The sequence below is a fragment of the Streptomyces sp. NPDC056580 genome (assembly GCF_042793175.1).
GTDB lineage: Bacteria > Actinomycetota > Actinomycetes > Streptomycetales > Streptomycetaceae > Streptomyces.
In genome coordinates this window covers 1-50,642 of the sequence record NZ_JBHTVE010000027.1, presented here as the reverse complement: position 1 = coordinate 50,642, position 50,642 = coordinate 1, and the positions used below count along the sequence as shown (strand labels likewise).

General features: G+C 68.4%; 32 protein-coding genes and 5 pseudogenes. 17 read left to right on the top strand and 20 right to left on the bottom strand.

All coding sequences use genetic code 11. The annotated features are described in order from the left end of the window. Positions 1-439: 439 nt before the first annotated feature. Complete coding sequence (locus ACFQ9Z_RS36985) at positions 440-631, bottom strand: hypothetical protein (RefSeq protein ID WP_383030548.1); 192 nt, start codon at positions 629-631, stop codon at positions 440-442. Between the two features lie 223 nt (positions 632-854). Beyond that, positions 855-1,325: a hypothetical protein gene (locus tag ACFQ9Z_RS36980; RefSeq protein ID WP_383030545.1), complete on the bottom strand. Its 471-nt coding sequence runs from the start codon at positions 1,323-1,325 to the stop codon at positions 855-857. Positions 1,326-1,449: 124 nt separating this feature from the next. On the opposite strand from ACFQ9Z_RS36980, the gene ACFQ9Z_RS36975 reads away from it, so the two are divergent. The 3 genes from ACFQ9Z_RS36975 (at position 1,450) to ACFQ9Z_RS36965 (ending at position 8,438) form a co-directional block, all read left to right on the top strand. Further along, positions 1,450-2,016, top strand: coding sequence for a hypothetical protein (locus ACFQ9Z_RS36975; RefSeq protein WP_383030543.1), 567 nt, complete (start codon positions 1,450-1,452; stop codon positions 2,014-2,016). Then, positions 2,013-4,673 carry a Helicase associated domain protein gene (locus ACFQ9Z_RS36970; RefSeq protein ID WP_383030541.1) on the top strand — a complete coding sequence of 887 codons (2,661 nt, stop codon included), beginning with the start codon at positions 2,013-2,015 and terminating at the stop codon, positions 4,671-4,673. The genes ACFQ9Z_RS36975 and ACFQ9Z_RS36970 overlap by 4 nt, the downstream gene beginning before the upstream one ends. A 108-nt stretch (positions 4,674-4,781) precedes the next feature. Further along, positions 4,782-8,438 (top strand): hypothetical protein, encoded by a 3,657-nt coding sequence (locus ACFQ9Z_RS36965; RefSeq protein WP_383030539.1) that lies wholly within the window; start codon positions 4,782-4,784, stop codon positions 8,436-8,438. 390 nt (positions 8,439-8,828) lie between these two features. Here ACFQ9Z_RS36965 and ACFQ9Z_RS36960 read toward each other — a convergent pair whose 3' ends face one another. Then, the gene (locus tag ACFQ9Z_RS36960; protein WP_383030537.1) at positions 8,829-12,536 is read right to left on the bottom strand and encodes a nuclease-related domain-containing protein; all 3,708 of its coding nucleotides are present in this window, start codon (positions 12,534-12,536) and stop codon (positions 8,829-8,831) included. A gap of 115 nt (positions 12,537-12,651) precedes the next feature. On the opposite strand from ACFQ9Z_RS36960, the gene ACFQ9Z_RS36955 reads away from it, so the two are divergent. After that, on the top strand, positions 12,652-17,724 hold the full coding sequence (locus ACFQ9Z_RS36955; protein WP_383030534.1) for a hypothetical protein: 5,073 nt from the start codon (positions 12,652-12,654) through the stop codon (positions 17,722-17,724). A 588-nt stretch (positions 17,725-18,312) separates the two neighbouring features. Here ACFQ9Z_RS36955 and ACFQ9Z_RS36950 read toward each other — a convergent pair. Beyond that, positions 18,313-19,539, bottom strand: a complete 1,227-nt coding sequence (locus ACFQ9Z_RS36950; protein WP_383030555.1) for an IS701 family transposase — start codon at positions 19,537-19,539, stop codon at positions 18,313-18,315. Positions 19,540-19,746: 207 nt separating this feature from the next. Between ACFQ9Z_RS36950 and ACFQ9Z_RS36945 the strand changes: the two genes are divergently transcribed. The 3 genes from ACFQ9Z_RS36945 (at position 19,747) to ACFQ9Z_RS36935 (ending at position 21,314) form a co-directional block, all read left to right on the top strand. Further along, a protein-coding gene (locus tag ACFQ9Z_RS36945; RefSeq protein ID WP_383030553.1) for an IS5 family transposase occupies positions 19,747-20,606 on the top strand; the annotation gives its coding sequence in 2 pieces (ribosomal slippage) (positions 19,747-20,113 and positions 20,113-20,606; 861 coding nt in all). A gap of 101 nt (positions 20,607-20,707) precedes the next feature. Next, entirely contained in the window at positions 20,708-21,085 is a 378-nt protein-coding gene (locus tag ACFQ9Z_RS36940) for a hypothetical protein (RefSeq protein WP_383030531.1), read from the top strand. Between the two features lie 31 nt (positions 21,086-21,116). Continuing rightward, complete coding sequence (locus ACFQ9Z_RS36935; RefSeq protein WP_383030528.1) at positions 21,117-21,314, top strand: hypothetical protein; 198 nt, start codon at positions 21,117-21,119, stop codon at positions 21,312-21,314. Between the two features lie 661 nt (positions 21,315-21,975). Here ACFQ9Z_RS36935 and ACFQ9Z_RS36930 read toward each other — a convergent pair. Further along, positions 21,976-23,946: an AAA family ATPase gene (locus tag ACFQ9Z_RS36930; protein ID WP_383030526.1), complete on the bottom strand. Its 1,971-nt coding sequence runs from the start codon at positions 23,944-23,946 to the stop codon at positions 21,976-21,978. Between the two features lie 205 nt (positions 23,947-24,151). Between ACFQ9Z_RS36930 and ACFQ9Z_RS36925 the strand changes: the two are divergent. Then, positions 24,152-24,564: pseudogene (locus tag ACFQ9Z_RS36925) on the top strand (hypothetical protein); the annotation flags it as partial. Between the two features lie 551 nt (positions 24,565-25,115). Continuing rightward, positions 25,116-25,781 (top strand): hypothetical protein, encoded by a 666-nt coding sequence (locus tag ACFQ9Z_RS36920; RefSeq protein WP_383030524.1) that lies wholly within the window; start codon positions 25,116-25,118, stop codon positions 25,779-25,781. A 776-nt stretch (positions 25,782-26,557) separates the two neighbouring features. Here the strand turns inward: ACFQ9Z_RS36920 and ACFQ9Z_RS36915 are convergent. The 8 genes and pseudogenes from ACFQ9Z_RS36915 to ACFQ9Z_RS36880 all read right to left on the bottom strand — a co-directional run. Continuing rightward, positions 26,558-26,779: pseudogene (locus ACFQ9Z_RS36915) on the bottom strand (type I-E CRISPR-associated endoribonuclease Cas2); the annotation flags it as partial. Beyond that, positions 26,776-27,130: pseudogene (locus ACFQ9Z_RS36910) on the bottom strand (type I-E CRISPR-associated endonuclease Cas1); the annotation flags it as partial. The pseudogenes ACFQ9Z_RS36910 and ACFQ9Z_RS36915, both read right to left, overlap by 4 nt. A gap of 4 nt (positions 27,131-27,134) precedes the next feature. Beyond that, positions 27,135-27,818, bottom strand: a complete 684-nt coding sequence (cas6e, locus tag ACFQ9Z_RS36905) for a type I-E CRISPR-associated protein Cas6/Cse3/CasE (RefSeq protein WP_383030522.1) — start codon at positions 27,816-27,818, stop codon at positions 27,135-27,137. A gap of 95 nt (positions 27,819-27,913) precedes the next feature. Then, positions 27,914-28,111 (bottom strand): annotated as a pseudogene (locus ACFQ9Z_RS36900) (DEAD/DEAH box helicase family protein); the annotation flags it as partial. Positions 28,112-28,174: 63 nt separating this feature from the next. Continuing rightward, positions 28,175-31,183, bottom strand: coding sequence for an AAA family ATPase (locus tag ACFQ9Z_RS36895; protein ID WP_383030520.1), 3,009 nt, complete (start codon positions 31,181-31,183; stop codon positions 28,175-28,177). Continuing rightward, entirely contained in the window at positions 31,184-32,347 is a 1,164-nt protein-coding gene (locus ACFQ9Z_RS36890) for an exonuclease SbcCD subunit D (protein ID WP_383030517.1), read from the bottom strand. A 372-nt stretch (positions 32,348-32,719) separates the two neighbouring features. Further along, on the bottom strand, positions 32,720-34,561 hold the full coding sequence (locus ACFQ9Z_RS36885) for an ATP-dependent endonuclease (protein ID WP_383030514.1): 1,842 nt from the start codon (positions 34,559-34,561) through the stop codon (positions 32,720-32,722). A gap of 635 nt (positions 34,562-35,196) precedes the next feature. Then, positions 35,197-35,814 (bottom strand): restriction endonuclease, encoded by a 618-nt coding sequence (locus ACFQ9Z_RS36880; protein WP_383030511.1) that lies wholly within the window; start codon positions 35,812-35,814, stop codon positions 35,197-35,199. Positions 35,815-37,006: 1,192 nt separating this feature from the next. Between ACFQ9Z_RS36880 and ACFQ9Z_RS36875 the strand changes: the two genes are divergently transcribed. After that, entirely contained in the window at positions 37,007-37,201 is a 195-nt protein-coding gene (locus ACFQ9Z_RS36875) for a hypothetical protein (RefSeq protein ID WP_383030508.1), read from the top strand. A 32-nt stretch (positions 37,202-37,233) separates the two neighbouring features. On the opposite strand, the gene ACFQ9Z_RS36870 is transcribed toward ACFQ9Z_RS36875, so the two are convergent. Further along, entirely contained in the window at positions 37,234-37,368 is a 135-nt protein-coding gene (locus ACFQ9Z_RS36870) for a hypothetical protein (RefSeq protein ID WP_383030505.1), read from the bottom strand. A gap of 281 nt (positions 37,369-37,649) precedes the next feature. On the opposite strand from ACFQ9Z_RS36870, the gene ACFQ9Z_RS36865 reads away from it, so the two are divergent. Further along, positions 37,650-38,480 carry a hypothetical protein gene (locus ACFQ9Z_RS36865; protein WP_383030503.1) on the top strand — a complete coding sequence of 277 codons (831 nt, stop codon included), beginning with the start codon at positions 37,650-37,652 and terminating at the stop codon, positions 38,478-38,480. 445 nt (positions 38,481-38,925) lie between these two features. After that, positions 38,926-39,498: a hypothetical protein gene (locus ACFQ9Z_RS36860; protein ID WP_383030501.1), complete on the top strand. Its 573-nt coding sequence runs from the start codon at positions 38,926-38,928 to the stop codon at positions 39,496-39,498. Positions 39,499-39,775: 277 nt separating this feature from the next. Here the strand turns inward: ACFQ9Z_RS36860 and ACFQ9Z_RS36855 are convergent, their stop codons facing one another. Next, positions 39,776-40,366, bottom strand: a complete 591-nt coding sequence (locus ACFQ9Z_RS36855) for a class I SAM-dependent methyltransferase (protein WP_383030498.1) — start codon at positions 40,364-40,366, stop codon at positions 39,776-39,778. Between the two features lie 107 nt (positions 40,367-40,473). Here ACFQ9Z_RS36855 and ACFQ9Z_RS36850 point away from each other — a divergent pair. Then, positions 40,474-40,578: pseudogene (locus tag ACFQ9Z_RS36850) on the top strand (hypothetical protein); the annotation flags it as partial. Then, on the top strand, positions 40,529-40,726 hold the full coding sequence (locus ACFQ9Z_RS36845) for a DUF6207 family protein (protein WP_383030550.1): 198 nt from the start codon (positions 40,529-40,531) through the stop codon (positions 40,724-40,726). The pseudogene ACFQ9Z_RS36850 and the gene ACFQ9Z_RS36845, both read left to right, overlap by 50 nt. Positions 40,727-41,142: 416 nt before the next feature. Here the strand turns inward: ACFQ9Z_RS36845 and ACFQ9Z_RS36840 are convergent, their stop codons facing one another. Then, positions 41,143-42,051 (bottom strand): tetratricopeptide repeat protein, encoded by a 909-nt coding sequence (locus ACFQ9Z_RS36840; RefSeq protein ID WP_383030495.1) that lies wholly within the window; start codon positions 42,049-42,051, stop codon positions 41,143-41,145. A 1,378-nt stretch (positions 42,052-43,429) separates the two neighbouring features. Between ACFQ9Z_RS36840 and ACFQ9Z_RS36835 the strand changes: the two genes are divergently transcribed. Further along, complete coding sequence (locus ACFQ9Z_RS36835; RefSeq protein ID WP_383030493.1) at positions 43,430-44,287, top strand: hypothetical protein; 858 nt, start codon at positions 43,430-43,432, stop codon at positions 44,285-44,287. Here the strand turns inward: ACFQ9Z_RS36835 and ACFQ9Z_RS36830 are convergent. The 4 genes from ACFQ9Z_RS36830 to ACFQ9Z_RS36815 form a co-directional block, all read right to left on the bottom strand. Further along, positions 44,262-45,134, bottom strand: a complete 873-nt coding sequence (locus ACFQ9Z_RS36830; protein WP_383030490.1) for an aldo/keto reductase — start codon at positions 45,132-45,134, stop codon at positions 44,262-44,264. The genes ACFQ9Z_RS36835 and ACFQ9Z_RS36830 overlap by 26 nt on opposite strands. Continuing rightward, positions 45,068-46,264 carry a JmjC domain-containing protein gene (locus tag ACFQ9Z_RS36825; protein ID WP_383030486.1) on the bottom strand — a complete coding sequence of 399 codons (1,197 nt, stop codon included), beginning with the start codon at positions 46,262-46,264 and terminating at the stop codon, positions 45,068-45,070. The genes ACFQ9Z_RS36830 and ACFQ9Z_RS36825 overlap by 67 nt, the downstream gene beginning before the upstream one ends. A gap of 87 nt (positions 46,265-46,351) precedes the next feature. Further along, positions 46,352-46,519: a hypothetical protein gene (locus ACFQ9Z_RS36820; protein ID WP_181924954.1), complete on the bottom strand. Its 168-nt coding sequence runs from the start codon at positions 46,517-46,519 to the stop codon at positions 46,352-46,354. Between the two features lie 461 nt (positions 46,520-46,980). Next, complete coding sequence (locus tag ACFQ9Z_RS36815) at positions 46,981-47,472, bottom strand: ATP-binding protein (protein WP_383030482.1); 492 nt, start codon at positions 47,470-47,472, stop codon at positions 46,981-46,983. 253 nt (positions 47,473-47,725) lie between these two features. Here ACFQ9Z_RS36815 and ACFQ9Z_RS36810 point away from each other — a divergent pair, with 253 nt between their 5' ends. Continuing rightward, positions 47,726-49,069 (top strand): transcriptional regulator, encoded by a 1,344-nt coding sequence (locus ACFQ9Z_RS36810; protein WP_383030480.1) that lies wholly within the window; start codon positions 47,726-47,728, stop codon positions 49,067-49,069. A 74-nt stretch (positions 49,070-49,143) separates the two neighbouring features. Then, positions 49,144-50,316: a serine hydrolase domain-containing protein gene (locus ACFQ9Z_RS36805; RefSeq protein WP_383030477.1), complete on the top strand. Its 1,173-nt coding sequence runs from the start codon at positions 49,144-49,146 to the stop codon at positions 50,314-50,316. Positions 50,317-50,642 lie beyond the last annotated feature (326 nt).

Sequence of the window (50,642 nt, the reverse complement as noted above, 5' to 3'; positions counted from 1 at the left end):
CCCTCGCGCTGCGCGCGATGCAAGCGAACACCCGCGCTGCGCGCGGGTGTTGCGCTTCCGCTCCGCGGAAGCGTGAGCGGCTCGCTTCGCTCCCCGCACAACTCCACTGCTTCGCAGTGGAGTTGGCGCTCCTTGCGCTGCGCTCCAGGAGCGGGCCGCTTGCGCGGCCGGGGCCGGGCTTCGCCCGGCCCTGAAACGGTTCTCCGCTGCGCTGCGAACCGTATGCCTCGCACTGCGTGCGAGGCATACGGGCCACGCTCCGCGCGGCCCGGGCTGGCGGCAGCAAGGGCGGGGGCTCCTGCGTTGAGCCGGGTGCCGCCTGATGGCGCTGGCAGTCTCTCTCTTCCGGTCGCACGTCAGGTGGGAGTGGGTGCGCGGAGCAGGCCGAGCTGCCGCACGGCCTGCTGGGATGCCGTGCCGGCCCACAGTCGTTTCGAGGTCACCTCTGCTGCTGTTCGGTGCGGCCTTCGAAGTCGTGCCGGATTGCCGCTCCCTGATCCTCTATCAGTCCGGCCTGGTCGGGGAAGTCGAGAACCGCGCCGCAGTGGTTGCACAGCTTCCCGTCTTCGGCGGGCGTGCCGCAGGCCTTGCAGAACCGGTTGCTTTGAGTGTTCTCAGTGTTGTGGGTCATGGCTCTCCTGGTCGAGTGGGCGGCGGTGCGTGCGGAGTACCCGTGGGCTTCGCCCTCATGCGGTGCCTTCGCTGCGCTCCGGTCGCCGGGTGGCGCTGCGTGCCACGAAAGGCCGGCCCCGCTTCGCGGGTCGGCCAACGGGCCTGCGGCCCGTGCAGCTGCAGGGGCGGCGGGGGCTGGTCAGGCTGGGTGGGAGTGGCCGGCCCAGCAGCGGGACGGGTGGCTAGAAGACCTGTCTGCCGAGGTCGCGTCGCATTGCGATCCGCAACTCCGCCAGCAGCAGCTCCCACCTGTCCCGGGCTTGTATGTAGTCCTCACTGGTATGGAGCGCTCCTGCCTCCACGAGGTCTCTTAGATCCCGCAGGGACCGAAACGCGGCAGTCGACGCCTCGACGACTTCCCTAGGCGCCACCACTGCGATCTGATAGCGCAGTTCGTAGGCGTTCCCCTCGTGGAACGCCTCAGCAGTTCTGCGGAGGCGTTCTTCATCTGGCAAGCCAGTCGGCCTGGCCGCCATCCGCAGCTGGTTTCTCGTCCTGGCGAGAGCGGCCAGGTAATCGCCGTACAGCTGCTGCCGTGCGACCTGGTCCTTGTCTTCCCGGCCGCGCCTGGTCCGTATCTGATCCGTCGCCAGTGTGGAGGCTATGCCGATGACAGCACCGAGTGACGTGCTGACGATCGGTCCCCAGTCCATGACGGGGATCCTATGAGACCTGGGTCAGTGCGTGCAGGGGTCCACCGCTAACCGCTGCATCTCAGTGTGATGCAGCATGTAGCATTGGCGTAATTGAGGGACCCCTGGCAGAGAGCCGCATCGTGTGTTGATCTACGAGTATCTTCCGCATGAGCTTGCCCGGCTCGGAGTGATCGCGAGGGCCGCCGGACTCGATCGGCACGAGGTGGCCGCGCAGGTACGCCTGGCGCAGGAACGCGTCAAGCGCGCACAGGTGGGTCCTGCGGAACCGCATCACTTGAGTGAGCTATTCATCGCGGAGCTGCGGTGCGTTCAGTGGGAGCGGATCGCCGCTGTCATGGACAGGGGGCAGGTGGCCGTGTACGCGCCTTGGCTCGACTCGCGTGCTGTCCGCTGTGAAGAGCAGCGGTTGCAGCGGCTGATGGCCGACGTGGCCGAGGCCGAGCGGTCGGGTGTCGCGGCTCCTGAGATCTCGCGGCACCGCGTCTACCGGATCGGCGTCCGGACTGTCGCCGGTCGCTCCCGCCCTGGCGTACCGGGTGCCGTCGTTCATCTGATGGCTGCGTCAGCCGAGGCGGCGGCCGAGCGGGCCTGGGCCGTGCACGGCAAGGACGGCGGCCTCTACCGGCGCGCCGGGTGCCGTATCGCTTCCGTCGAGCAGGTCCTTCCCGAGTTTGGAGAGCTCTTTTGATTCAGCTCCGAGAACACCAGGTACGGCAGAAGTCGGCTTTCCAGAATTGGGTGGGATTTCCTGCAAGGTCTTCGGTGCCGGCGCAGGGTGTGCGGGGGACGATTGTGTCGGCGACCGGGTCGGGGAAGACGATCACGGCGGCCGCATGCGCGCTGGAGTGCTTCCCCGGCGGGCGGGTCCTCGTGACGGTGCCGACCCTGGACCTGCTTGTGCAGACCGCGCAGGCGTGGCGGGCGGTGGGTCATCGGGACGCGATGGTGGCGGTGTGCTCGCTGGAGAGCGACCCGGTGCTGGACGGGCTGGGTGTGCGGACGACGACGAACCCGATCCAGCTCGCGTTGTGGGCGGGGTCGGGGCCGGTGGTCGTGTTCGCCACGTACGCCTCCCTGGTGGACCGTGACGACTTCGACGACCCGACGGGCCGGGGGACGATGCGAGGGCCGTTGGAGGCTGCTCTGGCGGGTGGGGAGCGGCTGTACGGGCAGCGGATGGCCCCGTTCGATCTCGCGGTCGTCGACGAGGCCCACTCAACGGCGGGTGATCTTGGTCGGGCGTGGGCGGCGATCCACGACAACACACGTATCCCCGCGGACTTCCGGCTCTACCTGACCGCTACCCCCCGGATCCTGGCCCCTCCCCGGCCGCAGCGGGGTAAGGACGGGCGTGAGCTGGAGCTCTGTTCGATGGGGCAGGACTCCCCCACCTTCGGGCCGTGGCTGGCCGAGTTCGCTCTCGCCGAGGCCATCGAGCGAGGTGCCCTCGCCGGGTTCGAGATCGACGTCCTGGAGATCGAGGACCCCGACTACTTTGTCGGCCTGTCCGACGAGGCGCGGCGTGGTCGGCGCCTGGCGTTGCTGCAGGCTGCCCTTTTGGAGCATGCCAGTGCCCGCAACATCAAGACGATGATGACCTTCCACAGCCGGGTCGAGGAGGCCGAAGCCTTCGCCCTCAACCTGCCGCAGACCGCTGCGGACCTGTATGCGGACGAGGTCACCGCCCACGCCCTGAGCGAAGCTGCCGACCGGCCGCGCTCTCCGCTCGGCGCCGTGCCCGGAGATGTCGAGGAGGCTCGCCGGCACGTCCCCGCGGACCGGGTGTGGGCGGCGTGGCTGTGCGGGGACCACCTCGTCACCGAACGCCGCGAGGTCCTGCGCCAGTTCGCGAACGGCATCGACGCCGCGGGCCGGCGGGTGCACCGGGCGTTCCTCGCCAGCTGCCGCGTCCTCGGCGAAGGAGTCGACATCCGCGGCGAGCGGGGAGTGGAGGCCGTCTGCTTCGCCGACACCCGCACCTCCCAGGTCGAGATCGTGCAGAACATCGGCCGGGCACTACGCCCCAACCTCGACGGCACCACGAAGGTCGCCCGGATCATCGTGCCCGTCTTCCTCCAACCCGGCGAAGACCCCACCGACATGATCGCCAGCGCCTCCTACACCCCCCTCATCGCCGTCCTCCAAGCCCTGCGCTCCCACTCCGAACACCTCACCGAACAACTCGCCAACCGCGCCCTCACCCGAGGAACGCGGAAGCCACACGTCCGGCGGGACGCCGCCGGGCACATCATCACCGGCGCCGTTGCCGGCACCGGCCCGGAAGGGCCGCAGGCGGAGAGCGGTGTGGCGGAGTCGGAGCTGCTGCAGTTCTCCAGCCCTCGTGACCCGGCCACCATCGCCGCGTTCCTGCGCACTCGCGTCTACCGGCCGCAGTCACTGGTGTGGCTCGAGGGCTACCAGGCCCTCCTGCGGTGGCGGGTGGAGAACAGCATCAGCGGGCTGTATGCCGTGCCCTACGACGTCGAGACCCAGGTGGGGGTGACGAAGGCGTTCCCGCTGGGCAGGTGGGTCCACCAGCAACGCAAAGCGCTACGGAGTGGCGAGCTCGACCCCCACCGCGTCGAGCTGCTCGACGCCCCCGAAGCCGGCATGGTCTGGGAGCCCGGCGACCAAGCGTGGGAGAACAAACTCGCCACCCTGCGCTCCTACCGGCGCGCCACCGGCCACCTCGCACCCCGCCAGGACGCCGTCTGGGACGACCCCGACGGCCAGCCCGTCGCCATCGGACAACTCATCGCCAACCTCCGCCGCCCCCACGGCCTCGGCAAAAACCCCGACCGGGCAGCGGAACGAGCCCAGCAGCTGACGGCCATCGACCCCGACTGGAACTGCCCGTGGCCGCTGGACTGGCAGCGCCACTACCGCGTTCTCACCGACCTCGCCGCCGACGAACCAGGCGGCCGGCTCCCCGACATCGCACCCGGCGTCCACCTCGACGGGGATGATCTGGGGCGATGGCTTCAGCGGCAGAAGCAGCCGGCCACCTGGACACAGCTCTCCACCGAGCAACAGCGACGGCTCACCAAGCTGGGCGTGACACCGGCGGAGGCACCGTCTCCGGCCCCGGCCGCCCAGGGTGCAGCGAAAGGGTCGGGGAAGGCCGGGAGCAAGGCACAGCAGGCGTTCCAACGCGGACTGGCGGCCCTCACGCAGTGGGTGGAGCGGGAAGGCCAGCGGCCCGTACCCCGGAAGGCGGTGGAGACCTTGCCCGACGGCACCGAGACCAAGCTCGGCAACTGGTACAGCAACACCAAGCAGCGGCGCGACAAACTCAACCCGGAGCAGGTGCAGGCTCTGCGAGAGCTGGGCGTTGGGTGGGCGTAGCCGGGCGCGACGGTGATTCGCCTGCACTGTCAGCCCAGGACGGTAGTTTTGATCACTGCGTGTCCGTCCTCTTGCGAGGGGGCCGCACACACGGGCGGGGAGGGCGTCATGGATCCACTTTCACCTGCGGTTCTGGCCAAGGCAGCCGGGCCAGTGGCCAGCCGGCTCAGCATGAGCTTCCTCCAGAAGCTCACTCGCGGTCGGCGGGTGGCGCGTGCTGCGGCAAAGAGAGCGGCCGCAGCAGGGGTGCCCGTCAGCGCCAAGTCGCTGCGTCTCTGGCTGTCGCGAGCGGACACTGCACAACAGTTGCGGCAGTGCACTGAATCCTCCCTCGAACAGGCCGCTCAGCGGCTGATCTACTTGATTCCCGGCCGTGATGCCGAGCAGCGCCGCCTGGATGCGCTGCGGGTGCTGCGCATCGTGATGGAGGAGTACGTACACTCGGTTTCGCCGCAAGAGGCAGCACTCTTCATCGGTGAGTGGGGGCGGCAATCCGCGGTCGAGGACGGGGGCAAGACCCGGGGGGCAGTCCTCGCTTCCCGCGATGACGTGCTTGGCCGTCTTGATGCCCGTAGCGACTTCGATGCTGCCCTGCGCACCCTCAGTCCGTGGTCGTCGCAGGAGGCACGGCGGCTGCGTGCTGCCTGGCCGGCCGTGGAGACGGCAGTAGGGCTGCTCACGGAAACGGAGTCAGGACGTGGAGCCATCTTGCAGGGATGGGCCGTCGAGTATCCGACCTGGCTGCAGCAGGCACCGGCGCAGGCGTTCGGCTGGCTTGGTCAGGTGGCGTCCGACTATGGCGAGCCAGGCGCTTCGCGGGTCTTCTTCGAAGGGTCCCTGCGCGAAGGCGGGCATCCCCGAGATCTCCTGATGGCCCGGGCGGCGTTGCAGGCCGGGTCCGGCACAAATCAGGAGGTACGCCAGTATCTCGACATGCACCAGGACATAGCATCGCCGCTGCTGAGTGCGCTGCGTGACTTCCTCGACGAGGATTGGGCCGGGTGCCTGCGGCAATTGACCCGGTGGGAGCCGCACAACGCGTTGGCCGGGTCTCTGCGTGTCCAGCTTGAGGCCGAGGCATTGACGCGGGCAGGCCGGGAGGGCGAGGCACTGGCACTGCTTCGGGCGGCCAACCGGGATGGAACGTTCACGGGCATCTCCGTCCGCTTGGCCGCGGCTCTGTTGCAGCACGCCGTGCATGGCCGTACTCCAACCCGGCTGGCTGATGCTCAGGAGGCCCTGACGGTGTCAGTCCGGGCCAGGAACAGCCGCCGCGCCTGGTATGGGGACAGCACCGAAGCGGCCGTTCTGGCCGTGCAGGCGGCCGTGCTGTCTGGAGACTTGGCGATGGCGTGGAGCCTGGCCCAGCCACCGCCGGAGGGTGACGCCCTGCCCCGTGAGGCGGCCGACGACAGGCTGTACGAGCAGACCGCTCTCGTTGCTGCCCTCTCTGGCCGAGAGCAGAAAGCAGAGCAGTTGCTGGAGGGGATGACCGATTCGTTCGCCAAGGCGCACATCACGGCGTTGATCGTAGAGGTACGCCGGGGCGGTGACACGGAGAACACTCAGGTGAGGAGGCTGTGGCTGCGAGTGTGGGAGGCTGCGCGATCTGAGCAGGAGCAGCTGATCGCAGCCATGGGCCTGGCCGAGGCGGGTGCTGAGCTCCCGGACCTGAAGCACCTCGCGGCCTCTTTTCCTGAAGCGGTCGCGGAGATCGAGTTGCTTGCTCGGGCTCTCAAGGGCAGTTCCGGCGACGGATTGGCCGTGCTGCGCGCCAACGTCACCCGAAGCCCTCTGATCGTTCTCAAGCTGGCTCAGCGCTACCACCGCGGTGGTGACATTCAGCTGGCGGCCCAGACCCTGCGGAACGGTGCAGATCACTGGCGTGATGTCCGTTTGATGGCCATGGCCGCAGGACTGTTCCGCCAGTCCGGGGCCTACGCCTCCACCCGCGAATGCGCAGAGGCCGCACTGAGGATGGCGGGGGCCGACTGGGCGGGGCAGGGACGCATGTATGCCCTGCTCGTCGAAGTCGAGTCGGCCGACGGGCGCATGGACCAGGCCACGAACGCCGCATTGCAGCTCCTTGCTCTCGACCCGCTGGATGATGATGCCCGGTGGGCGCTGGTCCGGTGCTACGCGGCCCGGGCCATGCCCGAGCAGGCCTGGCAGACCCTGACCGAACGGGGCACGCCCGTGGAGCCCCGCAGTCGGGACGAAGCCCTGTTGTGGATCGGTCTGGGCGCTGCATTCTCCGAGGATGCGCACTTTACCGGCCGCGCCCTGGCATTGATGCAGCGCTGGCCGGACGATGAGGAACTCCTCGGCCGGCTTTTGGGCGCGCTGCACTCGCGGGCGGCGGAACCAACGAGGCTGCTGTCACAGCGGGACGCAGATCAGCTTCGGGCCGCCACCGAAAGCTATCTGGAGCGCTTTCCTGCCAGCACTGTCTTCCGCGCAGTCTCCGTAGGACCGCCGGACAATCCCTTGGCAAATCTCACCGAAGAACTGCGCAGCGCCCATGAGCACACCAAGGAGGTTCGCGAAAAGGTCGCAGGTGGCGAACTGCCGGTTGGACTGCTGTCGCTGGCCGCAGGACGGACCTACGCTGAAACCTGCATACGCCGCACTGCCGAACGGCCGATTGTGTACGCCGCCGACATCCCCGTCCACCCGGCAGAGACGGAAGCGGTGCAGGCGGCGCTCAGCGGGCGGGCGGTCCTCGACACCAGTGCCGCCGCCACGCTCGCCCTGCTGGAACCAGGCGTGTCCGAGCAACTTGTCGGCCACTTGCAGGCGGTCACGACGACCGACCAGCTTCTGGCGGATGCACTGCGCGCCAAGGAGTCCATCGCCCTTCGGTCCGACATGACCCTGGCCTGGGACGAACGCAGCACCGAGGCCACTGTGCTGCTCTCCACGCCGGATGAGCTGGCTGCCCTGCGGTCCACCACAGGGCGCCTGGTGCAGATCATGCAGTCCACCCCCCGGGTGTCACGGCCTGAGCTGCGCAGTCTGCCGCGGCTGACGAGGGCGCGCGGAACGGCATGGTTGACAGCTGTCGACTACGCCAAGGAGCACTCACTCGTTTTGTGGTGCGACGACCGGGTCCTGCGCACCGTTGCACGGACACAGGGCGTGGCCGCGTTCGGGACCATGGCCCTTCTGGACGCCTGTGTGAACGGCGGCATGCTTACGCCCGAGGAGAATCTGGTTGTCCAGGCCGAGCTGCTGCGGAACCACTTCGTGGACATCCCATTCTCTGCCGGCCTCTACCGAGTCGCGGCGCAGACAGACGGCTGGCAGGCGAAGGCGGTGGCCGTCGCCATCTCACGGCCCGCCGCCTGGTCGGATGCGCAGGCTGCATCGGCTTTCGCTCTCGATGCCGCTTCCCGTGTCATCGGTATCCTGCCGCAGGAGGCCTCGGGTTGGCTCAGCGCCGCCTACGCTGGGCTTCACCGTGCTACCACGCTCCCCTCACACCGGCGGCGCAACCTCCAGGTCCTGATCTGGCAGATTCTCGCCCAGCCGTGGGTCACGACGTCTTCGCTTCCGTTCGTTCTGACGGGCCTGCGCACGGGTATGGACGCCGTCGCCGACAGTGACGCCTCGCTGCGGGCCGCACTCGCCCAGTACTACCGAGCCCTCGTGGACGAGCTGGGGGACATAACCGCAGCGAGTGTGCTGATGAACCTGTTCGCGCTGACTGACGAGAAAGACAAGGCCGCTGCGGCCCGCACCGTGCTGACTCACCCCGACCGGTGAGGCCAGCAGCGACACAGCTGGAAGCCACGCTGGGGGACGCAGCACTAGCGCAGGTGCCGGGAGCGGGCGTGGCGAAGCGGCTGCGGGGTGCAGGTCAGCCGCGGGCGATCCCGCGCAACACGAAAGCGACATCGGCAGCAGTAGGCAGGCGACGATGACCACGTGTCGGGCGCCCTTCAGGAAGACGACCGTGGACAGTTGTCCGCTCCGCATCTGGCTACCAGCTCCGGCCCGTGTGCTGCTGCTGGGCGCAGCCCCTGGCGAGCTGCTCGTCCGGGAGCTGGCACGTCTGCTCGGCCACAAACTGGCTGTCACGCTGGACTTCGCTTCCTCGGCGAGGATCGGTGCACCGGCTTCGTGTGGCGGGGTGTCTGTGGCATCTGGCAGGCATCACTGGGGCGACTGCGGGGGCGGTACCCAGCCGGGTTCGGGGTCGTCTGGGCGGGTGAAGACCGCGGTGAGACGGTCAGCGGTGGTGTAGGGGACACGGGGGTCGGCGAGGAAGGCGGCCGGCTCGATGGTGCGCGTAACCATCAGCGGGAGGACGCGCCAGGGCTGCTCGCCGTCGACGCCGCAGGCCGCGGCCGCGTGGGCGGCGTGGGCGGCGACGGTGGCGGCTTTGGCGAGCAGCTTGTCGCGGTAGCGGGCGGTGAACTTTTTGATGTGCTGCTGCATGGCGTGCGAGGCGACGGCTCCGGTGGGGTTCTTCGCTTCGATCACCCACAGGCGGCCCCTGTGCGGGTCGGCGACCAACAGGTCGATCTCGCCGGCCAGGCCGGGGACACCGATCTCGGTGGCAGTCTTCTCCAACAGGCGATAGCGGTGCGGCAGTTGCGCCGCGCGGGCGGCATCCCGTACGTCCTGTTCCAGGCGTTGGTCAAGTTGCTGGCGGTGGCGGGAGAGGGCCTGGCTGACGGGGGCGGGCAGGTCGGGGTGCGGCAGGCGGCCTTCGTCGAGGTAGGCGGCGTAGGCTTCGCGGGAGGCGTGAGCGAGCCAGGGCAGGATGAGCAGCTGCTTTCCGTCGGCGATGAGGGGGTGGGTCAGGGGCCGGGTGCGGCGTTCGACTTCTGTGTAGGAGTGCTCACCCGTGCCGGCGGCGTTGCCGGGATGCAGGCTCAGGTGGTCGACGGCGGCGTGCAGGTGGTCGGTGGGAAGGCCGGACCAGGTGGTGCTCTCGGCGACCAGGGTCTCGGTGGTGACCGTGGCGATGCCGCTGTCGTCGGTGGGCCAGTCAGCGGCGATGGCGAGGACGGCTCCGAGGGCGTCCAGGGTGCATCCCCAGTGCTGGAGGAGCAGCCGGTCGGCGTGGGCGAGCTGGCTTCCCGCGGGGAGTACGGCTGGGGTGAAGCTGTTGGGGGTGCGGGCGGCCGTCAGGATGGCGTCCGCGTCGAGGGGTTCGGGCTCGGCGCTGGTGGCGGCGTTGATGATCCGCTGTTGGCGGGCTCTGTGGTAGGCGCTGTCGTCGAAGCCCAGATGTTCGCCGGGGGTTGCCTGGGCTGGTCCGGTGGGGGTGGCGGGGTTGGTGGTGAGGGTGAACAGGCCGCTGGGGTCGACGGTCAGGGACAGGTCGTGGAGGCGGCGTGCGGCGCCGACCGCGCTGATGCCGGTGTCGAGGAGGAGTTCGGCGAGCGCGGCGAGCTCGGCGACGGCCAGCACGTCGACGGGCTTGTCGCCGGTGGGCGCGGTGACGAGGGCTTGCTGTAGCAGCAGGTGCAGCGCGGAGGTGGCCGTGGCGACGTCCTTATACCGGCGCCCGGCTTCTTCGGTCCAGTTGTCGGCCCAGGGAGCCGCGAGGTTGGCCGCGGTCTCGGTGAGTGCCCGGGTGCGACGGGCCCAGGCGGCGTTGAGGTGCCGGGCGAGTTCACCGAGCAGCGTCGTCTGGTGGCCGCTGATCTGGTCGGCAAGGGTCTTCTCCAGGGCGTGGAGGAGCTGCTCGGCGGGCCCGCCGGGGCGGCAGGCGTCGGCGCCGCGCCAGCTGCCGGCCGGCACGCGGCCACGTCGGAGGGCCGCGGCTGCGGTGCGCAGGGCGCGGGCGTGCAGGTGCGCAGTGCGCGGCAGGGTGTAGGCGGGGGCGGTGGGTGGCCAGTCGTGGGTGATGCCGGTCAGGCGCACAAGGGGGTGGGCGCTGTTCCAGGCGGTGGTGAAGGTGTCGGCGTCGGTGCCGGGCCCGGCGGCGCGGCCGGTTCGTACTTGGGTGATGAGTTCGTGGAGCAGCCGGCCGAAGATGCGGTGTCCTTGGTGGCCGTCGCCGGCGAAGGCAGCCAGCAGCGGCGGGTCGATGACGATGCCGATGCGCGCGGCAGCAGGGTCGGCGCCGGCGTGCAGGAGCAGCCACTCCGCCCCGTCGGCGTCGTCCACGCCGTTCGGTGCGCCGGCGGGGAGCTGGTGGGGCTCGTCGGAGACGGTCACTTCGACAATGAGGGGTGCGCTGTCGGGGAGCGTCGCGTGCGCGGTGACTGCTTCGAGTGTGGTCAGGGCGGTGCGCAGAGAATCGGCGAGGCTGCCTAGGGAGCTCGCGTCGAGTGGGGCGCCGGGAAGCCGCGAGGGGACGGCAACGATGACCAGCGGAGGCAGGGTGGCCGTGCGGATCAGGAGGGTTTGGTCGCAGGTGCGGTGCTCGAGGTCGGTGTGGGTGCCGGCACCGCCGGGGTCCGGCGGGGTGGGCCGGGCGCGTGTGAAGTGCCGCAGGCTCGGTAGGCCCGCGGCGCTGAGGAGGCGGTCGGTGCTGGTGTGAGCTGCGGCGCGTTCCCAGACCTCATCGTGGTCGGTGGCGGAGACGACGGAGACGCCGTTGCGGTCGGGGCGCGGGAGCAGCAGGGTGGCATTGCGGTGCCATTCCGACCACGCGTCGAGGGCGTCTTCGTAGAACACGCCGCGCACGCCGGGGTGTTCGGTGAGCTCCAGGAGGAATAGCGCGAGCAGGCTCGGATCGCCTTGCGTGTGGTGGAGGATCTCAGCGACTTCCTCGACGTGGAGGAAGGCGGTGTCCGTGATGAGTTCCGGTCCCAGGAAGCGGGGTCCTCCGTAGACGACGAGGCGGCTGCGGCCCGGCGGTGTGTCGGCCAGGGCAGCCCGGGCTTCCTCCACGCGTGGGCCGAGGGTGCCTTCGGTGATCGCGCTGACGACGGCGATGTCGTAGCGGTAGGTGGGGGACGACATGCGGCACACCGGGTCGGGGTGGGCGGGAATGTGGTCGAGGCCGAAGAGCTGGGCGAGCCGGGCGACGGTCGCCTCCTGCAACCGTTCCTCGGCCGCGGGCAGTTCGTCCGGCGGCAGCTTGTCCAGGAGGCGGGCGGCGGCCGGGGCGATGGCGTCGGTCGCCGCGCCGGCGGGGACGGGCAGGCGCCGGCCGTGCGCGGTAAGGGCCAGGACGGGGCCGAGCAGCGGAGTGTTGGGGTGGTAGCGCAGTGGCAGGGCCTTGATCGGACGGGTCATCCAGTCCAGGGCCCGTCCGGCACGCTCCGGGTGCCGACAGGTCGAAAGGAGATCGGCAGGGTCGGCGGTTGCGATCATGGTGGCGACATCGACTTCGACCGGGATGAGGTGGCAGGCGATCTGCTCGTTGGTGTTCTCGGTGAGGGGGTCGGGCCAGGCGGGGGTGAGCGCCGTCAGGGCCCGGTCGGTGAGGCGCAGGGCCAGCTCGAGGACGTCGGCGATCCCGAATCCGGCGGCTGCACTGAGGGGTTCGTCGGTGGCCAGGGCGGTGAGCTGCAGGCTGCGCAGGACGAGCAAGGGGTGGGTGAGCTGCCCCGGATGGACCACAAGCGCCTCACCCGCGAGGTCATGACGTACGCCGGCGCGCAGGTTGCTGGGGTGGCGTCCGGTGAGGACTCCCCGTCCCGGGGCGGCATCTGTGACGGCCTTGACCAGGCCGGGCAGGTACTCGGCTCCGGCGGGTGGGCCGGGCCGGCGCGGGGTGCGCAGTACGCGGGTGAACATCAGCAACAGGTGGTCATGGAGGCGCTGACAGTCGGGCGAGGTGAGCGCGGCATGGAGCAACACGATCAGGGAATCGGTGGAGTACGGGGCCAGGGCCCGGTCAAGGGCCTTCCAGTCCACGCGGCGGTGCGCGGCCGAGGGGGGCGTGCTTGAAGACATGGTGCGGTTCCTGCTCTGCTGCCTGGCTGATCCGACGGGACAGCTTCGCAGGCGGGCCGCCGCGCGTGGGACGGGTTTTGACTGATCGCTCCCGCTCACCCTCACCGGCAACCTGGTGTTCGAGCGGCTCGTCCGAGCGCCGCCGCATACCAACGAACGGTTTCCCCTCGCCTGCCTTTCTTGGCCCCATTCATCGCATAAGCTGCTCGGCCTCTTTGTCCAACGCGAGCGCAGGAGAGCTGCATTGTCCAACGGACAGGCTGACCCGGTTGACTGGCGGAGCATCCGGTCCTGGGCGGGGAGTCAGGATCGTGCCTTCGAGGAGCTGTGTTTTCAACTGCGGGAGCCCGCTCGGCCTGGCTGGCGGACGATCAAGACGGCTGCGCCGGACGGCGGGGTGGAGTGGTACAACCTGGCGTCGGACGGGCGGGTGCACGGCTTTCAGGTGAAGTATGTGCACGAGCTTGATGATCTCCTACCCCTGGCGCGGGAAAGTCTCAAGGCCGTGGGAAGAAACCGCCCCCGCCGGAACGTGACCCGCATGGTGTTCATGGTGTGCATCGACCTGCCGGATCCCGCGCATCTGCGCAGGGGCAGGCCGGTGGTGGGCGCCCGCCAGAGGTGGGAGCAGGCGGTCGCCGGCTGGAAGAGGCAGCTGGAGGGGACCGAGGACATCGAGGTGGAACTCCTGGGCAGTGGGGAACTGCTGGAGCAGCTGCTGGCTCCGGGGAACGAGGGCCGCCTGTGGTTCTTCTTCCAGCGGCGTGCCTTGGGCGCCGAGTGGCTGAAGGAACAATTCGACCGCGCGGCTCGTATCGCCAGCGACCGGTACACGCCCCAGCATCACATCCCGTTGCCGATCGCCTCGACAGTGGACGCCTGCGCCATGGCGGGATCGTTGATCGAGCGCGTTAAACAGCGCGTGGAGATCTTCCGCACGACCGTGTTCGACGCACAGTTCGCGTGGCAGTCGCGGTCCGCGCCGGCGCGCGATGCGGATGCTGAGCGGCTGGCGTCCGTGGCGGTCAGAGTGGAGGGCCAGCTCGCCCGGCTGTCACATATCGCTGATGAGCTGCACCTGGCGGTGGAGTCGGTCACTGCGGCGGGTCTGCCTGCGGAGCGCATGGCCATGGCGGCCGAGAAGGCCTCCGAGGTGGTCTTTGATGTCCGGCAGGCGCAGCGGGAGTGGTTCGAGCTCATTGGCGGCGAGGAGGACAAGCGGGCCGGTGACACGGACCCGATCCGGTTTCTGCTGATCACGCTCGACCGGTTGTCTGCACTGTGCAGGTCGGACGAGGCACGCGCCGCAGAAGCCAAAGCGTGGGTGCTGCTGGGCGAAGCGGGGCAGGGCAAGACGCATCTGCTAGTCGATGCCACGCGCCGGGCGCTTGAGGCTGGCCGGCCTGCTGTGACCGTCTTCGGTGAGCTGATGGCGGCCGAGGATCCGCTGACGGAGATCGCACGGCAGCTGGGTCTGGGCGATGTGTCGCACACGGTGCTGCTGCAGGCGATGGATGCCGCCGGAGCTGCCAGCGATACCCGGTTCCTGCTGATGATTGACGCGCTCAATGATGCGGAGGAGCCGGGCAGGTGGCGCAGCCGGCTGCCGCAGCTGTGGGCTCAGGCGGAACCGTATGACCATGTGGCGGTGGTGGTCTCGTGCCGCTCCTCTCTCAAGGACGTGGTGCTGCCAGCTGACGTGGCGGCCCATCACGTTCCGTGTTCGGATCACCCGGGGTTCGCCGGGCATGAGGTGGAGGCGCTGGAAAGCTACCTGCAAAAGGCGCCGTCGGCGCTGCCGCGCACGCCGCTGCTCGCGCCGGCCTTCTCCAACCCCCTGTTTGTGAAGCTGTACTGCGAGAGCCTAGAGGCCCTGCCGGAGAAGCAGCGGGGCATCACCGCGCGCACCCAGCACCGCAGCGCAGTGTTCGACAGCTTCCTTCAGCGCAGGGCCCACCAGATCCACCTGGCGCTGCACATGGATGCCAGTGAGCGGGTCGTGCAGCGAGCGGTGAAGGAACTGGCCTGGCAGATGGCCAGCGCCGGCCGGGAGGTCCTGTCCCAGCAGCAGGTGCGCGACATCATCGCGCCGTTCGCCGCGCACCTGACCCGGTGGCCGGACACCCTGCTCGGGCAGATGGTGGTGCACGGGGTGCTGGCCAGCGAGCGCTTCCGCACTGTCGACGGGCAGCCGGAAGCCGGATATGGGTTCGGCTACCAGGCCTTCAGCGATGACCGCATCGTCGACGCGATGCTCACCGAGCACGCCGCCGAGGTGGAGGCCGCCTCCTCTGCAGGCATGCTGGCCCCCGCATCGCCGTTGCGGACCTGGCTGGAGGCGGCTTCCCCCAACCTGGTGGAGGCGGCCACCGTGCTGCTCGCCGAACGCACCGGCCGCGAGCTGATCGATCTCCTTGGCGCTGGCCAGGACGCCGACACCGATGGTCACGGTAGACACACGAGGTTCGCGCTGTATGTGAGCCTGGTACGCACGCTGGCGTTGCGCGACACCCGTAGCGTCAGCAGGCGGACTGCCGTCCTGCTTCAGCAAGCAGCCGACCAGTTCGACCTGGGACCGATGGTTCTGGAGGCAACGCTAGGCGTGAGTGCCCAGACGGGTCACCTCCTCAACGCCGACTATCTGCACCGGACGCTGTGCGCGATGGTGCCCGCAGATCGGGACGTCAAGTGGGGCATCCCGATCTACGACGTGCTCGACCGGTCAGGGGCGCTGCACCGCCTGCTGCGCTGGGCCGAGCAGCTGCCCACTCCACCGCAGCTGCGCCCCTCCCCCGCGGCGGCGGCTGCACCGTGGGCACCGCGACGCGCGGGCAGCACCAAGACATCGGCGGTGGCCCATCAGCCCCCGCAGGACGAGGTGGTGCGACTGGCAGCCACCACCTTGGTGTGGACCCTCACCTCCTCCAACCGCTTCCTGCGGGACCGGGCCACCAAGGCGCTGGTGCAGTTGCTGCTGGGATACCCGCAGGTCCTCACTACGCTGCTGGACCAATTCCTTCACACCGATGTCCGTGCGATCGATGACCCCTACGTCTTCGAACGGCTCGCCGTCGTGGCGCACGGCGTGGTGGCCCGCACCCGCGCAAGCACCGGCCATCACACCCTGCTGGCAGACGTGGCCGGCCGTCTGCTAGCCCACGTCTACGGCGACGTCGCCTCCCCCGCCCACGCGTCCGCCAACGCCCTACTGTGCGACGCCGCCTCCCGCGTCGTTCAGGACGCGTTCGAGGCAGGCCTCATCTCCGAGGACGACGTCGCGCGCTGCGCCCACCCCCACCCGTGCCCCGACCCCGGCCCGGCACCAGACGAAAAGACCATCGACGCCCGCTACCCGTCACGGGACGCGGACGACGAGAGGCTGTGGGGAAGTCTGCGCGCCTCCCTGCTGGGCCTGGCGGACTTCACAAGCTACGAAATCCAGCCGGCAGTCAGAACCTTCAGCCAGCTCCCCCTGGCCACGTCCGCCGCCCCGGCGCCGGCCTACAAGCGGCGTGAACAGCCCCCGCTGCTGGTGCCCGACAAGGTGGAGGGCTTTGCCCAGAGCCTACCCGCATCCGTACGCGACGCACTGGGCACACCCCAGGCTGTCACCCGGCTGCTAAGCGAACGCTGGCGTGCCCGGCGCGTGTTGACGGACGAACAGCAGCAGCTGCTTGAGCAGTGCGCACAGTCGCCGACGCGCGAGGAGCAGCTCGCAGACACGCCGGTGGGCAAGGAATGGGCCAGCCGCTGGATCCTCGACAACGCCGCACAGCGCGGATGGACACCTGAGCGGTTCTCCGCCTTCGACAACATGCGCGGCGCCGGCCGCGGACGCGAGGGGCACAAGGCCGAGCGCATCGGCAAAAAGTACCAGTGGCTGGGCCTGCACGCGCTGGTCGAACGCCTCGCCAACCATCGGCACGTAATCCAGACGCACGCCGGTGACCCGGCACAGTATCCAGGCGCCGCAGCCCTGCTGCTCCTCGACATCGACCCCACCCTGCCCCCTGCCGCGCACCCGCTCTCCTCGACCTCAACAACTGAGCCCGAGGACACGGCCGCGGCGAACACCGCTCACGCCACGTTCCCTCTCATCGCTCCCGACGGTCGGTGGGATCCCCCGCCGCCCGTGCTGCCGGCATCCGACCAGCTCGCCGACTGGCTGCAACAGGACACCGGGCTGCCCGATCTCGGCACGCTCGCCGTACGCGAAGACGGCCAGGGCCAGCAGTGGGCCGTCCTGTACGAGTACGTCGCAGACAGCATCGGCGGGCCCGAGTGGAAGGGACAGGCCGAACAGTGGCACCTCATCCACAGCTGGCTGCTGGAGGAAGCCCACTACGAGTCCGCGATGGATTTCCTCGCCCCGCGAACCCTCATGGGCCGCTGGATGCCCGAGATCCCCTCCTGGCACGGCATCTACCTCGCCGACATCCCCCGGCACGCCCCCGAGCGGGACGGCCTGGACAATGAGATGTGGTTCACTGACTACGGTGCCGACACCGACACGCCGCGGTCGGCCTCCTCCCCAGCACCGCGACCGCCCGCCGGCCGCAGGCGCACGGCCATGACCGGTGACGATGCCACCCAAGCGAGCGACTACCTCAACGATCTCCTGGGCGAGCTCGGACTCGCCCAGAGCTCTACACGGGAACAACAGCTTCAAGAGCTGGCCGAACGCTGGAGCCGTCCGGCGAGCATGGACGCCACCGACCCACAACCTGACACCAATGCACGTGACATCGCCTGCGATACCGATGGTCGACCCCTGCACGCGGTGCCAGCTGTCCAGGAGTACAACTGGAGCGCCAGCGGCCACGACTGCTCCCTGGACGCACCCGTCGGCCTGTCACTGCCCTCCCACCAGCTCCTGCACGGCGCAGGCCTCACGCGCGACCCCGACAACGGCGACTGGTACACCAGCGACGGCTCCCGGGTCGTGCGGGCCCTGACCGGCCACCGGCCTACCGGATCCGTCGACACCCTCCTCATCCGGCGGGACTGGCTCGGACAACGCCTGCGCACCCTCAACGCCACCTTGATCCTCGGCCTGTTCGGCGAACGCCAGCCCCGCACCACCGACCTCCGCCAGTGGCGCGAATACAGCCAGACCGTCGGCCTACGTCCTGGCCATGAACTAGCCGTCCAACAACAACTCACCCGCGTCAGGACCAACCACACCTGATACCGCCGCCAACGACAGAAAGCCCTGCTGCGGCACGGCTCCCGCCTGCGTACGAAGGCGCTCGAACCCATGACGGCAGACGGATCGCCAAGCGCCTCCGCATACCAATGATCACTGCACCTGAACCGTACGCAATGCAGATGACACGAACTGATCATCCACCCAGACTGCCTGACGAATCCGCAGGTCAGGGCCCCCTACCTCAGCCCAGCGCTCCCCTAGTCACTGCCCTACTGACGCCCCACGATCATCCACCCGCGAAAGCATCACAAAATGATCAGTGCAGGCTAAGGGCCCATCTGCTGATCAGACAGATTGCTCCTGTACATCGACGCACTCCGGAAGCTGGGCGTCGAGTGGGCGTAGACGAATCGCTTACTGCCGTTCCAAAAACTGGGACGGCAGTATTAGTACTCCAGCCGGACTTCTGTATTTGTGCTGGTCAACGGCTTGGCGGTGGGGAGTGTAGCGGGGGTTGGGCATGCGCGGGACGGTCTTGGACAGGTCGTCCCCCCAACGTGTGTCCGCGCCGCTTGTAGTGACAGCGTCGGGCTCGTGCCTGGTGACGGCGGCGCCATCGTGACCAGTTCACCGCGTGATCGCGGCGTGCAGGACGGTGGCGGGACTGAGTTGCCAGCAGACGACGGATTTCGGCTGGTGTGAGGTCCACGAGGTCGGGTGTGTCGGCCTCGGCACCCCCTTTTCACGTTCCTGCACGGCCATCACCGCGAGGAACGCGTGGGCGAGCATGGCAAGCGTGATGTGCCGGTGCCAGCCCACGTAGCGGCAGACCTCGTACTGGTCCAGGCCGCACTCGTTTTTCGCGCTCTGGAAACACTCCTCGATCTTCCAGCGGCAGCCGGCGACGCGGACCAGGTCGGCGACGGTTGCGTCCAGTGGAGCGCAGGCGAGGTAGTAGGCGATCTCGTCGGGCCTGCTGATGCTGCGGCGGGCCAGCACCCACCTCTGCCGTGTCGGCTCGTCGATGCCGGACTCGGTCACGGCGGGCAGGCGGGCGGCGGCCCAGTCATAGAACCGTTCGCCTTTGGCTCCCGGCCCTGCCGACAGACGCTGCCATGCCTCGGGCGGGGCCTGAGCGATGAGATGGTCGATGCGCGGGCCGTTGACCTGCTGTGACTTGGGGACGGCGACCACGTAGGACAGCTCGGCATCCTCCAGGAAGCGCCGGAAGTGCGAGTCCTGCCCGTAGGCAGAATCCGCAGTCACCCAGGCGATGGGAAGCGGGGAGACCAGAGCGCGCAGGATCATGTCGCGGGCCAGCTCACCCTTGGTGGCGAAGACACGCTCGTCGGGGATGCGAGCCGCTTGGCAGCGTTTGCGGTCCTCGGTCCAGGACTTGGGCAGGTAGAGTTCACGGTCGACAAGAGCGTGGCCGCGGGTGGTGGCGTAGGCGGCAAAGACCCCGATCTGGCAATTCTCTGTCCGTCCGGCCGTGCCGGAGTACTGGCGCTGCACCCCCGCGGAAGTGGTGCCCTTCTTCACGAAGCCGGTGTCGTCGAGGATCAACACGCCGTTCTGCGTGCCGAGTTGTTCTGCGATGTAGGCCTGGAGGTCGTCGCGCAGGCCGTCAGCGTCCCACCGGCTGTGGGAGAGCAGGTGCTGCAGACCGTGCGGGGTGGCATGGCCGGCGTACTCGGCGAGTTGCCAGCTGTTCTTTCGGCCGACCGGGCCGAGCAGTCCGCGGACGTAGTCCCGCATCCGCCGCCGGGACTCCACCCGGGAGAAGCGGGCTCCGGTGCGCAGGAAGAGTTCTTCGAGTTCCAGGTCCCAAGCATTCGTTGGTGCGTCGTGGATCACGAGAACGGACTGCTCGTCGCGCTGTCACTGCATGCGGCGCGGACACACGTTGGTGGGACGACCTGTCCAAGACCGTCCCGCGCATGCCCAACCCCCGCTACACTCCCCACCGCCAAGCCGTTGACCAGCACAAATACAGAAGTCCGGCTGGAGTATTAGGGTCCGTCTTCAAATGATCGTTCGATGGTGGATCATGGTGCCGTGATTCGTCGTCATGAACTCACCGATGCCGAGTGGGAGTTACTGGCTCCGTTGATACCAAGTGCCGGCAGAGGCCGGCCTCGGGTTGAGGACCGTCGGGTGATCAATGGGATGGTCTACAAGATCCGGACCGGTATTTCCTGGCGTGACCTGCCAGAACGTTACGGCCCATGGAAGACCGTCTACACCCGCTTCCGCCGCTACGCCATCGACGGCGTCTTCGCGCGAGCCCTCCAGCAGATCCAAGCTCGTGCGGACGCGGCCGGCGACATCGACTGGCTCGTCCAGATCGACTCCACCATCGTCCGTGCCCACCAGCACGCCGCCGCGACGGGCCGAAAAGGGGGAAGCGCCGGCCGGACGAACCGGACGATCACGCCCTCGGTCGATCCCGAGGCGGACTGACCACAAAGATCCACCTCGCCTGCGACGGCCGCGGCCGGCCCCTCGCGATCCTGCTGACACCCGGCCAACGGCACGACAGCAGCTGCGCACGACCCCTCCTTGAGCGCATCCACGTTCCGCGCACCGGCGTCGGACGACCACGCTGCAGGCCCGACCATGTCATCGCGGACAAGGCCTACAGCTCCCGAGGCTTTCGCGCTTACCTGCGCAAACGCGGCATCGCCTGCACCATCCCGGAGAAGAACGACCAGAAGCGTCACCGCCGCAACCGCGGCCGACGCGGAGGCCGGCCACCGGCATTCGACCGGCAGACCTACCGACAACGCAACATCGTCGAGCGCTGCTTCAACCGACTCAAAGGCTTCCGCGGCGTCGCCACCAGGTATGACAAGACCGCTACCTCATACGAAGCAGCGGTCAGTCTCGCGTCGTTCCTGCTCTGGGCAAGATCCGTTTGAAGACGGACCCTAGTGCATGATCACCCTGTACGCCGTCGAGATGCGCGGTTGATGCGGCCGCCCGTCGACATCCCCGCACCCAACAGCCGCAAGGAGCACCAGTGACCCGCCTGCGCCGCATAGCCCCCGCCCTCGCCCTCCTCGGCCTCCTCACCGCCTGCGCCGGCTCCCCCGACGACACCAGCAGCGACTCCGACACGGGCATCGAGCAGCCCGCCGACGACACCGACACCGGCTACACCGACGACGACGGAACCAGCCCCGACGCCCTCGACACCGCCACCGCCATCGAGAACACCTGGAATCAGAAAACCCCGGCCGAACGCGACACGATGTGCCAGAGCATCGACCAGTTCGGCACCGACTGGGCCGCCGTATCCATGAAGGCCGGCGCGGAGAAGTCCAACCCGGACACCGCAGACGACCTCGACTGGGACGAAGCCGCACTGATCATCGAGCAGAAGTGCGAGAACCGGTGACGGACCAGCAGCTTGAGGGGACGGGAGCGGGGTGACGTTCGGGCTCAGGGACCTCGAGGCGATCCTCTCCCGCCCCGCACAGCCCCCACTGCCCGGACAGACCAGCATCAGCGTGGCCAGCATCTGGGACCACGTGTACGAAGGCCCTGGCCCCTGCCGCACGGACACGTTCGGGCAGGCGTGCGGGGCGCACCGGGACGAGCACCAGCACGTCCCCGAGCAGGCCTAGGCCGCCGACTCCGTGTCGGCGGCCTCGCTGTCGTTTACGGTGCGGTCCGGGGACAACGCGTACTGGTAGATCAACTCGTTCAGCGTCCGCACCCCCACAAGTCCTTCAGGGTGGCGATCCGCGGGCGCGGGGATCGTCGCGGCCAAGACGCCGACGCGACCTTCCACACGCTGCCGCGCGTGGACAGCGAAGTTCTCCAGGCCTCCGGCTACAGCTTCACCCTCCCGATGCGGGCCCCCATCCGACGCGCGCAGCCGCCCACGGGCCCGCCCCCCCTGCCCTCGTGCGGTCGCCTCGCTGCCCGGGTCGAGGGCTGGCCTTGATCGCTCCAGGGGGATGACCCAACACTTCCCGGGCGTCGAGCTCGCGGGCAACGGTAAACAGCGCCCCTCCAGGCACCTGCTCGGCCTCCTGGACACTCCCCGCCACGCCGCAAACCCGCGAACTGCCGCTGCGGCAACCTTGTCGGCCGCCGCCGCCCCCGCTCGCAACCACCTCCGGGTGCCCGGGACGGCCGACGGTGCGCATGGACCGGCTGTTTTCCACCCCGATGGTGTGAGCAGGCGTCAGGCAGCCGAAAGGGTGTGACGCCGCCGACCGTGGAGCCGGACGGCATGAGACCCAAGGGCACGGTGGTCCGGAGTCACATGCCGTCGGCGTGTCAGGCTGTCAGCTTCTTGAAGACGATCTCGAACCGGTCAAGGGTCTCGTCATCGACCTGTTCGAAGAAGGCGTCCTTGTCACGGGTGAGCTGGTGTGCGGGGCCGACATGGTCGAAGTCCCGCGGCTTGTTCTGCTTGTCCCGGGCAATCCCGATGCGCTGGAGGATCGGCAGGGGCTTGTCCGAGGGGATCAGGTTTGCCTCCTCGATGATGACGTCGGTAGCCCTATTGTGGAGCCAGAGATAGTCCTTGGTGGAGAACAGGTCCTCGATGTCGGCCGTCTCGGGGAGTCCTTCGAGTTGGCCGATGACGGTGATGTGCGTGGCGTCGACGTTGGCGGCCCGAGCGGCGCTGAGGACCTTGGTGGTCACCTTGGTTGTCTCGGCTCCGTCGATGAGCGCACGGACGGACAGCCGACGTCCCATGACGGCGACGAAGGCCGGCATGTTGCCGATGCCGCCGACCGGGATGATCGCCAGTCGGGGATCGAGGCCGGTGCGGCCCTGGCTGATCAGGTAGTCGGACATGCGCATGAGGAAGATGAAGTCGCTGCTGCCTTCCACGGCCAAGAGCGGTCCGGCGCCGAGGAAGAGGTGCTGGGCGACGGAGTATCCGAGCGCGGCTTCCACCGGAAGGATCGTCTTGGGGTCGGCGGACAGGCTGACCGGCGTGATCACGACTCCGAGGCTGGGGTCCTTGCGCGTGGCTTGGTCGTGGATGGCGCGCATGGTCTCGTACCGGGTGGGGTCGATCATGTGCTGGGAATGTGTGGTGTAGAGAACCTGCTGCTTCGTACCGAGTTCTCCGTAGATGTAGCGCAGGAAGTCGCCCTGGGCCTCGCCGTGCAGGCTGGTGCCGGGCTCGTCCAAGAGCACCACGACACGTTCAGCTCGGTCACGGTAGGCGCTGAACGCGGCGAGGAAGGAGAAGAACCACTGGAAGCCGGTGGAGCGGGTGGCGAAGTTCGTTTCCACTCCGTGGCGCTCATCGCGCAGTTCGATCTTCAGGATGCGGTGATGCGGCTGCGGCTGGCCGTTGGCGTCGGCTGGCATGGGGATGAGGTCCGTGTCGAACGCGACGGTGAGTGCGTCGTTCTGCTTCCAGTATTCGAAAACCTGATCGCTCAGTTCCATGCTGGCCGCTTGGAGCTCGGCCTTGCGGCTGTCGTAGTCCTCGTCGAGGAAGTCCTCGGGGCCCTCACCGGCAAGGCGGAGCAGCGACAGGATCGTCCCGTCTCCCTTGCGTCGTCTTCCAGCCTTGGTGCGCTCGGCAAGGGAGTTCAGATCGCACTCGCCCGGCAGCAGTTCATAGGTCGAAAAGTAGAAGAACTTCGGCAGGAGGTTGGCCAGGTCCTGCGTCTGGTCCTCGTCCAGGTCGCCGTCCAGCAGCAGCTTGTACTTGCTCAGCTCGGCCGGCACCTTGTCCAGCACCTTGGCACGGGCCGTCTTCTTGTCTTCCTTGAGTTGCTTGGCGCGGGCCTTCACCGCGGTCACGATGTCGGGCACGGACTGCCCCTGCACGAGGAGCTCGCGGTCGTCGGGGTCATCGATGCCGGTCTCCTGGATCACCAGTTCCAGCACATGCTCCAGGGAGCAGGAGATCCCGACCTCCAGCTCACCACCGTACGTCCGCGACGCCTCCACCAGGGTCTGGGCCGGCGGGCGTATGCCCAGCTGGTCCTCTAGCGCGTCGAGGTCGGCTTCCTCGAGGGAGAAGACCGCCGTGACCGGCGCGACCTCGTCCAGGTCCTTCGTGCGCCGGTCACGCGCCAGGTGACGGCGCGGGTAGTCCTTGGTCAGGTCGAACCGATCCGGCTCGTTGGCAGGATGCAGCCGGTGTAGGGCCTTGAGGATCGTCGTTTTGCCCGACTCGTTTTTGCCGATCAGGCACGTCACGCCGGAATCGACCGTCATGGTCTGCTTATTGGTGAAATTCCGGAACGCGTCGATCTCGACCGTCTGCAATAGCATCGGCACTTCCCTCCCGGGGCCACGTCGCCCTGGTCGAACAGCCGACAGCGGCGGATCTCACATGCACGAGGAGGCCACAACCGCATCGGCACTGGCTTGATCCGCCAGTATGTGGGCGGGCACTGACAAAGGCCCCCGCTTTCCCTCAACCTCCTGAACGGCCCCGGCCCAGTCGGCATCGAACCCCGCATCCGCGCCCTAGGTGCTCGGCATCCTGAACGTGATCGGCGAGAAGGCGAACGTGACGGCGTTCGTGGTGCGCCGGTTCGTCGACCGCGGCCTCCTGGTCGACCTGAGCGCGAACCCGGACGGAACGCTGCACCACCCCGACCAGGTCGCGGAGGCCTGCCGCCGCGAGGACCTGGCGGCCCTGTCGCCGCCGGTACCCCGCTCGGACCCGAGCAGGCCGCCGCCCGCCTCCGGGTGCGCCGTGCCGACTTTGACCACATGGTCCGGCTGGGATCGGTCCGCTCCCCGCAGTCGATCGAGGTCCGCTTCGGCACCAGCCGGGCCGGGGCCGTCGACGTCGCGCTCTACACCACGGCGTCCGTCGACGCGGTCGTCCCCGCCCACCCCGAGGTCGACTGGGAGCAGCTGCTTGCCCTCGGTCGCGGGCAGCTCGTAGGCGCGTACCTGCTCGTAGGTCAGCAGCACCCGCTCGGTGTGGCTCCAACAACCCGTGCGCGCCACCCAGTCCCGCTCGATGTCCTCGCCCGAGCAGTCGAAGTCGCCGATGATTCTCCGGGGTGCACGAGCGTGGGGTTCGAATTCACGCAGCTCAGAAGCGGTCGGGGTGCAACAGGTGTGGTGCACGGGTGTCGTGGCCGATTCACTCCACGGACGGACAGATGGGTTCGGGCTCGTCAGCTACTCAGAGGACGGCGGGACTGCGACCCTCGTTCCGCTAGCACCAGGACTCCGAGGTCATCCTCAGCCTGCCCGGCATGGGCCCGCCCTTGGGGCGGAGTGCATCGCCACCGCCACCGGCGGCGACCTGAGCGCCTTGGCCAGCGTGGACCGTCGCTGGCCTGGCTCCCGTGCCCTGGAACTCCGGCAGCATCAGCGGCAACCTGAAATAGCCGTCGGGGTGAGGCCACGGCACCGCAACGTGAGTTTCAGCTGGGCAGGTGGGTAGTTCATGCCTGACAGATGCTCGCACGGGGGCGCATATGGACAGTGAAGTCTTCGTTGGGTTGATCTCCGCTGGCTCAGCGCTTGGCGGCGCCCTGTTCGGTGCCGCGGGTGCGGTCCTAGCAGGGCGCCGTCAAGCCATGGCGGTCCAATACCAAACCGATGCGCAACGCAAGGACCAGCACGAACAGTGGCTTCGCGAAAGGCTGTTGGAACGCTACTTGGAAGTTCTGCCGGTCGTCGGAACCTGGACCCAACTGCTCGACGCGCAAGTCTGCGTGGCGGAGGACCGGCGCCAGGAAGCACATGACTTGCTTCTGCGGATCAACCAGCACGGCCAAGCGCTTGATTGCCATGAGCACGCCATCAAAATGGAAGCACCGAGCTCTGTCGTGCATGCGTACGAAGGGCTTCAACGTCTCTTTGCCTGGACAGCGAGCTGGGCCGAAGACTGCCTGAATCCTTCCGTGTCCGTCCGAGAGCTGTTGGAACAGATGGTTCACGGGCTTCGCCTCGGCGGGAAAGCACTGACTGAGTTCGCTGAGGCGACTAGAACCCAAATCCGCCCTGACGGTGAGCCTGGGCCAGGACTCGACCGTTTCCGCGGCCTCACAGCTGCGGAAACGGCTGTAGTGCGTGCGCTCAGCGGCATGTACGCCCCAAGCCGGGTCAACCACCGCGGGAGGAGTGACGGACCGATCTGACGACGTAGTTTCGGTCACGACGTTCATCATCTGGGTCGCCATGGTGGGGCCATCCCCGCGGGTGCGGGGAGCACTCCTCGTGGCGCAGCAGCGCGAGGTACGTGTGGGGGCCATCTCCGCGGGTGCGGGGAGCACAGCCTTGTCGGCGGCCCGGTTGCTGCGGCGCCGGGGCCATCCCCGCGGGTGCGGGGAGCACGTCAGGTCCAGCATCCGCTTGATGCGCTTGGCGGGACCATCCCCGCGGGCGCGGGCAGCACTTCTCGAGGACGGCCTGGCCGGCCGATTGGCTGGGGCCATCCCCGCGAGCGCGGGGAGCACTTCCCCCGGGCGCTTCAGGATGTTCTGGGCACGGGACCATCCCCGCGGGCGCGGGGAGCACTCGGTCCACATCGGGAAGACGTTGGACGTGTAGGGACCATCCCTGCGGGCGCGGGGAGCACACACCCTGGGAGTCGATGGCTCCCAGGGTGACGGGACCATCCCCGCGGGTGCGGGGAGCACAGGTTCAGCGACCGGAAGATCGTGCCGTACTCGGGACCATCCCCGTGGGCGCGGGGAGCACACCGCCCACCGTTGCCGCTCGTACGTGAAGTGGGGACCATCCCCGCGGGCGCGGGGAGCACTTGCAGCGCCAGATCCACGGTCCGTATCGGTTGGAACCATCCCCGCGGGCGCGGGGAGCACTCTTTGTGAACTGGGGCTTTGTCACGAGGGTTGGCCGTTACAAGACAGTTTCACCGATCCCGGCAAAACGTCACAAAAGCAGCTAAGCGCGGTCATCTGCCGTATCGCCGTCGCTTGGATGCGTTGCTCCAGCCTTTGCGTGTGGCAGTGGTGGCTTTCGAGGGGCCTTGGGCGCTGGGGCGACGGATCAGGGTGAGTCCTTCTTGGTCGACCGGGTGCCACGCATGGTCGTGGGTGCGGAAGGTGAAGCCCTGCTCGTTGTTCGTCGTGTGGGCGAGGAGGGCGCGGCCTTGGCCGGCGTATTGCTGGACCTCGTGCGGACGTTGGCCCACTGCACGGCTTGCGCTTCGGCGAGCGCCGAGGAGCGGGTCAGGGCGCGGCCGCCGGCGTAGTAGTGCACTCCTTGCTCTCCCACCCAGCAGACGGCGGCGCCGGTTTCGCCGAGGACGCTCATCGCCTGGTGGGTGATGCGGGTGCCGGGGCCGAGGAGGAGGGTGCCGATGGTCGCCGACGGGATGTGGGTGGTGCCGTCGGCGTCCTCGGCGGTGATGGCGTTGGCGTCGCGGTGCACGGTGCAGCGCTCGAGGTAGACGAATGAGAGCCGTTCGCCGGTGCGGGTGAGCTGGCGTGGGGGTGTGCGCGGGGCGCCGGGAGACTGTGGTCACCGGTTCACCCGGTCGGGGCGAGTGGTGCCAGGGTGAGCAGGCCGCAGCCGTAGGCCTTGGCCTTGCCGATCCCTTGGGTCAGGGCGCGGCGCAGCAGTTGCGGGTCGGTGATCTCCAGGCGGCCGTCGAAGGTGACGGTGACCAGGCTGACGGGTGCCCGGCGGCTGCCCTTGGTGCTGTGGTGCTTGTCGAAGGCGAGGGTGCGTTTGTCGCGGACGGTCAGTTCGTACCGGTCGCCGTGGTGGGGTTGCTTGTTGTGGGTGGTGCCGCCGGGGAGCAGCCGGTTTCCGTCTGCTTTTTCCAGGACGCGGAAGCCGCAGGCTTCCTGGCGTTTGAGGAGCCAGCCCATCTGGTGCGTCGGGGTGATGTGCGCGGTGCGTTTGGTGGGTTCGTCGTCTTTTCGGCGGGCGTGGTGGACGGGGTTGGCGGTGAGGCGGAAGGCCCATCGGTCTGCGGTGGTGAGCCGGTCGAGGAGCGGGCCGTAGGGGCGGCTTTGCCAGCCGGGTGCGGTGGGGTCGGCGGCTGCGGGCCAGCCAGCCTGTTCGACGAGATGGGTGAGGTCGGGCTGGTCGGGGCTGACGATGTACAGCATGACTTCGGCGCGGGTGGTGTGGTCCAGTCGCCACAGCACGCGGGGCCCCTCTGCGGGGGGTGCGTCGGTGGGCAGCAGGGCCGGGAAGGATGACATGACGGCTGCGCGTGGTCGAGGGCCTGGCGTGCCGAGCACACCGCGACCGTGGAGCCTTTGCGTCCTGCTGCACGCCAGGAACGGATCGTCTGGGACAGCAGATCCAGCGTCGGCAGCAGCACCAGCACCCTTCCCCGTGGGGCGATGCGTGCGGTGGTGCGGGCGGCGATCAGGGTTTTGCCGGTGCCGCAGGCGGCGATGGCGCTCGTGCGGGGTTGCTGACCGAGGATGCGGGTGGCCGCGGTGACGGCGTCCTTTTGGTGGGGGCGCAGTTCGAGTGGGGCTGTGGCCATGAGGGGACGCCGCTCCGGGACGTGGGCTTGCGAGCTGGGGTCATTGTGGCATCGCGGGATGGGTTATCCGGCGGCTTGGGGTACCAGGTGCAGGGTGGATCCGCTGGTGCCTTTGCGGACGTGGAGCTGGCTGGTGATGCGGCGGCGGAGTTCGGGCACGTGGCTGATGAGTCCAACGGTGCGGTCGTGGTCGCGCAGGGAGTCGAGGACGTCGAGGACTTGGTGGAGGGTGTCGTCGTCGAGTGAGCCGAAGCCTTCGTCGATGAAGAGGGTGTCCAGGACGCGGCCGCCTGCCTCATAGGTGACGACGTCGGCGAGGCCCAGGGCGAGGGCGAGGGAGGCGAAGAAGGACTCGCCGCCGGAGAGGGTGTCAGTGTTGCGGTCACGGCCGGTCCACGCATCAGTGATCTTCAGTCCGAGGCCGGAGCGGGCGCCGTGTGAGGCGCGGTCGTCGCTGTGGGAGAGGGTGTAGCGGTCATCGGACATGCGGAGCAGGCGGGTGTTGGCGGCGTCGACGACTTGTTCGAGGCGGGCGGCGAGGACGTAGGCCTCCAGTTCCATGCGGTCGCGGTTGCTGGGTGAGGTGCCGTGGATGACTTCCTGGAGGTGGTGGACGGTGTCGTAGGCCTCCTGTAGGGGCTGTAGGCGCTGGATGCCGGCGGTGAGGTCGGTGGTGTGCCGGGTGAGGTTGTCGTGGCGGGTGCGGGCCGCGGTGGTGGCGGCTGCTGCTTCGGTGTGACGTTGGGCTGCTGTCTTGTGCAGGTGGATGGCGGCGTCCAGGTCGGCGGGCGGCTGGTCTGCGGCGTGGACGAGGTCGGACCGCTCGAGCGTGGCGGTGTGCACGGCATGTTGACGGCTGAACTTTTGGAGTTCGTCCTCGAGGGCGTGCAGTGCGTCGTCGTCGAGGGCGGCTTCTTCGGCGGCCTGAAGGGTGTCGAAGCCCTGCTCGCGGGCGGCGGCTTCGGCCTCGGTGGTCTGCAGGGTGCGTTCCTGTGCCCGCCGCTGTGTGGTGGCGGCGGCTTCGGCGGCGGTCCTGAGTTGGTCGGCGGTGCGGGTGAGGTCGGCCAGGCGGTCGGCGACGGTGGGCGCGCCGTGGCGTGCTTGGTCCAGCTGCTGGGTGAGGTCGGTCAGCTGGGTGGAGAGGTGGTCGTACTCGGCGTTGCATGCCGCAAGGCGTTCGCCGGCAGTGGTGGACTTCTGTGTCATGCTGCTGTGTTCGCGGTCGATGACGGTGAGTTCCTCGTTCGCGGGGCCGGCGTCGGAGGCCGTCTTCAGGGTCTGTTCGAGGTCGGCTTGCGTGGTGCTCAGAAGGGTCTGGATGTCGGTCAGCGGATCGTCGCCGGCCTGGGCGCGGGCCAGTGCAGCCTGGTCCTGGGCCTTCTGGAGTGCGGTTGCTGCGGCCTCTTCGGCCGTTTCGGCCTCAAGGTGGCGGGCCTCGGCCGCCTGCTCGTCTTCGCGGGTGGGCTGGTCCGGGTGCTGGGCAGCGGGGGCTGGGTGGGTGCACGATCCGCACACCGGACAGGGCGAGCCGTCGGTGAGGCCGGCGGCCAGTTCCGCTGCCATGCCCTCGGTGCGCTGTCGGCGGATGGTGATGTAGGCCTGGGCGGCCTCGGTGGTGACGGTGTGGGCGGCCTGCAGACGCTCTTTGCACGCAGCGACGTCGGCGAGGCGGACGTCGCGTTGCTGCGCGGCTTCCAGGCGTCGGCGGATGTCGGCGAGGGCGGACTGCTGATGGATGCTGTCGGTCTCGGCGCGCTGTGCGGCTTCTAGGCGCGTGGTCAAGGCTGCGCGGAGGGCGGGCTCCTTGGCGAGCCAGTCGTGGGCCTCGAGCTGGTCGGCGGTGTGCGTCTGCCGTTCGGTATCGAGCCGCTTCAGGTCCCGCGTCATCTGCTGCACGGTGGCTTCCTGCGGCAGCAGCGCCTCGGCAAGGGTGGCCTCGGCCCGTGTCCGCTGCTCTGCGGTGGCAAGTTCACCGGCCGCGGCGGTGGCGTGCGCAGCAGTGAGGACGGCGCGTGCCGTCGCCTCGGCCTCGGCAGCACGAGTGTATTCATGTGCGGCGGTGCGGGCCGCGTGGAGGACTGTTGCCAGCTTGCTGACGCGGCGGGCTTGTTCGAGCTGGCCGGTGATGAGCTGCTGGCGGGGTTCATGCTGCTTCAGCTGCTCCAGCTGTTCGGTGGCGGTGCGGTGTTCGTGCTGCCGCTGGTGCAGGGTACGCACGAGGAGTTCGTTGGCCTGATGAGCGTCCAGGTCGGCGGCAGCTGCTTCGGCCTGGGCGATCGCCGTCTCGAGCTGCGCGGCCGCTGCATTCACCAGGGCTCTCGCCCACGCTAGTGCGGGTTCGGTCAGGGTCTGCGGGTCGTTGCCGGTGGGGGCGTCTTGCTCATGGTCAAGGCCGGTGGCGGCGCCGTGGATGCGGTCGATGAGGCTGATGACGTCGCCGCGGACCGCCTTGAGGTCCTTTTCCGCCTCGCGGCTGCGTTCTTGCAGCCAGCGGTCGATGTCAGTGAAGCGCTGGGTACGGAACAGCTTACCGAGAAGGTCCTTGCGGGTGGACGCCTTGGCGCGCAGGAACTGGGTGAACTGGTTTTGCGGCAGGAGAACGACCTGGCAGAACTGATCCCGGCTCATGCCCAGCAGAGTCAGGAGATGGTCGCCGATTTCCTGGTGGGACTTGCTGGAGGCTTCCCAACCGCTGTGGTCTGAGGCGGCGTCGTTCCTCCATTCGCGGAGCAGTGTCCTGGCGTTCTGCTGGGTAGTGCCGGTGCCGCGTGCCTTGGGCCGGGCCTGCTGGGGGATGCGGGTGATCTCCAGGCGGCGCCCGGAGATGGTGGCCTCCAGGATGACCTGGGTGAGCAGGTGGTCGGCGGCGTGGTCGCTGCGCAGCAGCTGGTCGCGGTCGCCGGGCGGCTTGCCGTACAGGGCGTAGCAGATGGCGTCGAAGATGGTGCTCTTGCCGGCTCCGGTGGCGCCGTGCAGCAGGAAGAGGCCGTCGCTGCTCAGGGAGTCGAAGTCGATGGTGTGGGTGCCTGCGAAGGGGCCGAAGGCCTGCAGGGTGAGGCTGTGCAGGCGCACTTAGACGGTCTCCTGGTGTGTGGTGTGCAGGGTGGCTTCGACGGCGCGGCGCAGCAGGGCGTGTTCGGCGGGGGTGGGGTCGTCGCCGCGGACCTTTTTGACGAAGTCGCAGGCGATGTCGAGGTCGTTGCGGCCTTGCAGGCGCTGGGTGTAGGTGGGGCGGTCGGCGGCCTGTTGCAGGTGGTCGGGGCGTTCGTGCTTCAGGCGCAGGGTGTGGGGGAAGCGGCGGCGCAGTCGGGCCATCGGTTCGTACGGCAGGGCGGGGTCGGTGAGGGTGACCTGGAGCCAGCTGTCGGTCACAGCGTTGTGGGCTGGATTGGTCAGCAGGTCCTTGAGGGTGCCCTTGAGCAGGGCCAGTGGGCGCGGGACAGGGGTGGGCACAGGGGTGAGGGTGACGGTGCCGTCGCCGGCCATGTCGACGAGCGTCAGGGATTTGGTGTGGTGCGTCTCGGAGAAGGAGTAGGCCAGCGGTGAACCGCTGTAGTGGATGCGGTCGTTGACGTTCTGGGCACCGTGGAGATGGCCGAGAGCGACATAGTCGATGCCTGTGAAGGCACTGGCGGAGACGTAGTCGAGGCCGCCGACGGTGATGTCGCGCTCGCTGGCGGAGGGTTCGCCGCCGGCGACGAAGGCGTGGGCCACTACGACGCTTCGGGTGCCGTCGGGGTAGGTGGCGAGGTCGGCGCGGATGCGGTCCAGGGCTGCTGTGGTCACGGCCTGGTGGCTCTTGTCGGACTCGAGGTCGTCGTGGGTCAGGGACGGCTCGAGATAGGGAATGCCGTACACAGCAACGGTGCCGTGCTCGTCATCCAGCAGGACCGGGCGGGCGCAGGCGGTGGCCGGGTCGGTCCGCAGATGCACGCCGGCCCGGGCAAGGAGGCTGGCGCCGACCCCGAGCCGGTGGGCGGAGTCGTGGTTGCCGCTGATCATGAGGATGGGGATGCGCAGGTCGGCGAATTGGCTCAGTGCGCTATCGAAGAGGCGCACGGCATCCAGGCTGGGAATGGCACGGTCGTAGAGGTCGCCGGCCACGAGGAGCGCGTCGACGTCCCGGTCACGGGCCGTGTCGTGGATGTGGGTGAGGAAGGCGCGCTGCGCGTCGATCAGATCGGCCTCGTAGAACCGGCGCCCCAGGTGCCAGTCCGAGGTGTGCAAGAACCGCATAGGTGCAGACGGTAACCACTGAAAAGCCAGTTGCGGGCGGTTTTCCTGATAAACGGTGCCTCGGGCGGGACTGCGACGGCCAGCGGTGCATGGTTTCTCCCGCTGCTGCGGCGGCCAGCCGGCGCCGGCGCCGGCGGGTGATTGTCAGTGGCAGGAGGCAAGATAAGCAGTGGGGGAAGGAGGATGGGATGTCGATATCGCGTTCTACCGGCGCCGAGTCCGTCGTGACACCCAGCGGGTGCCGCTGGTGTGGGATCGAAGCACGAGAGCACGGCCGGCAGCACGTGCCGGAGGTGGGCTGGCACGCCTGGACAGCGCCGTCACTGCAACAGCGTAAGCAGCGCATGCTGCAGCGACGTGCCCACAAGACGGTCAGGAAGCCAGCTTCTGGATCTCGCTGAAGGCATCCCTGAGCTGAGAAGGGACGTCTTCGGGCCGGGTGAGGCCAGACACCAGGGCGTAGAGCATGTCGTCCTTTCCGTCGGGGCTGGTCCGCGGCTCCCCCTCTTCTTGGGGCCTGGCCCCTCTTTGGATCATGTAGAGGATACGGGCGCTGAACTTTCCGCCGCGGTGTGCAGTGAAGTCGTTCGCGGTCCACACCGTGCCTTCTGGTCGCGGCCAGTGGGCGTTGGCGGCGGTGGCCCACTGTGCGTCGGTGAAGAGCTCCTCCAGCTCGTTAAAGCCTTCGGCCTCTCCGACGTAAGTGACCTGGGTGGGAAGGTCGAGGCCTGCCATGATGAGTTTTTCCGTCTTGAACTGCTTGTTGGTACGGCTGTCGGCATCGACCATCAGCATGACGGTGCGGTGGTTCTTGACCAGATATCCGGCGAGGGTCAGGGCTGCTTCATTGTTGCCGCAGGCCCACAAGGCGATGCCTGCCGCCTGGAGGGACAGGTTCTGAGAGAGGCGGAACAAGTGAGGCAGGCACTGCTGCTCGGTGGGGCCTTCCACGGCGAGGAAGCAGCGTTCGTGGAGCAGGACCGAGTTGCGCAGGCCCACGGCTGCGGCGATCTGCCCGAGGTGGAAGTCGATGCCGTCGTGGGAGTCGTCGGCGAGGCGCTCGACGATGGTGCGGCCGCTTTCACCGAGCCGGAGGTGGACCACGTCGGCGATGTCGACGCCGTCGATGAGGTTCATGGAATGGGTGGCCACCACGACGCTGACATGGGGCAACGCGCACTGCTCGCGGATGATGTCCATCACGGTGCGCTGATGGCGGTAGTCGAGGTGGGTGTCGGGCTCGTCGTAGACGACGATCGTCTGGGTCGGCTCCGCATCGCTCCCCTCCCCCGTGGCAAGTTCACTGTTCTCGAGCAGGTTGCTGGTCCACTCCCATACCGCCAGCGCGATCCGGCGGTTGCTGCCCTGCCCGGAGCGGGTGAGGTCCACCGGCTCGCCGTCGGCCTTGGAGACCTCCAGGGGGGCGCGCTTGAAGCCGCCCTTGAAGGAGACCTCGGGCTTGACCTGCACGCCCACGAACTCCCGGCAGTGCTGGCGGATGTGCCGGCACAGTGAGTCGGCTTCCTTCTCGAGGCGCTGGGTGATCTCCGTTTCGATCTCCCGGACCCGGCCCTGGAGCGTTTCATCGTCCAGGTAGGTTTCGTAGCAGCTGCTCAGCGCGGTCCGCACCGCGTCATCGGGCCTCTCGTCCTTCCCTCCGAACGGCAGCAGGCGCGGCAGACGCTCCTGGAGTTCCTTGGGCAGCGGCTGCCATTGCTCCACCTGCGGCGCCGTGACCGCGTAGGCGGTGAGCGCCTGCAACAGGTCGTCTCTCCGAGAGCCGCCCGGGGACACGGAGAACTCGGCAGCCAGCTCTGAAAGTTGGCCCTTCAGCAGGCGGGTCATGTCGTGGAGCCGGCTGTCGGTCGGCCGGGAACCGAAGTACTGCCACTGAGGCGGCTGCCCCTCTTCGGAGATACGGCGGATCCGGAGCGCCTGCGGCAGGCCGGTGGCAGCCTGTTCCGCGGCGTCGAGGCGGAAATTTCCTTCGACCGAGGTGCGGGAGCAGCGGCCGCCTGCGGATCCTTCCGCCTGCTCGTAGGTGCGGTCCTCGTCTGTCAGCCGGTGGTTGCCCAGCAGGAAGGCGAGCGCCGTCAGGACGGCGCTCTTTCCGCCGTCGTTGTGGCCGGCCAGGATCGTCGGGCTGCTGACCGGGATGTTCTCGATGCTGGCCAGGGAGCGGAAGCCGCAGGCGGAAAAGCGGGTGAGGTACACAGTCGACGTGCTCCGTATCTCCCCTCCCCGGCCGGTAGGGGTGACGTGCGGTGTTAGACGGGCAGAAGGTGCGCTCGAGACGCCAGCGCAGACCGTCATACTAGAGGTATCCTTCACAACAGCTCCACGTTTTCCACCACTTGTGCAACTCTCTGCTCGTGTGCCGTTGAAGAACGGGTACAGATGCTCAGTGGCTGCTCGGCAGAGACTCACCCCTCGGCTCCGAATGGGCGGACACCGGATGGGACGACGGCCGCAGCCCCTGCGGGCATGAGCGGAGCCCGATCACCGTTTCCATGTCCAGTTGGCCGATAAGGCCACTGGTGTGCAGGCCACAGCTGCTCGGGTTCCTGCCAATTACAGCGCGGCGTCCTGGGCGCCGATGACGTCGTACAGGTGCTGGCCGTGGGCCCGCTTCCTCAGCTCTGGTCGTCCCACCAGGATGAGCCGATAGTGTTTGTGCGAAGTCGACGGCAGGTTGGGGAGCCGTTGAACGCAACCATGACGGGGATGCCGGCACTGTGGGAGAGCGGAGAACCCACCGGCGATGACGAGTCCCGTCCCCCAGGGGTGGACGGTGATCATGCCCTACATTCTCCCATTTCCTCGACGGCGCGAGCTGAGTCGGATGCTGGTCATGCAGCCCGCTTGAACCAGCTGCTGCGCGGGCGGGCGGGCAGTCTGAGGAGCTCGTGCAGTGCGCTCCCGTCCTCGGCCCAGCGCTGCAGTTTCTCTCGGTCGACCCAGTGGACGGTGTGCCGGTTCCCCCACGTCATGGCATCGCGGGTGAGGAGCCCGTTGGTCACGACGACCGCGTGGTCAGCTCTGTGTGCGGGGCCGGCCGTCCCTTTCACCCCGTACATCACTGCCGATCCAACCTTTCCTCCGACGCGCGTGTGCTTGGCCTGCACGACGATGCGCCCAAGAACGGGGTGATCGCCGATGGCGTCGGCGGCCTGGTCCCCTGCGCCGCCTACCCTTCGGGCCGTCCAGCCGTCTCGGACAAGCAGGTCCCTCAGCGCGCATTCGAAGCGTCGGTCGTCCATGGTGTCGAACTCGGCGAGCGTGATCCGCAAAGCGGCCAGACGCGCGTGTTTCCGGCGTCGGCCCATGACAGCTCGTCTGACCCGCCACAGGGCTGCAGCTCCCCCCAGCGTTGCGAGAGCCAGCAGTACCGGCCAGGCATCCATCAGTACGCCGGCCGTCACGGTGACCGTTCGGGCGGCCATTACCAGCACGGCCAGCGCCACCATGGCCGCTGATGCGACCTCGACCGGCCCGCGGGGGCGCCGCAGGCGCCATCCTCGGCTCATCGGTCCGCCGGTGTACTGACTGCCGGGTTCGGTTCGGCCGGAGGGGGTGTCGCCGTGTCGAAGCCGAATACTTGTCCCCACAGCCAGGCTCCCGCCAGTAGGCCGGCGATCATCCATCCGCTCATCCGCTTGGCGCTCCTGGGTTTCGGGTTACGGCGGATGTGCCCACGCACCTGGTGGAATCCGTCCGGTACCTTCGCCATGCTTCCCCTCCCTTCGGCGGGACGCCGAGTGCGGCCCGTCTTCAAAAATCGGTGTAACAGCGGGCACTGACAGCACCTGGCGCCAGCCTGACCAGGCACGACACCATCCAGCCACGGCCATCCGATTTGAGAGGTCTGGTATGCGGCCGACAGCTTTCAGTGTGCTGACCTCGCTATATGCCAGCTCGGATCCGCAAGACCGGAATCGGCCCGGGCCTAGATCGTTCCCTGTGGCGCGTTGCCGCAGAAGCTGTCACCTGCATGAACAGCCACTCTCAAAGTCAGCCGGTGCCCGCGCCGGAAACGGCGAGATACAGCGGGGCGCCACCCTCGTCCTGTCGTGCGCCGGAGCCGCCCCTTGACCTCGACGACAACACCAGCGTCACATCGCGAGCTGCCGCGCACCGAGGCACCTACTGCCTCGGCGTCAGGCAGCGGCGGCGCCCCATCACCGAAGGGCAGCCACGAGCGCCTGGCGCGCTCCATCAGAAAAGACAGGTGCGTCGGGGCGCCGTTCGGAGGACGGCGCTGCTGCTCGCGTTGGGGCGGCCTCAGCGCTCGCCCCCGACTTGCAGATCCACATACCGGCGCCGGCTCACGACAGGCCTAGACAGCACGACCCCGCTACCCGCCGTGGGAACCGCTGACCAACCTGTTTTCTGTTTCCGGCATACTCCGGTTGGCCGCCCTGGACATCCAAGGGCCGCTGCTGCGCTCGTGCATGGCGCTCGTGGGTCGCGACGTAATCACACCCGCGGCGGTGGCCTGCGGGTGGTGTGCGAGGTGGTGCCGGTGCCTGACGTCAGTCGGTGCGCGTCGACCGCGCCGACCAGGAGGTGACGGCGGAACCCTCAATGAGCCCATCACGGCACGCGTTGTCGCGAGGGGCCGTACGCTCGGCCCATGCGCGGGCCCACCGAGGGGGACACATGACCACGGAACCACTGAGTTTCGATGAGCAGGAAGAGCTCGTCGTGATGCTGTGCACCAACATCGAAACGATGCCCGAGGACGAGTTCGAAGCGAACTACCAGAAGCTCGACCGGGACCACCAGTTCGAAGTCGACGAGTCCATCCGCGGGTTCGCTGACAACGCCGTCGGTGACGAAAACTGGGATCAGTAGTACCGATAGGCGCCGGGAGAACTGACCCGCCCTTACGCCTCCGGCGCCGGGACCTTCGTGTCGAGGCGCGCGGTCAGTTCGGCGGCCGCGGTGTCGAGCGCGGCATGCAACTCGGGTACGAGAGCGAGGCCCGCGCGCACGAGTTCGGGCCTGCCCGTGTGCGGCAAGCGCTTCGTCTCGGGCCACCCCCGCGGTGGGACCAGAGCACGACAACCACCCTGACCGGGAGCCGCAGCGGTGCAAGGCCTCAACAGAACTTTGATGCCGCTGCCGCCGGGCCGGTATGCTGCCGGGCAGGCGGCCACGACCGCCGACCGCTGAAGGGGCCTTCCGCTCACGCCGGAGTCCTCGTTGGTAGGCCAAGCCGTCCTTCGACGCATCGTGCATCTGGAACCGCCTGCCTTCAGAGCGGCGTGTGCGTGGGGCGCGCTGCTGTATGGAGTCAGACATGCCTACGAGCAAGCCCAGGAAGTCGCGGAAACGCACCCGGGAGATCCGAGAGCAAAGCCAGGTTGCCGGCACGCGGTACACCGAGGCGATGCGGGCGAACGACCGCACCCGAGCGGGCGGCCAGCAGTTGCCGCCGCGCCTCGCCCCCACCCGCACCTTGCTCTTGCCGCTCGTGCCGGACGCCCTGGCCGGCCTGTACGAAGTGGACGGGCTTCTCTTGAGGCTCCGAATGGACATGGTCCTGGACCATGAGGGGGTGCTGATGGGCTACCGGGACAGCGGGGGCGTGCCGATCCCCGGCGCGCCCATCGAGGAAGTCTTCGAGGCGTACTGGCGGGTGCGCGACGCGTTGCCGGATGGAACCGAGGAACTGGTGGACAGGACAGAGGAGTACCCGCCCAACGTGCTGCTTCTGGTGGGTCCAGACGGTGGGCACGTGATGCACCTGACCGCCCTTGAGGTGGCCGAATCGGACCTCACGCTGCTCGCCGCGTTCGCTGACGCTCTCGACCGCGCTGCCGCCCCGCGCCCCGGCCCGGAGTTCGCGGCTCTCACCGAGGCACTGGGCGAGCTCGGGCGAGTGCCTTACTTCTCGTGGATGCCTGAGGGGGGCGCGGCCACCGTCGCCAGCTGGGCGCGGCAAGCTCTCTCACCGGTCCTGCACTCGCCCTTCGAGGGCCCGCGTGGCGCCGACGACCACGAGACGCTGTCGGCGGTGCTGCAGTACGGCGAGGGTTTGGGCTGGGACAGGGTCGACGTAGACCAGGACGAGGAGGAGGCGGCCGACCGCGTGATCGTGAACATGATGCGCGCGGCAGGGTGGATCTGACGGCACGACCCCGGCCGGGCAGCCGGGAGAGCTTCCCACAGCAGCCTGCTCAGCACCGCTGAGCAGCGGCTGCGCGGGTGGGGGTGCGCGCTTTGGCCACGTTGATGCTCGTGAAGATCACTCGGGCATACCCCAAGCTGCGCGTCGAGGGGCCGCCTCGTTGCTGCTGCCGGCCTTCCGGGACAGCGGCAACGAGCCTCATTATCCGGACCGGGCTTGAGGCCATCGGCCGTGCTGTCCGGTATCGTGCTGGTGAACGGCCACGCACAGGCCGAAGCCGGCCTCAGCCCATGACTGGGAGCATTTTGAGGCGAAGGTGCCAGGACCTCGAGTCCGAGCGCATCAGTGTGAGGCAAGTTGACGACGAACTCCGAAGGCCCGCGTTGATCAAGTTCTCGCGTGCACGGGTCATGGGTTAGCCGCTGCACGCCATCGAGGAGAACTCATGGTCAGCAATCACGGCAAAAAGCAGCGCGCCCGGAAGAAGGCCGCGCGCACGGGAGCGTCCTTCGCGTCGGCGGCCGCCGGCACCCTTCACGACCATTCAATGACCGACACGGATCTGATTGACGGCATGATGCCGTACGTGGATGGCTGGAAGAGCGACGTCGACCTGGCGACACGGCTGGTCGGTGCCTCGTGGACGGGCTGTCGGCCCTGCCGGGAATCGCTGTCGAAGCAGGTCGTCGCCAACAACCGGGCCACCCTGGCAGGACTCGCAGCCACCTGCTACCTGACCCTGCCGGGGACCGAAGTCCAGCACTCGCCGCACGTCTCGCCCGTTACGCGGGCGTGGGCTACGAAAGCCCATCACAAGGCGTTCACCGCGGACGCCGGAACCGTGCTGCGCGCCGTGGGCGAGCTGAGCGCAGACGATGCCAGGGCCCTGCTGGACGACACACTCGACCACTGGATGGGTGCAAGGTCGACCGTTCTGAACATGTTCGAAGACGAGCGCCGCACTGACACTCATCCTGATCAATCGCCTGCCGGGAGGCAGCCGCCTTCAGTCTCCTGACGACGGCCGGAGACCGACCTCTTGTTCAGGGTGAAGTGAGGTAGCCCCCGACCACCTGAAGTCCGGGCGCCGCTACCTGACGGCCCGGTGCCACAGCTCCGGGGCGTCAGACCTGTCCAGTGGCTGGGCAGCTACTCTATGACGTCAAATTGCCCGCCTCATCGAGACTCTTTTACTGCCCGGCCGCAGACCGAGCACACGCCAGCACCTTTACGTCGCCGAAGACCTCAAGGCCGGAGCCGGTGTCCGGATCTCCCAGGCCCATCACCAGGGGTAGTCAGGGACGCAGCGCGTAGCAGCGCAGGACGTCGAGGTCTGCGACGCGGACGACGGACCATGCGCTCGTGAGCAGTTCGGCTTCCGCGGCAGTGATCCCGAGCCGCTGGAGGGCTGGGTCGCTGGTCGGACGGCGGCCGGCGATCTCGGTGACCACCCAGAAGATGCCGCCGGGCGCCAGAAGGTGGCGGACACGCTCGATGAACGCGGCCTTGTCGTCCATCCACCGGTACACAAGGCGGCAGGTAATGACGGCAAAGGCTGGATCCGGTAGCGCGGCGAGGTCAGTGGTGGTGATGTCCAGGCACCGCCAGGCCGGTCCGGGGACGGTGCCGGTGTCCTGGGCGGCCGCGAGAGCGACTGCGCTGGGCGAGCAGTCGACGCCTGTCGTGCGGTATCCGAGCTCGTGATGAAGATGGCGGGCCAGAGCGCCGGCACCGCTGCCGATGTCCAGAGCGGGGCGGGCGCATCCGGGCCCGAGGTACTCGTTCATCAGCCGCCGCTCGGCTTCGCACAGCTGCCGGTAGCGGCGGCCCTCGGCCCAGCAAGGCTCCCAGTAGGCGGCGCTCGCGGTGGACGCAGTGGTGATCACGGCTGGTGTCCCTCAAATGATATCGACCTGTGATGATGGTGCTCCTGTTGCCCCGCGCAGGTGAACCCCTGCCGCACGACAGAACCACATGACTACAGGAGCCCGTCATGAAAAGGCGTGGATGCGATCAACGAAGCGCAGCCCGGTCTGGTCGCCGTGGACGTGGCGCCGCCGACGACCAGACCGTCTTCGCCTTCCAGCAAGCGCTCACGGCGATGTGGGCGACCACCGCGGTCGAGCGCAGCACGGAACGCCGGCCAGCCCGGCGTACGACTGCGCTGCTGCCCGGGCACGCGCCAGGCACCAGACCGAAGACGCTGGCCGGGCCGGCTTCTGACTAGCGGGCGAGGGTCACGGTGATGGGCGTGTCGGAGCACTGGCCGAGCTGGTCGTAAGGTGCGTCCGTCGGGTAGCGGGGAACGTCGCTACCGCGTTCACCCAGTTGGTGTTGCGCCCCAGTCGGTGACGTCTGGGTCGGCCCGGAGGTACTGCTGCGCGGCCTCCAGGAGCCAGGCGCGGTCGACGTGCAGGATCACGCGGTGGCACCGCCGGCGCCGGTCGTGCCGAATGCCTCGTCGAAGGCTGGCCCCACGCGGTGACGAAGCCGCCCACGGCCGACACGAACCTGTGCCGGGCGACATCGTGCTCGAGGACCCGTCCGGCCAGTTCCGGCACCGTGACGCCGGTGCGCTCGGCCTCCTCGACGAGGGCGTCGTACGCCGCGTCGTCGACCGGTATCTGATCGCTTGGCGGCGGCTCGGGGATACAGGGCCTCCTCAACCGCCACTGGCTGCGGCGTTCCGGCGCCGCGGCCAGTGCCACCACCGGCTCTGTTGCCGTTGGATGGACATGGCTAGCGAGGTATCGGGGTGCTCGGGGCCCAGCATGCGGGTCTCGACGTCGAGGACCCGTTCATGCAGCAGGCGCGCCACACCGAAAGCGCCAGCCTTCTGCAGCACCTGCGCCAGGGCGTTGAGAGTGGTGCGGTGGTGTGTGGCGGTGCGCGGGTCCGCGTAGTCGAGCAGCAGAGGCAGGTGGGGGGCGAGAAGCACGGCTGCAGGCCAACCAGCGCGCCCGCGCCGGTTGGCCTCGTGCACGGCAGTGGTCAGCCGCTCGGCAAGGGCCCGGTGCCACACGGCGAGCTCGGAGGTCTCGGCCGTGAGGGCGACAGCGTTGATCTCTCGGATCAGGGGATGCAGCACCACCTGCGCCCCCTCACTGCTGCCCGACGCCGGGCCGGTGCTGCCGGGAGAGTGGGGCAGGCCGAGCAGAGCGTAGCGGTGCAGGCCGGCGAACGCGGCCTCCAGGGCCACCGCGGTGACGTCGTGTCCGGTGACGACGGATAGCAGGTCTGGGGTGATCAGGGACAGTGGGACGGGGGCCTGAGCCAGCAGGGCCAGCAGTCGCAACAGGGGTCGGGCCAAAGCGTTGCCCTCCCCTGCGAGCTGGTCCAAGGACACCTCCCAGGTGTGCCGCACCACGGCGCGGGCGACCTGCGGATGGGAGGCATTCGGGTGCGCCGCCAACAGGAACCGCAGTTCCTGTTCCAGGGCCTGGCGGTAGGCGGCAAAGGTGCGGTAGCGGCTGGTGGGTCCGGCCAGATAGGTGCCAGCCGCGTGCAACGCCAGTGGCAGCCCGCCCAGTCGCGCCGCCAGCTCCCGGGCCTGCTCGGCGGTGCCGGCCACGGGAGCAGCGTCCAGCAGGACCTGCCCCGCAGGTCGCACCGGCAGCGGCTCCAGTGGCAACAGCTGTGCGCACGGACCCCAGGTCTGCTCGCTGCCATCCCGAGCCCGGGCCGTGAGGACGGATCCAGCCGCGATAGTCGGCCACCGGCTCCCCTGCCGGGCCGATCTCGTGCGGCTCGTCGGCGTTGTCCACGACCAGCAGCCACCGCCGCACCCGGCCCGGCAGGCTCGCCTGCCCCGCTCGCGCGGCCTCCAGCTCTGCCTCTGGCAGGCCGCAGGCCAGCGCCGCCTGCACCATCTGCTGCGCCAGCTCGGCACCGTCGCGCCAGCGCACCCAAAACACTCGCCAGCCCGCCGCCTCGGCCTGGGTGGCCAGTTGCGCGGCCACCGTTGTCTTGCCCATACCGCCGACCGCGCACAGCACCGCGAACCGGCCTTGTGGCCGCCGAAGCATGCCTGCCAGCACGGCGAGTTCTCCCTCACGCCCCCGCACGCGCTGAACATGCGGGGGGCGTAACGAAGCCTGCTGGCCTCGGGCCAGTCCGCTCACCGGTGCCAGCCGCGCCGGGGGCCTTGCTGCGGCATCCAGATGCCGACCCCACAACAACAGCCCGATGCTGACCACCACCAGCACGGCGAACACCGGCCAGATCACCCACGCCTGCGCCGCCCAGCCAGGCACCGCGGCACTGGCGTAGTTGGTCACCGGCCCCAGCACAGCCGCCACCAATGCGGCCCCTCCCGCTACCACCGACCCCGCCCACGCACCCTGTCTACGCCCCATGGTCTGCCACCCCCGTCCACCGTCACCAGGATGCTCCCGCCTGGATCACGTCCAAGGTTGCGGGCGGTCACGGCGCGGGCGGCGGTGGCCCTCGGCCTGCCCCCGTCCCGCGCCGAGCTGCTCCGGGGCACCGGGGCCCCGGGGCTTCGCGCGGCGACGACCCGGCGTTCGCGGCCGCCTGCGACGCCGTCAGCGCCGCCTCAGCCCCGTACGCCTCCCTCAAGCCCATGCGGCTGACCACGGAGCCGTCGCCCGGTTCCTCGCCGAGTTGCGCACCACTGGGAGGACCGTCCTCGCGGCCGCGGCCGCTGTCGGCATCTCCGACGCCGCGATCTACCAGCGGCCCACCACTCGGGTTGCTGAACCGTACATGTTGCGTGCTTGGAGCGTACGCAAGGCGCACCCAGCAGAGAAGCGGTCCTCCGGAGCTGTGCTGGAAGAGCGAGAAGTCTGTTGTCCCAAATCCCACTCGACCGACCGTGCTCAGTCGCTCAAGGCTACTTCTGGAGAGTGAACGCGAGCGCGTGTTGCGGCTGTTCGGAGTGCTGGTTCTGGTGTCATCCTCCCTCCCGCTGCCCTGCTACGGTCGCGTGTATGACGCTCTCGGTCTCCACGGGTCGGGCTGTTGATCTACGGGTGCAGCCGGTTGATGAGGTTCTTGATCACGTCGAGCGGTCTCTCCAGGTGCGCTTGCTATCAGATGGGTTGATCCGCAAGCGCCGTTCTGTGGGAGCCCGGACAGACCGCGATACCTGGGTTCGGATCGAGCGACGCTTGCTCAACAAGATCACCGATCAGGGGTGGAACGGCACCGAATGTGCCGCGCGTCTGGAAGGCGTCGCCCAGCCCGCATGGCTGGGATGCGTGGTCTGGCGCGACACGAGTGAGCCAGTGATGTGGCGGGCCGATGAGACGGAGCTGCTGCCGGGTGCTCCTGTCGGTACCGCCGTGTTGAGCGAGGCCCCGGAACTGCCGGACGAGTGGTGGGGAGCGCTGAACGCCTCGTTGAACGCGCTGGCGGCTCAGAGCACGACGCGGGTTGCCACACCGGACACCGTCACTGTCACCCAGGCCCTCGTCACCGAGTCCATCCGCAGTGTCTTCCCCGGCGACTTCGACACAACTGTGAAGCGGTGGGTGCCGGCCCATGCGGATCTGAACTGGGCCAACATGACCGCTCCGGCGTTCAGCCTCTTCGACTGGGAGGACTGGGGTAACGCACCGCTGGGGCTGGACTCGGCCTCTTTGTGGGCCAGTTCCCTTGCCGTCCCGGCTCTGGCAGAACGCGTACGGCACGAGCGCCGTTCCGACTTCGATAGCCGGGACGGCAAGTTGATGACGTTGTTCGTCTGCTCGAAAATCCTCGGACCCTACGCGCACCCGGAGGACCCTCGTCTGGAACTCGCCCGGCGTATGGCAAAGCAGGTCATCGAGGAGCTTCAGGCAGGCTGACCGCGCGAGCGGTCTGGTCTCGAAGGAGACTCCGGTACTCCTGGACGGTCCGCTCATCGACCTCGTCGACCAGGGCGCCGACCAGTTCGCCCAGATGGGCGGGTTCATCGGTGCCCACGGCAACGGAGTCGACCTCCGGGAGGTGATAGGCGGCTCTGAACGCCGCCTGCACACGGGAGAGCAGGCTGCCCTCCTGGAGAAAGACGCGCGGATCGATCCTGGCCCACACCGGGGCGCTGGTGCTGCCTCCGAAAGGGCTCATCCCCCACACCACGCCGCCCGGGCACCACGCCTTGGTGAGGGCGTCCGCGGCATCCAGCGTTCTGGCTCCGACAAGCAAGCCGGCGCGGACCATGAGGGCCGCTGGCCTCGGTGTGGTCGTGTCGATCAGGTTCAGCAGCGATGTCGGGTCCCAGGATGCGACACCCCAGGCGGCGCACAGTCCCTTCGCTGCGGCGGCGTCAAGGGTGGCGCACGCCTGTGCCAGCAGGTCGTGGTAGCGAGGGGCGGTTTCGGGGAGTGAATGTTCCGGGTTGTGCAGGAACACCAGGTCCGGCTCCCGTCCGAGGTCCTTGGCCGCCTGTTCCACCGCCGCGTGCAGCCGAACGGGATCCAGGGAGTGCTCCGTCCCGTCCGGCCCTGGGAAATAGCCGACCTTGGTGGAGAGCATGAACTTCGGCAGCAGGTCACGGGCTGTCCGCGCCAGCCTCTGGTGCGAGCGGAAGTCGAGGTAGTTGGTGCTGGTGTCGAGTGCGGTGACACCAAGGTCCAGTGCCCCGGTCAGGAGACGGCGTTCGTGACGAGACCGGTGTAGCCCGAGAACAACTCGGGAGACAGCGCCGCGCACAGCTCCTCCTTCACCAGGATCTCGGCGAGCTCCGTCACTTCGGTCCCGACGACGGCTGCGGCCCGCTCCAGCGGGACGGGCCTTCCGCTCAGCAGCAGATGCAGTGCGGGCAGGGCCTTGGCCGCGAGGGTGAGCTTCTTCCCTGAGGCCACGATGTCGACGCTCGGCCCGTTCTCCTGGATCCGGGGAGGGAAGTGGGTGGTGCACACCACGGCGTCGAGCGGTCCGAGTATGTCGAGGAACGGCACATGCCGAGGCAGCATCGTCTCCTGCTCGTACGCGGCCAGGAAGTCGGCTGGGGAGCGTTCGCCGATCAGCTGGGCGGCGGCCGTGGTCAGGGCTTCGCCGCCGGTTCCGTGCCAGCGGTCGAGGTCGTGGCGGAAGGTCTCGCGCTCGCGGCACCAGTCGGCCAGCCATGCGAGCCAGCTCGCTCCCGTGCGCTTGGTGATGCCGAAGGTGACGTGAAGGCTCTTGCCGGCGCCGCTGCCGGTCCGCGTGGCCCGGTGCCAGTGGCCTCGGGGAATGTGCATGACGTCACCGGTCCGCATGACGCCGGACCAGATGATCTCGTCGCTCGGAGTGTTGTTGGGGTCGGAGTCCCGGTACATCGGGACACTGCGGGACGCAGCGCGCACCTCCCACTCCTTCTCGCCCGCGAGTTGGACGATCAAGACATCGTGGTCGTCCCAGTGCAAGGGGAAACCGGCGGCGGCGTTGGTCGTCAGGTACGCGTTGACCTGCACTCGCTCGCGGGACCACCACTGCAGGGCTCGGCAGGCGACCTCCAGTGTCGGATCGAAGACGTTGGCCTGGTCGAGAATGAGCGTCGCGCCTTCTCGTAGGAGCCTGCCCAGGCTGCGCATGTTGACCATGGGGATGCTCTGGCCCCGGGGACTGACGCTGTCGGTGTAGTAGATGGCCGGGTGGACCTCCTCACCTTTCTGGAAGCACCGGAATTGCGGGCGGTTCAGGCTCCTGCGCATCGCGATGTCGAGCAGGCGGTTCGCAGTCATGATGCGGGAGACGAGTGTGGGGTCCTCCATGCTCCCGCGTACGAAGCCCTTGCCCAGCTCTTCGGCTCCACTCCAGCCGAGGGCTGTCTCGATGGCGCTGATCAACCGATGTTCCATCGCTGCCTCCTTCATGGGTTCGACCGCGTGATTCGGACGCGGTGGGGGCCGGCACGACCGACCACACCGGCCTCCACCGCTTGGTGCCTACTCGCTGTCGTGCAGGTTGCCGTCGCCACCCGGCCACGGCGCATCGCCGGAACTCCCGGCGTTGTCCGACCGGAGGCTGTCGTACCGGTCGTGGACGGCGGTCAGCTCTTCCACCGCCACCAGGAGGCCACTCTGGGCCGGAGGCGGTGCCGTGTGCTCTGCCACCTCGTGCTCCTTCCTCTTCGGTTCTCCCGCCAGAGCTCCGGCGGGAGGTCAGTGGCTGTCCCACGGCGGCGGGAGAAGTGGTGCCGTGGGGCAGCGGGCATTGGGGGCGGACGGGCCACGGTCCTACACTCGCGACTGGACAGGTCTGCGATTCATCGGCAAGGTGCTAATGTCCTGGCGGATGTTGGTCTCCAAAACGCGCTGGTCCAATTCGTACAAACAGGCACGGCAGGCGTAGAGGGCCGCGTGCATGCCACTTGACCGGACGGGCCCGATCCACGTCACCTCGACGTCGTCGCGTCCGCACCACAGCCAGCACTCGCCGCGCGCCTGCCATTCGTGGCGGTCCCACAGCGCGTACTCAGTGGGCTCCCTTGTGTCAGGGTCGCTATCGCGGCGGGTGGGCCGGAAGACCACATCGGGATCAGGAAGCGGATTTGCTCGTAAGGCGTGCCGTCCCATCACGCAACCGCCAGAGTGAGCGACTCGAGCTCAGCGACGACCCCGTGCTTCGGCCGGAGCGTGAAGAGCCTGCGCAGAACGGCGGCTCGGATAGCGGGCGCTGCCATGGGAAGCGCGATCTCTGCCCATACGCGCTTCCCGCGGCCGGAGGGCTCCCAGGCACACCGCGAAGCGAGATATCCGACCAGCGTCAGACCGCGCCCATTCTCGTCGTCGTTTTGGGCACAACTCGTTCGCGGAGCCGCGGGATTGTCATCGTGGACATCGATCACCAGGCGACCGGGCCGGTGGTACAGCGCGACGGTGACGGGCCCCTTTCCATGCACCACGGCGTTGGTGATGAGCTCGGAAGCAACAAGACGGATGGCGTCAGCCGTCTCGTCGTCCATCGGCACGCCCCACGTGCGCACCTTGTCGACGACCTTGCACCGGGCTAGGGACACTTCCCTATCCGCACCCGCGAGGATGAATCGGTGGACGAGCGTGGGCATGGCGGATGCCTCCGGAGAGCTGGAGAGCGGCCCCGTCCCCGACGGGGGAACTGGGGCGGAGCCGCCGATCTGGGGGCCGTTCCAGAGCGGACGCCCTGGGCGTGCTCCGTGGACGGCTGATACTCAGTCAATGGCCTCCAGATCTCAGGGCGGAACGTTTCTAGGGGGTTCCTCATGGGGACGCCCTCCCCCGTACGCGGCCACGCGAAGTAGCCTCCGCGGTACGCCATGAGGGGATGAGGGGAGTAATGACGTGTCTGCTGAGCCGTTGGCAATCCACCCGCTGAGCTTCCTCCGCCAGAAGCATGGCTGGGGGAAGGCCGAGTTCGCCCGACTCATGCAGGCGCACGGGCGGTTGCTCGGAATCCCGCTCGCGACCAACCGGACGACTGTCTGGAAGTGGGAGCAGGGCCAGGAACCGGACACGGACGCCCAGCGCGTACTCGCCGACTTACTACGCGTCCCGTACGAACTGGTGCGGGAGGAAGAATGGCCCCGGTGGCTCCCGGTCTGGGAGGTGACGGGGCTCGCCGCGCCGTGGACCGAGGCCGGTACCGTTGAGGCGTTGTCCGAACTCGTGGGGAGTGGCCGCATGGACCGCCGGGGCTTTCTCACCATCACCGGCGCCGCCCTGACGGGCCTCGCAGCGAGCTGGGTGGACGCGCCCTCCGCCTTCGCCTCGGCCCTCAACGGGGATCAGGTCACGGACACATTGGTCTTGACGATCGAGCAGCGCATCGGCACGCTCCGCGTCCTCGACGACCAGCTCGGAGGCGCCAGGCTCCTGGAGCAGGCACGCGGCGATCTCGCTTTGGTCACCGGTCTCCTGAGCGCCGGCCGGTATACCGACAGCGTCCGACTCCGTCTCTACGCCCTTGCGGCCCGGGTGTCGCACCTGACCGGGTGGATGGCCTACGACGCAGGACTGCGCTCTGCCGGTCAGCGGTACTACGTCGGGGCCCTGCGCAGTGCCTGTACCGCTGGAGACGACGCCTTCGGCGCCTTCATCCTCGCGGAGATGGGCGTTCACGTCTCCGAAGCCGGACGGACCGCCGAGCGGGTCGACCTCATCTCGACCGCCATCGACAACGCCCCTCGAACGCTGTCGCCGGACACCCAATCCTTCCTCTACCTGCACAAGGCCGAGGCACTGTCGCGCGACGGCGACCACCGGAGGGCGGGGACGGCGCTCAACCGTGCCGTCTCACTCTGGGAGCACCACACAGCGGAGGAGAACCCCGACTGGCTCGACTGGTTCGGCGAGGCCCAGCTGAAGTCGACCGAGGGCAAGGTCCTGCTGCGGTCCGGGCAGGTGGAGCGCGCGACACGTTCTTTGGAGACCTCCGTGAAGAGCGCGGCGCCTCGGGACAAGGCCGTCCGGTCCAGCCGCCTGGCTGAGGCCCGGCTCGCCGGCGGCGACCTGGAGGGAGCGCTGGACGCCGCGAGCTACGGCGCCAGTCTCCTGGAGAGCCGTGTCAGCTCCGTGCGGGCTCTGGACCGCTTGAAGGAGTTCTCCGCACGGCTCGAACCGCGTAAGTCCGTCCCCGCTGTCCGTGAGTTCCGCGAGCGCCTTCAGGCGCTGCCTGTTGCATCCTGACACCAGTCGTCTCGGATTTTGAGGGGTGAGCCCGCCCCCTCGGAGCAGACGACCTCAATGCCAGGATGGACGGCATGACGACGATCGACGGTGAGGTCGCGGCGGAGTTCGAACCGGTGCGTGAGGCGTTCTCGGCGAACTTCTCCCAGCACGGGGACATCGGCGCGGCGGTGTGCGTGTACCAATACGGCCGACCGGTGGTGGATCTGTGGGGTGGCATCGCCGACCCCGAGACCGGTCGTTCGTGGACGCGGGACACACTGCAACTCGTCTACTCGGCTACCAAGGGGGCGACCGCGACCGCGGCGCACATGCTGGCCGAACGCGGTGCGCTGGACCTGGACACGCCGGTGGCGAAGTACTGGCCGGAATTCGCCACAAATGGCAAGGCGCACATCCCGGTGCGCTGGCTGCTGTCCCACCAAGCGGGCTTGGTGGCTCTGGACCAACCGGTGCCGCTGCACGCTGCGTTGGCCTGGCATCCGATGGCGGCGGCGCTGGCCGGTCAGCGTCCCCTGTGGACTCCGGGCACTACGCACGGATACCACGGCCGGACCTGGGGCTGGCTCGTCGGCGAGGTGATCCGCCGAGCGTCCGGCCGGACACCGGGCCGCTTCTTCGCCGAAGAGATCGCCGCCCCCCTTGGGCTGGACTTCTTCATCGGATTGCCGGCGGGTGAGCGCGACCGGGTCAGTCGCATGGTGTACCGGCGACCAGAGGTCGACCTCACCACCGTGCCTGCCGAGTCGATCCCCGATGAGCTCCGCGAACTAGTCGCGGCGTGGCGCGACCCAAACTCATTCAGCAACAGGGCGTACGCGGTGACCGCACCAGCCGAGATCAACTTCGCCTCGCCCGAGGTGCAAGCCGCGGAACTCCCGGCCTCCAACGGCATCAGCACTGCTCGCGCACTGGCGCGCATGTACGCCGCGCTAATCGGCAAGGTGAACGGCGTCCGCTTGCTCACCCCCCAAACCCTGGAGGCGGCGACCAAGGAACAGGCCAACGGGAAAGACCAAGTGATGCTCATCCATAGCCGGTTCAGCGCCGGATACATGCTGCCCACCGAAAGCATCCCCATGACCGGCCCGAACGCCTTCGGCCACACCGGCCGAGGCGGATCACTCGGCTTCGCCGATCCCGAGCACACGATCGCCTTCGGTTACGTGACGAACCACATCATCGGAGGAACCGACGATGTGCGTGCGGCTTCACTGGTCGATGCAGTACGAAAGTCCCTGACGTAGCGACGTCGCACCTGCCGACGACACGCCCTCATACGGAGAAGATCTCGCCGTCGGCCTGCTGCTGGCGAAGCTGCGGGATGAGGATCTGGTCGATCGCATACCCTGCCCCGGGCCGGATGGCTACGGGCATGGTCCCCACCTCGTGCCGCGTGCGAGGGTCCACTGCAGATCTCCCGAGTCCGGGCAAGCCCGCCATGACCCCAGCAGTCCTGTTGCCGCCAGTCGGTCAAGCAATGCCACGAAGTTAAGGCTCAGTTGAGGGTGTCAAGGCCCCGGGAAGAGGGAGCTTGTACGTACTCGGTGCCGTACGGATGAGTCGGCCGTTG

Coding starts and splice junctions, on each gene's coding strand:
- ACFQ9Z_RS36880 (WP_383030511.1), bottom strand. CDS start 35,814: ATGGTGGCGCTGGCCGTGCTGGTAATGGCCGCCCGAACGGTCACCGTG.
- cas6e (WP_383030522.1), bottom strand. CDS start 27,818: ATGTCATCCTTCCCGGCCCTGCTGCCCACCGACGCACCCCCCGCAGAG.
- ACFQ9Z_RS36865 (WP_383030503.1), top strand. CDS start 37,650: ATGCCTACGAGCAAGCCCAGGAAGTCGCGGAAACGCACCCGGGAGATC.
- ACFQ9Z_RS36960 (WP_383030537.1), bottom strand. CDS start 12,536: ATGTCTTCAAGCACGCCCCCCTCGGCCGCGCACCGCCGCGTGGACTGG.
- ACFQ9Z_RS36825 (WP_383030486.1), bottom strand. CDS start 46,264: ATGGAACATCGGTTGATCAGCGCCATCGAGACAGCCCTCGGCTGGAGT.
- ACFQ9Z_RS36930 (WP_383030526.1), bottom strand. CDS start 23,946: ATGCTATTGCAGACGGTCGAGATCGACGCGTTCCGGAATTTCACCAAT.
- ACFQ9Z_RS36815 (WP_383030482.1), bottom strand. CDS start 47,472: ATGCCCACGCTCGTCCACCGATTCATCCTCGCGGGTGCGGATAGGGAA.
- ACFQ9Z_RS36985 (WP_383030548.1), bottom strand. CDS start 631: ATGACCCACAACACTGAGAACACTCAAAGCAACCGGTTCTGCAAGGCC.
- ACFQ9Z_RS36835 (WP_383030493.1), top strand. CDS start 43,430: ATGACGCTCTCGGTCTCCACGGGTCGGGCTGTTGATCTACGGGTGCAG.
- ACFQ9Z_RS36890 (WP_383030517.1), bottom strand. CDS start 32,347: ATGCGGTTCTTGCACACCTCGGACTGGCACCTGGGGCGCCGGTTCTAC.
- ACFQ9Z_RS36965 (WP_383030539.1), top strand. CDS start 4,782: ATGGATCCACTTTCACCTGCGGTTCTGGCCAAGGCAGCCGGGCCAGTG.
- ACFQ9Z_RS36860 (WP_383030501.1), top strand. CDS start 38,926: ATGGTCAGCAATCACGGCAAAAAGCAGCGCGCCCGGAAGAAGGCCGCG.
- ACFQ9Z_RS36805 (WP_383030477.1), top strand. CDS start 49,144: ATGACGACGATCGACGGTGAGGTCGCGGCGGAGTTCGAACCGGTGCGT.
- ACFQ9Z_RS36875 (WP_383030508.1), top strand. CDS start 37,007: ATGACCACGGAACCACTGAGTTTCGATGAGCAGGAAGAGCTCGTCGTG.
- ACFQ9Z_RS36980 (WP_383030545.1), bottom strand. CDS start 1,325: ATGGACTGGGGACCGATCGTCAGCACGTCACTCGGTGCTGTCATCGGC.
- ACFQ9Z_RS36920 (WP_383030524.1), top strand. CDS start 25,116: ATGGACAGTGAAGTCTTCGTTGGGTTGATCTCCGCTGGCTCAGCGCTT.